Annotated in this window: 54 protein-coding genes and 1 pseudogene (2 of these 55 only partly in view); 11 read left to right on the plus strand and 44 right to left on the minus strand. The window is 42.0% G+C overall.

Annotation, left to right across the window (positions count from 1 at the left end; all coding sequences use genetic code 11):
* Positions 1-1,237 carry the 3' portion of an ethanolamine ammonia-lyase subunit EutB gene (locus tag COP04_RS13175; protein ID WP_100488447.1) on the plus strand. It extends 134 nt beyond the left edge of the window, so 1,237 of the gene's 1,371 nt are visible here — the last part of the coding sequence; its start codon lies beyond the left edge, outside the window; the stop codon is at positions 1,235-1,237.
* Between the two features lie 39 nt (positions 1,238-1,276).
* Entirely contained in the window at positions 1,277-2,104 is an 828-nt protein-coding gene (gene eutC, locus COP04_RS13180; RefSeq protein WP_100488448.1) for an ethanolamine ammonia-lyase subunit EutC, read from the plus strand.
* 130 nt (positions 2,105-2,234) lie between these two features.
* On the opposite strand, the gene COP04_RS19650 is transcribed toward eutC, so the two are convergent.
* Complete coding sequence (locus tag COP04_RS19650; RefSeq protein ID WP_157800301.1) at positions 2,235-2,393, minus strand: sporulation protein Cse60; 159 nt, start codon at positions 2,391-2,393, stop codon at positions 2,235-2,237.
* A 381-nt stretch (positions 2,394-2,774) separates the two neighbouring features.
* Here COP04_RS19650 and COP04_RS13185 point away from each other — a divergent pair, with 381 nt between their 5' ends.
* Complete coding sequence (locus COP04_RS13185) at positions 2,775-3,695, plus strand: helix-turn-helix domain-containing protein (RefSeq protein ID WP_100488449.1); 921 nt, start codon at positions 2,775-2,777, stop codon at positions 3,693-3,695.
* Here COP04_RS13185 and COP04_RS13190 read toward each other — a convergent pair.
* From COP04_RS13190 to COP04_RS13225, 8 genes are all read right to left on the minus strand, one after another.
* Positions 3,675-4,235 (minus strand): DUF6944 family repetitive protein, encoded by a 561-nt coding sequence (locus tag COP04_RS13190; RefSeq protein ID WP_100488450.1) that lies wholly within the window; start codon positions 4,233-4,235, stop codon positions 3,675-3,677. The two genes, COP04_RS13185 and COP04_RS13190, sit on opposite strands and share 21 nt — an antisense overlap.
* An 85-nt stretch (positions 4,236-4,320) precedes the next feature.
* The gene (locus tag COP04_RS13195; protein WP_100488451.1) at positions 4,321-5,247 is read right to left on the minus strand and encodes a S66 peptidase family protein; all 927 of its coding nucleotides are present in this window, start codon (positions 5,245-5,247) and stop codon (positions 4,321-4,323) included.
* Positions 5,248-5,386: 139 nt separating this feature from the next.
* Positions 5,387-6,370 carry a 3D domain-containing protein gene (locus tag COP04_RS13200; protein WP_204988041.1) on the minus strand — a complete coding sequence of 328 codons (984 nt, stop codon included), beginning with the start codon at positions 6,368-6,370 and terminating at the stop codon, positions 5,387-5,389.
* Between the two features lie 268 nt (positions 6,371-6,638).
* The gene (locus COP04_RS13205; protein ID WP_239984993.1) at positions 6,639-7,100 is read right to left on the minus strand and encodes an NUDIX hydrolase; all 462 of its coding nucleotides are present in this window, start codon (positions 7,098-7,100) and stop codon (positions 6,639-6,641) included.
* Between the two features lie 196 nt (positions 7,101-7,296).
* Positions 7,297-7,743 (minus strand): hypothetical protein, encoded by a 447-nt coding sequence (locus tag COP04_RS13210; RefSeq protein WP_239984861.1) that lies wholly within the window; start codon positions 7,741-7,743, stop codon positions 7,297-7,299.
* A gap of 330 nt (positions 7,744-8,073) precedes the next feature.
* The gene (locus COP04_RS20310) at positions 8,074-8,421 is read right to left on the minus strand and encodes an RHS repeat domain-containing protein (protein WP_239984862.1); all 348 of its coding nucleotides are present in this window, start codon (positions 8,419-8,421) and stop codon (positions 8,074-8,076) included.
* Positions 8,348-8,749, minus strand: coding sequence for a VOC family protein (locus COP04_RS20810; RefSeq protein ID WP_100488455.1), 402 nt, complete (start codon positions 8,747-8,749; stop codon positions 8,348-8,350). Before COP04_RS20810 ends, COP04_RS20310 begins: the two co-directional genes overlap by 74 nt.
* 231 nt (positions 8,750-8,980) lie before the next feature.
* Entirely contained in the window at positions 8,981-10,417 is a 1,437-nt protein-coding gene (locus tag COP04_RS13225; protein WP_239984863.1) for a glycoside hydrolase family 68 protein, read from the minus strand.
* Between the two features lie 466 nt (positions 10,418-10,883).
* Here COP04_RS13225 and COP04_RS13230 point away from each other — a divergent pair, with 466 nt between their 5' ends.
* Positions 10,884-11,117 (plus strand): hypothetical protein, encoded by a 234-nt coding sequence (locus COP04_RS13230; protein ID WP_100488457.1) that lies wholly within the window; start codon positions 10,884-10,886, stop codon positions 11,115-11,117.
* 281 nt (positions 11,118-11,398) lie between these two features.
* Here the strand turns inward: COP04_RS13230 and COP04_RS13235 are convergent, their stop codons facing one another.
* The 4 genes from COP04_RS13235 to pdxR all read right to left on the minus strand — a co-directional run bounded on the left by COP04_RS13235 (position 11,399) and on the right by pdxR (position 17,585).
* On the minus strand, positions 11,399-12,136 hold the full coding sequence (locus tag COP04_RS13235) for a type 1 glutamine amidotransferase (RefSeq protein WP_100488458.1): 738 nt from the start codon (positions 12,134-12,136) through the stop codon (positions 11,399-11,401).
* Entirely contained in the window at positions 12,133-13,539 is a 1,407-nt protein-coding gene (locus COP04_RS13240) for a MurT ligase domain-containing protein (RefSeq protein ID WP_100488459.1), read from the minus strand. The genes COP04_RS13235 and COP04_RS13240 overlap by 4 nt, the downstream gene beginning before the upstream one ends.
* 1,133 nt (positions 13,540-14,672) lie before the next feature.
* Complete coding sequence (locus COP04_RS13245) at positions 14,673-15,881, minus strand: PrsW family glutamic-type intramembrane protease (protein ID WP_100488460.1); 1,209 nt, start codon at positions 15,879-15,881, stop codon at positions 14,673-14,675.
* 270 nt (positions 15,882-16,151) lie between these two features.
* Positions 16,152-17,585, minus strand: a complete 1,434-nt coding sequence (gene pdxR, locus COP04_RS13250) for a MocR-like pyridoxine biosynthesis transcription factor PdxR (RefSeq protein WP_162297103.1) — start codon at positions 17,583-17,585, stop codon at positions 16,152-16,154.
* A gap of 113 nt (positions 17,586-17,698) precedes the next feature.
* On the opposite strand from pdxR, the gene COP04_RS13255 reads away from it, so the two are divergent.
* Positions 17,699-18,334 carry an FMN-binding negative transcriptional regulator gene (locus COP04_RS13255; protein WP_100489680.1) on the plus strand — a complete coding sequence of 212 codons (636 nt, stop codon included), beginning with the start codon at positions 17,699-17,701 and terminating at the stop codon, positions 18,332-18,334.
* 337 nt (positions 18,335-18,671) lie between these two features.
* On the opposite strand, the gene COP04_RS20315 is transcribed toward COP04_RS13255, so the two are convergent.
* Complete coding sequence (locus tag COP04_RS20315) at positions 18,672-18,851, minus strand: nuclear transport factor 2 family protein (protein WP_239984865.1); 180 nt, start codon at positions 18,849-18,851, stop codon at positions 18,672-18,674.
* A 240-nt stretch (positions 18,852-19,091) separates the two neighbouring features.
* Positions 19,092-19,790, minus strand: coding sequence for an alpha/beta hydrolase (locus COP04_RS13265; RefSeq protein ID WP_100488462.1), 699 nt, complete (start codon positions 19,788-19,790; stop codon positions 19,092-19,094).
* A gap of 382 nt (positions 19,791-20,172) precedes the next feature.
* Here COP04_RS13265 and COP04_RS13270 point away from each other — a divergent pair, with 382 nt between their 5' ends.
* Positions 20,173-20,946, plus strand: coding sequence for an alpha/beta fold hydrolase (locus tag COP04_RS13270; protein WP_100488463.1), 774 nt, complete (start codon positions 20,173-20,175; stop codon positions 20,944-20,946).
* A gap of 419 nt (positions 20,947-21,365) precedes the next feature.
* Here COP04_RS13270 and COP04_RS13275 read toward each other — a convergent pair whose 3' ends face one another.
* From COP04_RS13275 to COP04_RS13325, 12 genes are all read right to left on the minus strand, one after another.
* Entirely contained in the window at positions 21,366-22,907 is a 1,542-nt protein-coding gene (locus COP04_RS13275; protein WP_100489681.1) for a glycoside hydrolase family 32 protein, read from the minus strand.
* Positions 22,908-23,155: 248 nt separating this feature from the next.
* Positions 23,156-24,595, minus strand: a complete 1,440-nt coding sequence (locus COP04_RS13280; protein ID WP_100488464.1) for a glycoside hydrolase family 68 protein — start codon at positions 24,593-24,595, stop codon at positions 23,156-23,158.
* Between the two features lie 954 nt (positions 24,596-25,549).
* Positions 25,550-26,206 (minus strand): M15 family metallopeptidase, encoded by a 657-nt coding sequence (locus tag COP04_RS13285; RefSeq protein WP_239984866.1) that lies wholly within the window; start codon positions 26,204-26,206, stop codon positions 25,550-25,552.
* Positions 26,207-26,476: 270 nt separating this feature from the next.
* Complete coding sequence (asd, locus tag COP04_RS13290; RefSeq protein WP_100488465.1) at positions 26,477-27,598, minus strand: aspartate-semialdehyde dehydrogenase; 1,122 nt, start codon at positions 27,596-27,598, stop codon at positions 26,477-26,479.
* Positions 27,599-27,635: 37 nt separating this feature from the next.
* The gene (locus COP04_RS13295) at positions 27,636-27,827 is read right to left on the minus strand and encodes an efflux RND transporter permease subunit (protein WP_100488466.1); all 192 of its coding nucleotides are present in this window, start codon (positions 27,825-27,827) and stop codon (positions 27,636-27,638) included.
* A 67-nt stretch (positions 27,828-27,894) separates the two neighbouring features.
* The gene (locus COP04_RS20815; RefSeq protein ID WP_476749551.1) at positions 27,895-28,185 is read right to left on the minus strand and encodes a CPBP family glutamic-type intramembrane protease; all 291 of its coding nucleotides are present in this window, start codon (positions 28,183-28,185) and stop codon (positions 27,895-27,897) included.
* Between the two features lie 88 nt (positions 28,186-28,273).
* Positions 28,274-29,539 (minus strand): zinc-binding dehydrogenase, encoded by a 1,266-nt coding sequence (locus COP04_RS13300; RefSeq protein ID WP_100488467.1) that lies wholly within the window; start codon positions 29,537-29,539, stop codon positions 28,274-28,276.
* Between the two features lie 39 nt (positions 29,540-29,578).
* Complete coding sequence (locus tag COP04_RS13305; protein ID WP_100488468.1) at positions 29,579-30,409, minus strand: mannose/fructose/sorbose PTS transporter subunit IID; 831 nt, start codon at positions 30,407-30,409, stop codon at positions 29,579-29,581.
* A gap of 13 nt (positions 30,410-30,422) precedes the next feature.
* A complete protein-coding gene (locus tag COP04_RS13310; protein WP_275656887.1) occupies positions 30,423-31,226 on the minus strand; it encodes a PTS mannose/fructose/sorbose transporter subunit IIC in 804 nt (267 codons plus the stop codon).
* A 26-nt stretch (positions 31,227-31,252) separates the two neighbouring features.
* Positions 31,253-31,756 (minus strand): mannose/fructose/sorbose PTS transporter subunit IIB, encoded by a 504-nt coding sequence (locus COP04_RS13315; RefSeq protein WP_100488470.1) that lies wholly within the window; start codon positions 31,754-31,756, stop codon positions 31,253-31,255.
* Positions 31,753-32,172, minus strand: coding sequence for a PTS sugar transporter subunit IIA (locus COP04_RS13320; protein ID WP_100488471.1), 420 nt, complete (start codon positions 32,170-32,172; stop codon positions 31,753-31,755). Before COP04_RS13320 ends, COP04_RS13315 begins: the two co-directional genes overlap by 4 nt.
* 118 nt (positions 32,173-32,290) lie before the next feature.
* The gene (locus COP04_RS13325; protein WP_100488472.1) at positions 32,291-33,106 is read right to left on the minus strand and encodes an SDR family oxidoreductase; all 816 of its coding nucleotides are present in this window, start codon (positions 33,104-33,106) and stop codon (positions 32,291-32,293) included.
* 307 nt (positions 33,107-33,413) lie between these two features.
* Here COP04_RS13325 and COP04_RS13330 point away from each other — a divergent pair, with 307 nt between their 5' ends.
* Entirely contained in the window at positions 33,414-34,370 is a 957-nt protein-coding gene (locus tag COP04_RS13330) for a sugar-binding transcriptional regulator (RefSeq protein WP_100488473.1), read from the plus strand.
* Positions 34,371-34,609: 239 nt separating this feature from the next.
* On the opposite strand, the gene COP04_RS13335 is transcribed toward COP04_RS13330, so the two are convergent.
* From COP04_RS13335 to COP04_RS13365, 6 genes are all read right to left on the minus strand, one after another.
* Complete coding sequence (locus COP04_RS13335; RefSeq protein WP_338062867.1) at positions 34,610-35,716, minus strand: ISAs1 family transposase; 1,107 nt, start codon at positions 35,714-35,716, stop codon at positions 34,610-34,612.
* A 273-nt stretch (positions 35,717-35,989) separates the two neighbouring features.
* Complete coding sequence (locus COP04_RS13340; protein ID WP_100488474.1) at positions 35,990-36,334, minus strand: VOC family protein; 345 nt, start codon at positions 36,332-36,334, stop codon at positions 35,990-35,992.
* A 150-nt stretch (positions 36,335-36,484) separates the two neighbouring features.
* A complete protein-coding gene (locus COP04_RS13345; RefSeq protein ID WP_239984867.1) occupies positions 36,485-37,297 on the minus strand; it encodes an alpha/beta hydrolase family protein in 813 nt (270 codons plus the stop codon).
* The gene (locus COP04_RS13350) at positions 37,257-37,541 is read right to left on the minus strand and encodes an XtrA/YqaO family protein (protein ID WP_162297104.1); all 285 of its coding nucleotides are present in this window, start codon (positions 37,539-37,541) and stop codon (positions 37,257-37,259) included. Before COP04_RS13350 ends, COP04_RS13345 begins: the two co-directional genes overlap by 41 nt.
* Before the next feature lie 544 nt (positions 37,542-38,085).
* On the minus strand, positions 38,086-38,238 hold the full coding sequence (locus COP04_RS19660) for a RusA family crossover junction endodeoxyribonuclease (RefSeq protein ID WP_157800304.1): 153 nt from the start codon (positions 38,236-38,238) through the stop codon (positions 38,086-38,088).
* Between the two features lie 505 nt (positions 38,239-38,743).
* The gene (locus tag COP04_RS13365) at positions 38,744-40,204 is read right to left on the minus strand and encodes an MFS transporter (protein ID WP_193437418.1); all 1,461 of its coding nucleotides are present in this window, start codon (positions 40,202-40,204) and stop codon (positions 38,744-38,746) included.
* Between the two features lie 109 nt (positions 40,205-40,313).
* Between COP04_RS13365 and COP04_RS13370 the strand changes: the two genes are divergently transcribed.
* Entirely contained in the window at positions 40,314-40,679 is a 366-nt protein-coding gene (locus COP04_RS13370) for a MerR family transcriptional regulator (RefSeq protein WP_100488478.1), read from the plus strand.
* A 1,150-nt stretch (positions 40,680-41,829) separates the two neighbouring features.
* Here the strand turns inward: COP04_RS13370 and paiA are convergent.
* Positions 41,830-42,348: a spermidine/spermine N(1)-acetyltransferase gene (gene paiA / locus COP04_RS13375; RefSeq protein ID WP_100488479.1), complete on the minus strand. Its 519-nt coding sequence runs from the start codon at positions 42,346-42,348 to the stop codon at positions 41,830-41,832.
* A gap of 97 nt (positions 42,349-42,445) precedes the next feature.
* On the minus strand, positions 42,446-42,967 hold the full coding sequence (locus tag COP04_RS13380) for a GrpB family protein (protein WP_100488480.1): 522 nt from the start codon (positions 42,965-42,967) through the stop codon (positions 42,446-42,448).
* Positions 42,968-43,549: 582 nt separating this feature from the next.
* Between COP04_RS13380 and COP04_RS13385 the strand changes: the two genes are divergently transcribed.
* A complete protein-coding gene (locus COP04_RS13385; RefSeq protein WP_100488481.1) occupies positions 43,550-43,840 on the plus strand; it encodes a hypothetical protein in 291 nt (96 codons plus the stop codon).
* Between the two features lie 29 nt (positions 43,841-43,869).
* Here the strand turns inward: COP04_RS13385 and COP04_RS13390 are convergent, their stop codons facing one another.
* The 8 genes and pseudogenes from COP04_RS13390 to kdpF form a co-directional block, all read right to left on the minus strand.
* The gene (locus tag COP04_RS13390) at positions 43,870-44,565 is read right to left on the minus strand and encodes a response regulator (RefSeq protein ID WP_420852794.1); all 696 of its coding nucleotides are present in this window, start codon (positions 44,563-44,565) and stop codon (positions 43,870-43,872) included.
* Positions 44,566-44,605: 40 nt separating this feature from the next.
* A complete protein-coding gene (locus COP04_RS13395; RefSeq protein ID WP_239984995.1) occupies positions 44,606-46,603 on the minus strand; it encodes a DUF4118 domain-containing protein in 1,998 nt (665 codons plus the stop codon).
* A gap of 142 nt (positions 46,604-46,745) precedes the next feature.
* A complete protein-coding gene (locus COP04_RS13400) occupies positions 46,746-47,192 on the minus strand; it encodes a hypothetical protein (protein ID WP_162297105.1) in 447 nt (148 codons plus the stop codon).
* 46 nt (positions 47,193-47,238) lie between these two features.
* Positions 47,239-49,536, minus strand: coding sequence for a histidine kinase (locus COP04_RS13405; RefSeq protein WP_239984868.1), 2,298 nt, complete (start codon positions 49,534-49,536; stop codon positions 47,239-47,241).
* A 99-nt stretch (positions 49,537-49,635) separates the two neighbouring features.
* A complete protein-coding gene (kdpC, locus tag COP04_RS13410) occupies positions 49,636-50,205 on the minus strand; it encodes a potassium-transporting ATPase subunit KdpC (protein ID WP_100488485.1) in 570 nt (189 codons plus the stop codon).
* A 12-nt stretch (positions 50,206-50,217) separates the two neighbouring features.
* Positions 50,218-52,269, minus strand: a complete 2,052-nt coding sequence (gene kdpB / locus COP04_RS13415) for a potassium-transporting ATPase subunit KdpB (RefSeq protein ID WP_100488486.1) — start codon at positions 52,267-52,269, stop codon at positions 50,218-50,220.
* Positions 52,270-52,308: 39 nt separating this feature from the next.
* Positions 52,309-54,044 (minus strand): annotated as a pseudogene (gene kdpA, locus COP04_RS13420) (potassium-transporting ATPase subunit KdpA).
* Between the two features lie 54 nt (positions 54,045-54,098).
* Positions 54,099-54,176 (minus strand): K(+)-transporting ATPase subunit F, encoded by a 78-nt coding sequence (gene kdpF, locus COP04_RS20820; RefSeq protein ID WP_157800402.1) that lies wholly within the window; start codon positions 54,174-54,176, stop codon positions 54,099-54,101.
* A 324-nt stretch (positions 54,177-54,500) separates the two neighbouring features.
* Between kdpF and COP04_RS13430 the strand changes: the two genes are divergently transcribed.
* Positions 54,501-55,082, plus strand: a complete 582-nt coding sequence (locus COP04_RS13430; RefSeq protein WP_100488488.1) for a TetR/AcrR family transcriptional regulator — start codon at positions 54,501-54,503, stop codon at positions 55,080-55,082.
* Positions 55,083-55,135: 53 nt separating this feature from the next.
* On the plus strand, positions 55,136-56,674 hold the full coding sequence (locus tag COP04_RS13435; RefSeq protein WP_100488489.1) for an MFS transporter: 1,539 nt from the start codon (positions 55,136-55,138) through the stop codon (positions 56,672-56,674).
* A gap of 365 nt (positions 56,675-57,039) precedes the next feature.
* On the opposite strand, the gene COP04_RS13440 is transcribed toward COP04_RS13435, so the two are convergent.
* A protein-coding gene (locus COP04_RS13440; protein WP_204988042.1) for an alpha/beta fold hydrolase crosses the window boundary here: on the minus strand, positions 57,040-57,671 show its 3' portion. Its footprint extends 532 nt past the window's final position; only the last 632 of its 1,164 coding nucleotides appear in the window; its start codon lies off the right edge, out of view; its stop codon occupies positions 57,040-57,042.

Below are 57,671 nucleotides of genomic sequence, written 5' to 3' on the forward strand. Positions count from 1 at the left end.
CGCTGCCAAGATTGTGCTCGCGCAATTAACGCTGAACGATCTTTATAACCATCCTGCTGTTCCCTATGATCAGGATGAAGTCACCCGCACGATTATCGATGGTATTAATAAAAGAATTTTTCATTCTATCAAAAGTTGGAGGGTTCAGGATTTACGTGAATGGTTGCTGAATGATGCAACAACCAACATTGATATTCAACGTATTTCAAGAGGCTTAACTGCTGAAATGGTGGCAGCCGTTTGTAAATTGATGACGAATATGGATCTCATTTTTGCGGCAAAAAAGATTCATGTTGAGAAAACAGCTAATACAACTATTGGACGGCAAAGAACCTTTTCATCGCGCCTTCAGCCGAATCACCCTACAGACGATATCAATGGCATCATGGCTTCCGTAATGGAAGGCCTGAGTATGGGAATTGGCGATGCAGTGATCGGATTAAATCCCGTCAATGATTCGGCAGATAATGTGTTCAACATTTTAAATAAGTTTGAAGAATTCCGTTCCAAATGGGAGATTCCGACACAGACATCTGTACTGGCCCATATTACAACTCAAATGGAGGCCATTAGAAAAGGGGCACCGGCCGGATTGGTTTTCCAGTCAATTGCAGGCTCTGAAAAAGGAAATACGGCATTTGGCATTAATCGTGAGATGTTAGCCGAAGCACGTCAGTTAGCTGTAGAAAACGGACAGGCCTGGGGTCCGAATGTCATGTACTTTGAAACAGGCCAAGGTTCTGAATTGTCGGCTGAAGCTCATTTCGATACCGATCAAGTCACCATGGAAGCACGATGCTATGGTTTTGCCAGAGCGTTTGATCCCTACATTGTAAATACAGTGGTTGGTTTTATTGGCCCGGAATACTTATATGATGCGAAGCAAGTGATTCGTGCCGGATTAGAAGATCACTTCATGGGCAAATTAACCGGCCTTTCCATGGGATGCGATGTTTGCTATACCAATCATATGAAAGCAGATCAGAATGACGGCGAAAATCTTACCGTGTTGTTGGCGGCCGCTGGATGTAATTATATTATGGGCGTCCCGCATGCAGATGATGTGATGCTTAATTATCAATCTACAGGATACCAGGAGACGGCAACCATCCGAGAATTATTCGGCCTTCATCCCATTAAAGAATTTGAAGACTGGCTGGAAAAAATAGGCGTGATCGAAAATGGCCATTTAACGGAACGCGCCGGTGATGCATCTATATTCTTGGATCAGGAATAAAGACGGTCACTTAATGTAATATACGAGGAGGTCAATATTATGGAAAAAGATAAAGCACGGACTGATACTCATGATGATGAAACTCTGGATGATCTCTCAAAAATCAATATCAGGAAACAGTTTCTTGTTCCTCACCCACAAAATCGTCAGAGTTATCTTAAAATTAAATCCTACACACCAGCGCGCCTGGGCCTATGGCGCTGCGGGCCAAGATATAAAACACAATCGGTCCTGAGATTCAGAGCGGACCATGCCGCTGCCCAGGATGCCGTCTTCTCTTATGTCCATCCGGAATTAATAAAGGAAATGCATTTTATTGAGACTGAAACATTGTGTCATTCTAAAGATGAATATCTCACTCGCCCTGATTTAGGCCGCAGATTATCAAAAGAAAATACAGAAAAGATTAGACAAAGCATCGCTAACCATCCAAAAATCCAAATCGTTGTTGGCGATGGATTAAGTTCCGCAGCCATTGAGGCAAATATCAAGGAAATCATCCCTTCAATAAAACAGGGCCTGAAATTTTACGGACTTGACTGTGAAAAACATATTTTCGTTAAGTATTGCCGTGTTGGCGTCATGGATCAAATTGGTGAAATTACTGATGCCGACGTTGTATGCTTGCTTATCGGCGAACGACCTGGGTTGGCAACTGCAAAATCAATGAGTGCTTATATTGCTTACAGGCCTACAATGGGCATGCCGGAAGCAAGAAGAACAGTTGTCTCAAATATTCATTCGGAAGGTATTCCGGCTGTTGAAGCAGGGGCATTTATTTGTGAACTGCTGTATAAAATGCTTAAATATAAAAAATCCGGACTTGATTTGAAAGCAGTAGAAAGCGAAACTTCTGAAACAGATTAATTGCAAACGGGGTAATATAAACCGCTTTTGGCATTGAGCCCGCATTCGCACGGCTAAGTCATACCTTTATAAGCCGGAGTTGTCAAAGAGCATAAACCTACATGCAAAGCATGGTGACAATTGTACACAATCATTTATAAACGACTAAAGCAGAATAGCGTTGTGCTTCACCATTGCCTGATTCACAAAATTTAATATCAACAAGGTTGCCGTCAATTTTACCTAACAAGATGTTCATAGCCTCTTCAAATTCACTGGCATTGGTTTTTGTAATCAGTCTGGACTTCATTGTAACTATTCCCCTTTAACACATTTTTTCTTTATCTTTTTTTCGTACTGTTTGATCCCGAATAAGTTCTATTTAGGGAGATGCACTCACGGAGTTGTTTCTCAAAAAAAAGGCATCTCACGTACGCTGTGGATGTCTTTTTTTGTAGATTATTTTGATAGAGTAATGACCCATGCATCATTTACCGGTAAGAGTGAAAACTACCGTGCAAAACTTGAAATAGAGCAGAGCACTATACCTCCACCAACAATCCAAATATCAGCAGGAGAAAACATACTATCACTTCCGTCTTAGGTATTTTATACGATTATTATAATGATGTTTACTATTGGTTTAGATATAATATGAATATATTCATATCTTCGTTTGGAGTGAACATGATTGGATCAACTGGGCTTTACTTTAAAAAAAATACGTCAATCAAAAAAATATACTCAGAAATATGTTTCCAGCGGTAAAATGTCACAATCCACTTATTCTAAAATTGAGTCTTCAAAGATGACACCGACTATTGACAAATTTATACATATATTGGAACGTTTAGATGTTACTTATAGCGAGGTAATATTATATAGAAATAAATATTCAATTGATGAGAAGGAAAAGATTGTTCATGATTTCTCACATATTTCAACAACGATTGATTCGGATAAGATCGTTGAACTCGAATTGAGCTGCGCACAATTTCTTAAAGCAACTTATGACAGTGTGGTTCAAGATATTCAATTAGTTTGTCATTCCCTTTTATTCGTACAAAGCGGTAATTACGAAGAAGCACGAAATTCTGCTGAAAAGGTATGGGACAGGCTCTCAAAAATGGATAGCTGGTATTCCATCGAACTTAGATTAATAAACAATATTCTTTATATTTTTCCATCAGAAACACAGTTGTCAATTGGGGAAATAGCGCTTAAAAATTTATATAGGACTTCAGTTAATTTTAAAGAACACGAGACACTTAAAATTGCTTTTTTATTGAATATGTCACTCTTATTGATCAACCAAGATAAGCATAAGCCTGCTTTAGTTTATGCTGAGAAAGCCTTGGAGGAAAGCCTGAAAATAAATAGAATTGATCTTATATCCATGTCTTTGGAAAGAAAAGGGATCATTTTCGTTCATACAGAAGAAATTGAACGGGGATTATCATTAATCAATAAAGCTATTTATATCAATGAAGCCATCGGTAATAATCGATTTGCTGAAGCGATTAAAGAAGAGGTGAGACAAAAGACTTCGGTTGTTAACCTGAACGGTTTAAAATATCTGGATACGCTGCACTTAGTCGGATTGAAAAGTTAAACCTGAAGCTCTTGCTAACTCGCCAAGAAGTATGATCGTGGCACTGGCCATTGTTGTCCATGCACCTTTGGTTTCAAGCGGATCGATGTAAGATAAAGGTGCCGGACTTCTCATTCTGCTGGTTGTGCCCAAAGCCAGCAGAAAGTTTCCGATCACTGCAGCAACATTCCCAACAACAAGATAATTTTCTTTCCATGCATTTTTATCAGTGAGGATAACGGTACCTCCTAATACTTGATCCAGATTATTGAATTTCAAAAATTTTAACCTTACAAATGGATCCGGAAATACGATGAAAGCAAAAGTGCCTATAACATATCCAAGAGCTTCCAGTTGGGTCCCAAATCTATACGGGCTGCCCTTTGGGTGAAATTCCGCAACTATTGAATCTCCATTGATTTGGAGGAGACTGCCATAGAAAATAAGAGATTCCTGAGTCTTTCGCGACTTTCTTATTGATGGTGTAAGCCCTAGGGCAACCAGGATTTTTCCAAGAACGACAGAGGATAATGCACTAATTCTTAATAATTCACTCTTCAATTGCAACCTCCCCTATCTCAATGGGAATGTGTCAGGAAAAAATACACTTCTAACAGAATCACTTCTTTGCCAGGCATTATCAGCACTAAGAAGCACTTACGGTAGGCTCCAGTAGAGTCAGTATATTGTCCGTTGTATCCAGATTAACGGTTGCACCAATAGGCATAGCAGCTTTATAGCGTCCGTGTGCTGAGGTGATATGCGTCATCAGCGGTTTCCCAAGTGGAACGATGAAGCTTGTGATCAGATCTTCGTAGGACGTCTGATATTCTGTGGGACATCGGGTACATTCCCCCAGAAGTATTCCAGAGCAGTCATCAAATTTTCCTGCCATTTTCAACTGATTAAAATAGCGGTACACCGTATTGATCGGCGCGTGGGTTTCTTCAAGGAACAAAATAGTATTGGTTGTGTCAATTTCAAACTGTGTCCCAAGCGTTCCAATAAAAGATGTCAGATTTCCTCCCACAAGAGGTCCCGTAACATTGCCTGGAACCCTGCTCACAAGCGGGATACCCGGTGGATTTTCGATCAGTCGCGGAGCTGCAGTTGTAGATGTCGCTGTAAAAAACTGATCGAAATTATAGCTGGGCGTATTGGATGAAAAATCGAAAAGCAATAAACTATTGAAGGCAATCAGATCCGCAAATTGATAGAGGCAATTAAGTAAAATAGTAATATCGCTATATCCGCTGACAATTTTTGGATGGCTGCGGATAAAATCAAAATCCAAATACGGAAGAATTCCGGCGACACCAACACCGCCTCTGGAAGAAACAATCATTTTGATACTATCGTTGTAAAACATCGCCATGAGATCTGATGCACGCTGTTGATCCGTTCCCGCTAAAAACCCGGTTTGAGCATAAACGTGTTGTCCGACAACAACCTGAAAACCCATATTTTGAAGGCCTTGAATCCCCCGATTGATGATTTCCGGATATAATGGACTCCCCAGCGTTACAATACCGACCGAATCTCCAGGTCGAAGCATGGGTGGTTTAGTCACCAAAGGAACTCCCTCCCTTAGACATATTAGTCATCATACTGTATTCAGCGAAGAGCCTATGGGTGTATACGATCCGGACTCTTGTCAAATCAAAAAGAGCAGCGAATCACTTTTGATTCGCTGCTCTTTTTGAATAAAGTTCTTAGTAATGAACAATAACCTGCATCGATCGTTTGCCAAAATTCAATGCCGCCTGTTCTGTAGACATATGAATATCAATCCGGTTTCCCTGAATTGCGCTTCCGGTGTCAGCCGCAGTATACGTTCCGAGTCCCGGGATGGTAACCGTCGAACCAAGCGGAATCACACTCGGATCAACCGCAATGACCCGTGCATTCGGATTTGTCGTTAAATTAACACCTGTAGCTGTTGTTCCTTTAAGGGAATAAGCAGTCAATGTAAACATTGCAGATGATTCGCCCGTTTCCTGTTTTGCCTGATTGGCTAGCTGGACTGACGGATGGTTAGATACGGGAGCGGCCGCCTGGATTTGCTTTTCCGTTGTTGATGGATTATCCCTAGCCGTCACCGGCTGACTGGCCGCTGCGTTCTTCCCAGCTGAAACAGTCTGAGGTTTCACATCAAGTTCTATCGATTTTGGCTGAACCGTATTGTTCGTTTTGACGGACGCTTCTGTCAAATGATTACGAGTTGCCTCGACCGGTATCGTCTGTTTTACCGAGACAGATTTCCGGGGCGGCTGTTCCTCCGCCTCAGAAACTTTAACCGGCTTAACAGCTACAGGCTTAGACTTTTGAAGTTCAGGTGTTACAACTTTCAATGGTTTTCTCATTGTGGAATCATGAACAGACGAACCCTGACCATCTGCTTCTTTTACCGTTGTTGCTGTGATTAAATGATCCGCTGGTTGAACATTCCGAACTGGCTCTTGTTTCTGATGCTGTACTTCCGCTTCAATAAACACATGATATTTATTCACTTTTTCATTTTCGATTTCATTCACTAAATCATCAGCACTTTTCACGGTCATCCGATATGTATGCTGACTTTCCCTGTTTGCTGCCGTCGAAGTGCTATCCGCGTTAGCAAATCCGGCTGCCATCGGTATCACCATTCCGACTGCTGCCAGCGTTGTTGCAGCCGCACCGATTTTTTTCAATAACATAAAGTAAAAACCCCCTTCATTCGATGAAGAACGATACGTGTCTCTCTGTCCTTCACCTCAATTTGAATTATAGAGGGTGAATGTCTCAAACCGATGTAAACGATTTTACATTACCTTAACGATCCTTCACCGAATATTACATTTGTTAAAAGAATAAATACAACCACTTTTAACAATTTGAATCATCTTTAACTTATTTTTACAAAACAGTTAGCCAGCCCGCTCTTTGACTGTGAATGACTTTGCGAAAAAAGCAGATCACTTTTAGTCATTCTTTTTTAGAATTGTGTTGCTCATCGGTTTCACAGTAATAATTAGACCCTATCTTTTCCTGCACTCTCGAAAAAAGAAGGGGCTGAATGGCTGGATAGGTTAAGCACTCAGGCAAACAATCAAACAATTTAACCTCCCCAATTTCTGAAGCAGGTAAATCTCCCAAGACAAAAATATGTGAAAGAAAGAGTTGACCAAAGGATTCATCATTTTCCTTTAGCACAGAATAAATACACACAGGCATTAATGTAAATTGTTGAGCACCTGTTTCTTCCCACAGTTCTCTGCGCGCAGCAGCATCTGTTGATTCCCCCTTTTCAATTTTCCCTCCGGGGATTTCCCAAGTCTTCCTTTCACGGTGCTTCACAAACACCCATTTTTCCTTCATTTTTGACGCGATAACCACATACTTCAATCTTTGGTTTTCAATAGTCTCTAAATCATAGAAATGAATCATACTCAATGTCAGGTTCCTCCCGAGGTCGTGAATCTTTATTTTGCAGAGAACGGCATATATTCACCTGTTTATCTAATGATAATGACCGTTAATTTTCAAATTTCGGTACTCCGGATCAAAAGCCATTTTCGAACACGCCCTTTTTTAGGATAGTATCATCATATGGGATCCCATTCTGGTGTGTCCACTTAAAAGACTAACTCAAAAATATTTCATTAAACAGGGGACTACACTGAAAATCATCTAACATACCTTCTGCCATCTCTTCAGCCTGCTCTTCTGAAAGGTCCAAGTCATCGAACCATTGAAAATAGTGGGATAGCTCATGAGCAATGCTTTCGAGTACAGGGTAAAGAGCATTTAACTTTCCTTCTTCCGTTATTAAATCTAGATAATATCCTGTAGCAACTCTAATATACGGTTCCACATTTTTATCAAAAGGATCAAAAAAGGTGGCAGTAACCAGTTCCTTTGTCGTAGAATTTTTTATTTTTTCAGCTTTTTTTAAATAGATAACAACCCTGATTGGAAATTCATACTCGAATCTCAACCATTTGCAAAAAATCATTGCGGCGGAACGGACATCATCATGGATGCCACTTTCGCACCTTAATCTGAGTCCTCGTCTCACATTCTGGCTCACTTTAATAAACTCCCTCTTCAGACAGTATACTTTTGTGCTGCTCAATGCAATGCTGTATAATCATCGTTATCCTTTTGATTAATTGAAATTCTATGCCTGAAGAATTGATCTATTTCACCAACCTTTCCTTCTGCAGTAGCATCGAAAGTAGATTCATATCCCAAGAATCCACCGATTTCCAGTTTTCATCCCTTTGGAAACAGCGATACCCTATTGATTATTTCTTTTCATTTCAATGGAATACATCTCGTCAGGTGTTCCATCAATAGTTTTTTAAAATCTTAATAGCTCTTTAATACTTACCTTTATTGCATGACCCATGAATACCCGTTATCTCGTTTCCTCATTGTTTTTAATCAAATTATTCCGTCCGGTGACCTGACCGGCATTGTCGTAGGTATTGGTCCAGCCGAGTACACTCTGACCGTTCTGCTGCACGGTCGCTTGAGTCAGCTGATTGACGGCATCATACGTGTACTGCTCCACGATCCTGGAGTTCTGTATGACCTTGGACAAGTTCCCGTTGTCATCATACGTGTTCATCGTTTTCATAGTCGTCGTTCCGCTGACCGGAAATTCCGTCGTCAGCAGCTGATCATTGCCATTATACGTGTAGGTCTTGATCTTTCCCTGGGCGTTGGTCAACGACGTCCGGATACAGTCTCGGTGCCTGTACAATTTCGGCCTTTATTTTTTTTACCTGTTCATATAGGCCTTTTACCTCATCGCGTGAATTCACATGGAACGCCAGGTGATGAAGTGCTCTAGGCTTCCTCCTGCTCACGATTTCATTTTTATATACAGATCGGGGGCTGACAATGCCAAACGAAAAATTTCTGTGATGATATTCAACGATTTTATATTCAGAATCCGGAACTGCATCTGTTTCTTTATCATCTAAGTGAAATCCAAATAATGGCATCAACTGATCATAAAATGCTTCTGCTCTTTCTATATCAGATACAGTAACATGAACATGATCGATAACAGGCTTCACGTCGTCCACCTCATTCCTTTTTCTACCAGTTAATTGTTTCGTTTATACACTTTCATATAAATTTCTATTTTTTACAAATAAATACCTCCACGTTTACTGTACTTTTCTGAAAGCAGGGGAATATGCACAAAAAAAAGATAATGCCCGCGATTAAAGCAGGCATTATCCGGAAATCTTCTCAACGCTTGTTAACTTCAAATCTTTATTCACAGTTTATCAGTCTTTTACTCTATGACAGTGTTACTTACCGATAGTCAGCTGCCCTTGTGAAAGGATGCTATTCGGTACAATTGATGTTTTCGGTCCCTGAATTTTCAGCAAAAAGCTTGGCGCGAAGGTCGCATGGTGATCCGGATAGAGACCTCTGTTAGTCATGTAACTGGTGACGACTGCTTCATCACTATTGGCCTGAGGGATAGCAAAGTGCGAGTATGTCCAAGTGATATCATTTGGATCAAGACTCTGGTGCAGCACAATCCCGCTTCCATTTAACGGTTTGTACGGTCCGGTCAGAGAATTGGACCAGAACCCTAACATATAGATGTCATTGGCTCCTATCCCGTTAATCGTCATTTTAGCTCCTCTTGAGTCGGTGAACAGGTACCATTTTCCCTTCAATTTAAATACATTGGCGCGTTCAATTTCATCGGTTACCGTGTTTGATGTAATCAGTGGCGGCAACACTTTTTTAACTGTATAGTCATTGTTCAATTCAATGATGCCTAACGCACCGTTAGCTAAAGAAGCAAGCTGTTCCTTTGGGCTTTGCAGCAGATTATTTTTTTCTGTCTGGAAAAATGCCTCACTGCCGCCATAATAAGCTTTATTATATAAAGAATCAACGCCTTGATAGCCGTCGGAAGTTCCAGTGTTGCTTTCAAAAACAATGTATTTGTGACCATTGTCTTCGATGAAGTGAGGATCTCTCAGTGTGTGATTATCGCCTGAACTGAACATGCCTTCATCATGGAACTGCTGCATGCTCTGATAAAGAGATCCGTCGCCGTCGAAGATCGACTTGTGATCCGATACACCATCAACTTTAAGTGTATTCCCATCAGGCTGGGACAAATTAACCTGGGATGTTGTCAAAACCTGGTTACTGTCACCCGTTCCTCCATCCTGCGGGGCTCCGGAGAAATCCGTGTAAAACAAACGAACTTGCCCGTCGTCTGTTAAAGTAGCGGAACCCGACCATTCCTGCGTCTGATACTGCAGATATGGATCACCGGGTACCAACTTGTCACTATCCGTAAACACCCTCCCGGCATTTTTCCAACTATCGAGCGACGTATCGCCGGCTTTCTGATAGAACAGATAAATATGCGTATCATTACCGTTGCTCGGATCTCCCGCCAGAGCAAAGACAATATGGTAACCGTGATAATTGGCTACAGTGCCATCCGCATTTTGTAGCGGCCAGCTGTCCCACACATCCAGCCCCCCCGCTGCCGGGATGTTTTGGATAGATGACGAATCGAAAGTCGGGATGCTGAACTGAGAACTGTTTTCCTGTGCGGGGATTTTCGACATATCATAACGAGTGAGATGAGAAATACCGTAATTATTGTAGTAATCCGTGCTGTCTTTGGCAAATGTCTGCGTGGCACCACCCAGCAACAAGGCTGTTGTAAGAGATGCTGCTAACGTAAACTTAACTTTCTTCCTGATGTTCAATCTTTTCCCCTTCTTCCTGCTCAATATCTGTAAAAATAGGCGGAGTGAAATAAAATTATAAAGTGCACAGGTTTTAATCATCTATCACATCGATGACAAATAAAAAATATCAAGAACCAAGCCTTATATCTTTCACTTCCTCTCGCCTACCACGTAAGTTAGGCTAACATAATTCGACATATATTGAGTAAGATGTATAATATATTCACGTAAATAGGTAGATGATCACACGATTCTATCATTGGGCAGACAATCTTCCAAAGGACCCATGAAATACACCCTAGAAAGGTGCGTCCATCGTACGAAAAGTACATGATCTGCTAAAGAGCAAACAACTTTAAAAAGCCGATTCCTGTACGTTAAGGGATCGATTTTTTATGTTTGCAACGCACGATTTGTTTGCTTGTAACCCGTGCGATATAATTCAATCATGTAAAGACAATTGAAAGTGACAAGGGGGATTTCTATGAATCCGGGGCAAGAAAAATTTTTTAATTTCATCATGGAACGTATCCAGGACGGCAAACAAGATGAAACAAAAGCATTGCTCAATGAAAGTTTTAGCAAGCAAGCGGACGGAACCTTCAATGCGGAGTACCTCACCAGCTTTGCGACTCGAATGATCGCATTGCTGAAACCCGCATACGTTGATGAAGTGAAAACCATTATGAGCCAGTTCGGTCCGGGCTTCACAAAATAAAAATCTTCTGTTCAGGCTATTGGATGTAAAAAGGACACGGCGATCGATACCGTGTCCTTTTTACATGCAGAGATTTTGAACCAGGGGAAAGCTGTCGCTAAGAGCAGTTCATCTGACTGATTATAACTCGTAAACTTAGCAATAAGGGTGTGCCAAGTTCAAAATTATCTTCTCTATTCTTACAGAGGAGAAGCAGCTGTCCAGATTTATTTAATCTTGGTCCATCTGACAGCCATCATATATTTATGTAGATCAGTGACTTTAGCTGTGCTTATCTTTTTTCATGCGAAGATAAACCTGCTCCAAACTTCTTTCTTTGCCTCATTTTCAAATTTATCAGCCAGAGAAGACAACTCACTGTCAAAATATTTCTTTTCTAATGCTTTCTTTATGATGTAATCTGCTATTTGAGGGTTCTTTGACAGAAATGGTCCGTGCATATAAGTCCCAATCAAGTTTTTGTATAATAGCCCTTCTTTTTTTTCGGCTCTATTATTTCCAAATCCCTTTATTACTTTTCCGAGCACCGGATAATTATGAAAAGTTTCGCCGGAATGATTTTCAAACCCTACAATTTCACCAAATTTTCCTGACTCTTCCAGTATGTTCCCAATCATACGTTTTTTTCGGTCTGGATTAGCTATCGTATATAAATCCAAAATATCCAAACCTTCCAGTTTATTTCCATCAGGATCCTGATAATATTTCCCTAAAAACTGATACCCGCCACAAATCGTTAAACACGGTGTCCCCTTTTCAATTATTTCTTTAAAATTATCCTTAATCATTTTTAACTGAAATGTGCATAAACTTTGTTCTCTATCTGACCCACCGCCTAAAAATACCATATCTGCATCATTCAGATCAACGTCATCTGTTTTAGTTATTTCATTAACTTTGACAATCTCCAGATCGATATTTCTCCACTCACAGCGCTTTTTTAAGACCATTACATTGCCATTGTCACCATATAAATTCAATTTATCTTCAAATAAATGATAGAGCTTTAACGTCTTCATGAATGGTTTTCCTCCCCTTTATCTTTCTTTACTTTACTCATTAAAAGTTTATTTACCCGTTCAAGGGCTGTGTAGTTTGGCAAGTAATAGGTTTTTTTATTGTATTCAAGCGAAAAATCCACTGCTTTTTTAATATTAGGTATCACCTTTATCTTTGCCGGATCAATTCCTGCATACTTCAAACGATTAGCCATGTCCCAGGCTCTTCGGCCGCCACATAAAAAATGAGAAACTTCTGTTTGTGTTAATTTTTCAAAATCAGCATCCCAGATCCAAGAAACGTCATTTCCATCAGCTGCCATGTCATTCAAAAATAAAACGATTCTTTTATCTTTTTTATCATGATTAATCTCTTCAATGGCTACATCTGCTCCGGATGGATTCTTGATCAAATTAACAATATGGTCACATCCATTGTATTGATAGACCGACATTCTCCCATTATTTAATTTAAAATTTTTAAGACCGTCATAAATCGCCTTGTCTGCTATGTTAAGTTCCTTAGCAACTGATATAGCCGATAATGCATTGTATAAATTGTATACACCGAAAAGACTTAATTGATAATCTAAATCGTTTTCTTCATCTGTTTCATCAGAATTATTACTGCTTTCGTCCCTTGTTTTTAATTTAAAATTGTATCCCTTGTTGTTTCGCTCAATCTTTTTAATTTCATATTTCGGTTGTTCTCTTTTAAAGCCGCAATAATCGCATTTATAATAACCTAGTTGGCCATAGAACATGTGTTCATATGAAAGCTTTCTTCCGCAGCTCGGGCAATACAGTGAATCCTTCATATTACTGTTCTCAAAATTGTAAGCATCTTTATTTATGCCGAAATAAAGTTTTTCATTTTTCAAGTCGGAGAAACGGGCAACGAATGGGTCATCTGTATTTAAAATTAACTTGGCATCGCTTTTGCCGATCGCAGCATGCATTTTATTGATCAAAGCGTCAATCTCACCGTACCGATCAAGCTGATCTCTAAAAAAATTGTTAATGATGATCATCAAAGGATGAACTTCTTTCAACAAAGGAATGACCGTTGCTTCGTCACACTCAATCACTGCCCATTTAGTTTTTGTTAATTTTTTTAATTGATGTGCATGCTCTGTATAAACTTGTGTGATTCCATTGATCAGATTATTTCCTTCCCCGTTATTGATCACAAACAAATCTCCCTGCTTTAATACGTTGGATATTAAATTAGAAGTTGTTGTTTTACCGTTAGTTCCAGTTACAATAATTGTATTTGTAAATTGTGAAAGATCAGTTAATATTTTTTTATCTAATTTTCGCGCAATTTTCCCAGGAAGGCTCTCTCCCTTGCCTCTTCCTGAAAACCTGATCAGTCCTTTAATCATTTTCACAGACCATATAGAGGAAATTTCTTTTAAATCCATTAACCATTTTTCTCCTTTTAGAAAAGAAAAACTCAATGATGACCATTATGTTTATGCAGCGAATTATCAATTCACGACCGATACATCAGTGAGTAACGCTCTCACATTTTTTCGAAAATCAGAATACCAGCAATTCCGGTTGACCGGATCTTTCTGCGTGTGTCATTGATGAACCTCCCCAACTGAATGTTGATAAGATGATTATGTGGCCATCGAAATGCTCGAAGCCATTGACGCTTACCCCAAACTCAACAGTCTCAATTCACCAGTGACCCGGTTCGTTTATCGCTTTGAATGCTGCTCAATCGATAAAATTTCCAATTTAGCCATTTTTTTGCTCCAAGAAAAGAAAATAGTGCCTTATAGAGATAGAGGTGTTCGAGAAGTCCCCGAATGATAAGCGGGGAATCTCTTCTTTGCCCGCTTCTCCGGTCCGCATGTAGCGCCAATTTACGCTTAGGGCTTCATAATTTCGCCGTCTCAAGCTTCCGATGGTCATGGACGGCCTGGCGCAGGCGTTGCAGCACGGTGTTGCGTTTTTAATCTGCAACCATGCTCCTCCGTGAACAGGACCTTATAAAATCAAATGGCATGTTCGTTAACAACAGTACATCAAATAATATATCACCATTTCTTTTTTCATTGCTTAGTTTTTTAAACCTTTTTTTTATTTTTTTTCCCTTTTTTAACATTTCTCATGCCCTTAGACTTCCCAAGGTTTATAGCCCTATTCCAGAGCGACATTATTTTCTTTATAAATCATTTTAAACTCCCATAGTGAAAAAAAACTGAAAGATTAAGTCTTTATTTGTTATATAAAGAATAAACAATCTCTTTTTTCTTTCATTGAATGCCGGTGCTCCGCAATATAGCAGCGAATCATCTCAGTATGAGTGATGTGTAAACCTGGAAAAATGGATACAAGGCAGCATCCTGATCGCCGGCGGATTCGGTTCCCGACTGTGGTGGCATGGGATACGCACGAAAGAGCCCGTCAAATGTAACTGATCGACTTTTTCGTTCCTCCCTGTTTAATACTCCTTCTTACCGTTTAATACTCCTTCTTAACACATTCGAGGAAAAACGACGAATTCCTTCAAAAAATAAAAATTTAATCCAGTACATGACAAAGATTAATCGTGCGCCGATTTTTTTATCGCTGAAAGCCGTGTCACTTGTTTCAAACCGCTATTCATTAAAACAAAAATAAAGAGCCAGCTGATCATGATTAAAAGAATCACTTTAATCACGGAATCCCCGATAACCGGAAGCGGCATGTCCCAAAAAGCGTGAAGGAAAATAGGGACAACCATCAATTTGAGAAATCGTGATCTGGACAGCATGTTCAAGGTGAACGGCTGGCTCTGCTTAACTAAAACGAGCGCTCCCCCAGCAATGGCGGTCCAAACAGCATGTGTGCCGATGCTTGTCCAAGCTCGCATCACAATAACATTCAGAAAGGTTTCATTACGCATCGTTTGAAACGCCCGAAAAGCATAGCCCGCGGATTCAAACGACGCAAAACCCGCGCCGATGACCGCGCCGATCAGCAGGCCATTCAATAAATATTTGACATTTAGCTGACTGATGAATCCGATCATAATCAGCAGTTTTCCCAGTTCTTCAACCATACCGATGACAAATGCGCTCGTGATACTGATCCGGTAAACCGGAAAAATCGTATAAAGGACAAGTGTCACAATGATTGAGGCCACGCCTCCGATAAAGAACATGCGAACAACATCAAAAAGATTGATATTTCGGGGGACATTGGTCTCAAAAAAGAAGACGACCAGAGAGAAGGGAACTGCAAAGGAGCCAATCAGCATTAAGCCCGGAAGCGCATAAGGATTGCCAAACTCTGTCAGACAAATCCAAAGCATGCCATAAGTAATAAAGAAGATCAGAAAAACTCTTGAGAAGAGCCAAGGTTTTGGCCAGGCGGAAGATATGTCCACTTCACTAGGGGTTGTAAAAGCGGTACCGGCGATAAAAATTTGCTCACTTTCTTCTTTCGTATGCTGCTGAAAAACTTGCGAAAAAAGATCGCGAAGTTTTAGGTCAACCGGGCCGTGTTCACCAACCATTTTATTCATTTTTTCTGTTGCGCGGCTCATAAAGCCCCCCGATCCGCGGGATGCCGTACGTACCCGCTGATCCACTGATTGCCGATTCGCCTGATGAATCGTTGTATTTCGAATGTTCTTCCATTCCGTCATACCTTGAGCGATCGCCAGTGTGTCGTCGTTGATTTTTCCTTTGCTTACAAGCAATTTCATCTCATCTTCTGATAAAGGGCCTCGAGTCTCCTGACCATCGTAATAATACCAACGGGATGCCATATTCGTTCTTCACTTCTTTCACTTTGAAAAATTGAGCAGCTTTTTCTTTAGTCTTTGACGATATCGCCCATTTAAACCACTTAATATTTGAAAGTAAAGAAGCAAAGCTTTATGTATCGTTTAAAAAAATTAAACGGCTCCAGATTTCTTTCGGGATAATACGTGAGGGGTGCAATGGATGTGCGGCAATCCTGACACCCAATGCCATCAGTGATAATGGTTTTTAGCTTCCTTGATTTGGTTGACATGTATTCATTGGGCATTCTGAGCTTACCTGACTGAAGAGACAAATCGCTTGACACCCTCCGCGATTTCGTTTTCTTTCAAACCGGAGTAACTTAACCGGACATATCTCGGATGTGCCCCATAAATAGTACCTGGAACAAACAGAACCCCATTTTCTATTCCTGACTGAAGCCGCTCCACATCCGAAAAATGATCCGGACATTTGACCCACAGATGATAACCTCCCTTTGGGGTTGTCCAGCTCAACTTGTCTTTTGAGTACGCTTTGAGTGAATGAATCATTTTATTTTTTCTGCGACGAAGCTTTTCCCGCAAAACTTTAAGATGAGCTTCCCATATTCCAGATGTTATAAAACGTGCTGCGATCATTTGAGTTACAATATTCGTTCCATGATCCATTTGATCCTTGGCATCTTTCAGTCGCTTCAATACTGTTTCCGGGGCAACCATCCACCCGATGCGAAGACCGGGAGCCACCGTTTTCGATAGACTCCCTATGTATATCACGGATTGGTTATGACTCATTGAGAATAGCGAAGAAATCTCGGCCGATTCGCTGTTAAAATAGAGCAGACTGTACGGATCATCCTCCACAATCGGGATCCGTCGACTTTCACATATGGAAATAATCGTTTTTCTGCGTTGCCCTGATAATGTAATCCCTGTCGGATTTTGATAGGTTGGATTGATAAACAGCATTTTAATCGGCTTTTTGTTAAGCAGTCTCTCAAGTTCTTCCGGAATGATTCCTTCATGATCCATGGGCGCCCCAAACATTCTAAGCCCGGCGGAATGAAAGAGCGGCAGAGAATAAAAATACGACGGATATTCCAGTGCGATCGCGTCACCCGGATTGAGCAGGCACTGCGTGATCAGCAATAGCGCTTGCTGTGAACCGGCTGTAATAAGTATGTCCTTTGCCTCTGCATGAATTTTGTATTGCTGCTTTAACAAGCGGCTGATCCCAATTCTAAGCGGTTCATACCCCTGAGGTTCAGGATAGCCAAGCGGAGCATCCAGAGCTGACTCCTTCATGATCTGCTGAATACGGGCAACAGGGTAATCTTCCCGGCAAAGTTCCCCACTTGATAAATTGATGAGTTCGTGATGATTTCTTGCCTCATTGAGTTTTTGAAGAATCGGGAGCGTAGGCAAAAAAGAGCCCCCGTTCGCATAGTCATGCCAGTTGGTCACGCGAACGGGATTGACGCCCAACCGTCTCTGGCAGACAACTGTTCCGCTCCCTCTTACAGAATTCACAAGTCCTGTTGATCGAAGCACATCATATGCCCGAACTACGGTTGTTCGATTAACACCCAACCGCTTTGCTAAATTCCGTTCTGGCGGCAGCTTGCCGCCGGGCATTAATTGACCCTCCATAATTTGCTTTTCAAAGTGTCGAGCGATCTGATCATATAACGGCAAACCCTTTTTTTCTTTCTTTGGCTCCCAATCCATTAAATTTCCTCCTCTTAAATTGGATGACCTCGTGATAAACCAATTGGATGTTCTCATAATCATAACACAGCTTTATGATTGATTTATCAACAAAAAACATTGAGGTGAACAGCATGTACATCCCGGAACATTTTAAAATGACGACAGATGAGGATATGTTTAAGATGATCGAACAAAATTCTTTTGCCACGTTATTTTCCCAGCATCACGGGGCGCCGTATGCTACTCATCTACCCGTAACATTAAACCGGAAAAAAAGATTACTCTGCGGGCATTTCGCTCGCTCCAATCCGCAGTGGGAGGATATTGGCCAACAGGAGATACTTGCTGTTTTTCAGGGACCGCATCGTTACATCTCTCCTTCCTGGTATGAGACAAACACCGCCGTCCCGACATGGAACTACGTTGCCGTACATATTTACGGACAAGTGGAATTAATCACCGACCCTAAAGAACTGATGAACACCCTCAACGCTATGGTTCAAAAATACGAAAAACCGGGATATACGTACAAGCTGACTGATGTTAATCCGGCATTTGTCAATAAGTTATTTAATGGAATTGTCGGCTTCAAAATTAAAATCAATCGGATGGAAGGAAAGCAGAAGCTCAGCCAAAATAACCCCGAGGAACGTCAAAAACGAATCATCGAGCATCTAAAAGCAATAAAACAAGCCAATGAAAATGAAATGGCTCAGATGATGGAAAATAATTTGAATAAGAAAGCCAGGAATAATGCTGACCAGTAATAAAATTATTTAATTTTTCCTAAATACAGCGACCGAAAAGTAAATAATCATCTTTGGAAAAGATTCATAGATCCTTCATACGGGATCTATGTTTATTTTACCACTGCCATAAATGCATCACTAAACCTGTTTCCAGTTAACTGTTCAGATATCCTGATTAGCAGAGCTGCAATGTCCTGCTATAATTTTCGTTTTGCCATGAATATTTGTCCAAACACGCGTGTAACACATCTGGCCACCAATTGGTTGCGTCTCAAAAGTGCCCTTCAGAATGACCCGTGTTACGGTCACGGCTGAATCATTTAAAAGCTTCACACGTTGATCCAAAACCATTATTTCAGAAAAGTTTAACGCTCCAGACCGTTGTTTCAAGATCATTTTCTTTAGTTAATATTTGTCCAAAATGGTCAACAAAGATAAGGTCATCGTCAATCAATTCATCTAGGGCTGTTACGTCACTACTTAACATTGCCTCTTGAAGCCTTTTTTCACATTCTATAATTTCTGATTTTTTCATGATAAATCTCCTCCCGTATTTTTCCCGCTCAGAAATCCTATGCTTTGTTCCCCGTTTCTGACGAATGGGAACTTTTTTCTATTTAAAGCCTTTTACTTGGAATCAAGACTATTCAAGGTTTGTCCAGGCATAGAGTCCGGAGACAGAAGCGCTCCCAGCGATGATCATACCCGCCGCTTTTAATTTTTCTCCTTTCATTCCTCTTGTATAACGAATCATCAGCCGAAACGTTACAACCCACTAGTGATATTTTTCTAAGAATTTAGTAACTGTCTGAATGACCATGTCGCCCTCGGAATCCAGAAAAATGTGGTGCTTTGAGTGCGGAAGATAATGTAGCTCTTTTTCTTTTGATGGAGCCACGCGAAAAATCAATTCGGCACTTTTCGGATCCACAGTTTCATCCTTTTGCCCATGAATGATACAAAGCGGAATCGAGATATGTTGAAAAATTCTTTTTGCCTGGCGGACGACCTTTTGAAATTGGAACACATTATGAAGCGGGATAGAACGGATTAGTGATTGCTTGTTGAGCCTCTCATGATCAGGCAAGGAACGATGCTTTCCTGTGTATTGAAAAAATTGTTCCAGCCGCATCCTTAAGACGTAAGGTGTGAGCACGTATACAGCCGGAGAAAGTAATACTAATGAAGCTACTCGATATCGACAGGCCATAATCGAAGCGATCATTGCCCCCATAGAAAAACCAATCAAATGAATTTTTTTATTTTCTTCAATGGCATGTTCCATGATTTCTTCAATCATTTGCAGCCAATCCAATGCAGTGATTTTCTCCATCCGCTTTTTGTCTGTACTGTGCCCGGGCAACAAGGGCGTCATAACTTCATAACCCTTTCGTTCCAAAGCGCGCGCTAATGGCTCTACCTCCCGAGGGTTTCCTGCAAACCCGTGAATAATGATACATAACTCCTGATACATGAAAATTCTCCTTTTAAAAAGGTCTGAATACCACATTTGGAGAATGATGCTCAGCTGAAACAGTCGGTCCATTCCTACACAGCAGCTCAGATTCGTTGGTATCTTTTCGTGACCGTTCAATTAAATTTTACAACAAAAGAAAGGTGACAATCCTAGTCTGCCAGTGCAATCGTTGTATATACACAGTGATCTAACGATGTTTCAGCAGATCAACCAATTGGATGGAGAAACAGTCAATAATTAATGAGCTGCAAAGGAGCCCATTGGATGCAAACAATGTTTTAAGTCATTCGGATACAAGCAAAGAATCAGGGGATGATACTTGGGGAAAAGGAAGCATGATTAACAAAGCCTTTGAAACTTTTTAAGCTGGTGGTCAGATATGCCTTTCATCATGGTGAACGGTTGCAAACTCTATTTTACGGTTCAAGGTCAGGGAACACCCCTTCTCTTTATTCATCCCCCGGTACTGACTCATTTCAATTTTGAGCATCAAATGAAGGAATTATCGAAGTATTTCCGGATTATTACTTTTGATATCCGAGGGCATGGAAGAAGTTCATTTTCCAGACAGCCTTTAACTTATCCTTTGATTGCAGAAGATATGAAGCACTTATTGGACCATCTAAACATTCAAAAAGCGTTCGTCTGCGGTTATTCTACAGGCGGATCCATCGCTCTTGAATTTTTGCTGGCTCAAACGGATCGGGCACTGGGAGGGATCCTGATCAGCGGTTTGTCTGAAGTCAATGATTGGATTTTAAAAAATAAAATTGTGTTAGCGATGACACTTGCCAAATTAAAAGCTCTTTCTGTATTGGCCTTATATATATCCGGAACGAATATGGATACCAGGTCCTCATTTTGGAAAATGGTTAAGGAAGAACGCAAAGGAACTGCGCAAAATATTGCAGAGTATTATCGATATAGCCTGTCCTATAATTGCACAAATAAATTGGAAAAAATTAAACAGCCCATTTTATTAATCTATGGACAGGGAGATAAAGGTTTTTACCGTTATGCCAAATTGTTGCACGACAAGTTGCCACAGAATGAATTGAAATGGATCCCTCATGTCAAACATCAACTGCCGACGAAAGCCGCTTTAAAATTAAATGGTTTGATCAAGCAATTTATAGATACACACAAGAAATAGGAAGTAAAAGGTCGACCCCTTATTTTTTCGACAAAAGACGTTGGTCCTATATGTCTACTTTGGTTACGGGATCCATTCTGAACTTCGTCACAAATTATTACGAGATAGGAAAAACCGGGCAAAAATCGTCCGGTCCTTTTTAGAACCGAGAAAATTTTTAAGCTTAGATGTTGCCCAGTAAACTCATTTGTTGATTTTTCCCGGTTTATTGTTGATTCTTGTGCGATTTGTGTCGATTTTTTCCTGAAATATGTTGATTCTTGCACTGATTCTGTCGATTCTTTTCGCTTTTGCGTTGATTGACAACTTTGCTGATTTGGTCGTTTCTCAAATTTGGTATTGATCAGAATTTCTTATGAAAGCTGAATTGTGACCGAAATAAAAGTTATGAGCTTTAGTCATGGCAATGTCCCCTTCCATTACCCGTTAATTGAGCGGAAATGCTTCACTTGAACATTTTCAAAAAGCGATTTTCCGCCTATTGAAAACAAAGTGATACATTTATCGTTTAATTGCGGAAACACTTCATCAGAATAAACAATCTTGCCATCATCAATAAATACTTCGATGCTTGTTTTATCAACAAAAATCTCTAAATGAACTTTCTTCTTACTTGTATCAAACGGTGTTCTGCTTTCAACATATTTTTGCGTGCTATCAGGCTGTCCGGTAAAAGCCCGATTGACATAGAAATAGTGGCCTTCCGTAAAGACACCCACATCGATATGGCGTTTGTGATCTGCCGATTCGCGAAGCCTGATCCCTACATTTTTGGCATCCGTCCAACTGATATCTGCGTCCAGTTCGTACGCAACACCTTTCACTTTCAGTTCTTTTGAGCCGGTCACTGGGATCTGTTTAAAATGAGTGGTCGACGTTGTCAGACGATTCAGGGCTTCAACGGGTTGTGAGATAAGGCTATACGTATTGTCCGGCTGCTTGACTAGTCTGATTTGGCGCACAATCGAATCCATGCCATTGAAACCATCCTGCATGGTCGGCGTATTGTTCGGATAATCCCAATTATTCATCCAGGCCAGAGCATAACGTTTCGAAAACTTTTCACTGCTATTACCACTTTCAAACGTCACGCCTGCATACCAGTCAAAACCATGATCCAGCCATTGGGGTTCACTTTGATCAGCGATAAATGCTTTACCGTCAAAGTTTCCGGTCCAATACGCGTAGGTATTCGGTCTGCCTGAAGATTTACCGTTCGCGCTTGCCCCCAAAACCCATTTGTACGTCCCGTTATTTGCCCGCATGATAAAGAGATCGGGACATTCGACGATACCAATATTTTGTGTGAAGAACCCTCCGGTATACCGCCAGTTTTTCAGATTATCAGATGTGTAAAATTCAATCTTTGTCCCTTCTGCCAAAGCCATAACCCAATTGCCGGTCTGTGGATCCCAGATCACTTTCGGGTCTCTGAAATCTTTGACACCCGGATTGGGCAAGACGGGGCTGTTATGATAAGATTTAAACGTTTTTCCCCTGTCCGTGCTGTACCATAGAAATTGCTCCTGACTGCCGCCATTTGCGGAAGGTTGAGTTACAATCGCCACAATTGCCCCTTTGCCGAAACCCGCAGTATTTTTTGTATCAACCACAAAAGATCCCGTCCATATATCTCCGTTTTTATTTGTATATTTTGGAATCGCCACTCCCTCATCTTTCCAGTGAACCAGGTCCTTTGATGTCGCCTGCCGCCATTCCGTGCCGTTGCCCTTTTGATAATCACGATTATAAAGATAATAGAAATGATACGCTCCATCAAAAAACACGGGCCTTTGTGGGTCGTTCATCCATTTGTTAGGTGTTGTAAAATGATAAGTCGCCCGGTAGTCCGGCGTTTGTTGAACCGATGTTTTATTTATCCCTTTATTCTGGTGAACTCTCTGATTTACTATTTTGTTTGGATGATATAAAAGTAATCCGATGGTTAATAATAGTGCCATACAGATCACAAAAACAGCTAATCGTTGAAACACTTTACGATGAATTGCTTTTTTATGCAAACAAACACCTCCGTTTTGCTGATTGTTTTATAACTGTAAAGGAATAATATCTGTTTGATAAATAAAGGGATAGAAGTTTATTTGTAAAAAAGGATAATGCCGATACTAAATCGGCATTATCCGGGAAACTTTCAATGTCTTTCAAGTCCAATGCTTTAATCTTCATAGAATCAGTTTTTTCGTGCCGTTTACTGATTTGATGTCAGCTGTCCTTGTGAAAGAAGGCTGTTCGGTACAACCGACGTTTGCGGGCCATGAATATTTAGTAAAAAGCTTGGCGCAAAGGTTGAATGATGATCCGGATAGAGACCTCTATTCGTCATGTAACTTGTAATGACTACATTATTACTATTCGTTTGCGGTATAGCGAAGTGGGAGTATGTCCAGGTCGTATCATTCGGATCTATGTTCTGATGCAATACAAGCCCGCTTCCATTTAACGGTTTATACGGTCCAGTCAATGAATTGGATACATAGCCCAGCATATAAATGTCTTGGTCACCGATTCCGCTGATAGTCATCTTAGATCCCCGGGAATCTGTAAATAAATACCATTTCCCCTTCAGTTTAAAAACGTTGGCACGCTCAATTTCATCAGTTACCGTATTGGCCGTAATGAGAGGCGGCAACACTTTCTTCACTGTATAGTCATCGTTTAATTCGACAATGCCCAATGCACCATTTGCCAGAGAGGCAAGCTGTTTCTTAGGACTCTGTAACAGATTATTTCTATCATTTTGGAAGAACGTATCACTGCCACCGTAGTAAGCTTTATTATTTAGCGATTGGTCGCCCTGATAGCCATCCGACGTCCCCGTATTGGCTTCAAAAACAAGATACTTATGACCGTTATCCTCAATAAAATGAGGATCTCTCAGCGTGTGGTTATCGCCGGAGTTCCACAAACCTTCATCCTGGAACTGCTGGATATTTTGGTAGAGCGATCCGTCCCCGCCGTCAAAGATCGATTTGTGGTCTTCTACTCCATCAACTTTGAGTGTATTCGCATCCGGTTGGGATAAATCGACTTGCGCTGTTGTTAACACTTGATTACCCAAGCCGCTCCCGCCATCCTGCGTTGCGCCGGAGTAGTCTGTGTAAAACAGCCGAACCATGCCGTTATCGGTTAAAGTAGCGGAACCTGACCATTCCTGCGTCTGATACTTCAGATACTGATCGCCGGGTACCAGCTTATCACCATCCGTAAACACTTTTCCTGCATTTTTCCAGCTGCCAAGCGACGTATCGCCGACCTTTTGATAGAATAAATAGATATGCGTGTCATTGCTGTTGTTCGGATCACCTGCCAAGGCAAAAACAAGGTGATACCCCTGATAATTAGCCACAGTGCCGTCTGCGTTTTGCAGCGGCCAGCTGTCCCATACATCCAGCCCTTGCGCAGAAGGTATATTTTGTATCGTTGACGGATCAAACTTAGGGATGCTGAATTGTGCGTTATTTTGTTGTGAAGGTATTTTCTCCATGTCATAACGCGTGATATGAGAAACACCATAATCGTTGTTATCAGTCACACTGTTTTTGGCAAACGTCTGAGTTGCACCACCCAGTAACAGTGCCGTTGTAATGGCTATCGCCGTTGCATGCTTGACGAGCTTATTGGACATCATATTTTGTTTCCCCACTCCCTAATCACTTTTTATGATTCATAGTAATAATCGGTAATTTTAAACCAGCTAATCGTGAATCACTTTTTCTGCCAGTCCATTCGTATTGATGGAAAGCGAAACTCATTGTCTCAGCTCAGACTGAAGACATTAACTCAAAAACTACCTCATAAATTATGTAAACGGCCGTTTACAGTTTTCAGCCAAACGTGAACCACATGACATACGTATGAATTTTCTAGTTAAGCCACATTTGAAATGACAGATCCGTTTAACACCAAACTACTATAGACAATCAGCATCCGTCAAATAGATCAAATGTAATACTTTAAGTGCCAATTTCTCTTTATAGATATATGTATTTAGGAAAATAGTCATTGCATTTATTGCTTATATTTCAGCATTGTTTTTTTTCGATAGAAAAAGTTAAAAATACATTTCGTTAGTTTTTCTTAAGGCATAGTTAAGATAAATGTTGTATACTTCCATGTAAGCGATCCCGACTCTTAATAAAAATATTCCTTCTATCATGTAAGCAGCCAAAGTTCAGCATTTCTTTACTTTTTCACTCATTTAATATGTGTCTGCATCTCTGAACAGGAATTGTAATTTTTGTAAAATTCATTGACATAAAGCTAGGATGAAAGGATGAATCTGATAAAGAGGAGAATTTGTGCATCAGAATATAGAGAGTTGATATTGCTTATGGAACCGTTTTTAACGCGCTATTACAGCTTTTTAGCAAATTCAGATGATTATATTATTACCTGAATTTACCTGATTCGTTAATTCTAAAATGAGCAGTTTAAACTTTGTGTAACTCGACAAAAATTATTTCTTTTGCTTTGTGCCCTGAATATTTTAAGACACCGACGGCAGTTCATTTAACCGAATTGTAGACGAGTACACACATTGATCATGAGATATTTGCTGCCAAACCAATTATCCTCTATTATTTCACTTAGAAATTTCAATACCGCCATAAAAAGGATCAGCATTGTTTTCTTTACCCCAAGAACGGTCACCATAAGAATAGTGCCACCATTCTGTAGGATTTTGAGTAAATCCCGCCTCCTCCATTTTCCCACGAAGAAATCGCCGATGATCACGGGCTAGAAGCTCCATGTCTGTCAGGTCGGTTCTTCCTTCAAAATAATCTGAATGGGCTCGTTCGGTGAAATCATCGAATCCCGTACCCATCTCAATCCAATTTTGATCATTTGAAAGGGTCAGGTCGATAGCTGCCCCTGTATAATGGGGCGCTGGTTTTAAAGGATCTTTTGATGGATAAGCAACAAAGCCGACAATGATTTCCTTAATCTTTTCTTCAGAATATCCCAAGCTGCGAAACTGACGGATAGCCCGCTCATAAATATATCGCTGGGTTTCAAATGAGCGCCAGCCGTCAATCAAAACAAAAAATATCCCACTGGGAAGCTGCTTTGCAATATGAATAATCTTCTCAGCTACCCCTTCCCGGAGAAACAAATCTTTCGCTGTGTCTGGAATTTTCTGCATAAAATAGGCTGGATAAATTTTAATTTTGGGCGATACATTGTTCATTGAAACAAGCGGTTCTTCCTGCTTCAGCAGATCATTTTTCGCTGTGGACAATTCTGTCACTCCTAAAAATAAAATATCAAATTTTTAAGGGAAATGCTCACATTTAGTTTAGAATACTCTCAATTTATTTTCCGTAGTGCGCTGTTCAACCCATAAAAACTTAAAATAAACCTGAGACTGTTTAAATTCCGAATTTCCCGGAAGGGTCTGACAATCATTTTCACTACTTAAAATCTATTCTAAAAAAAGGCTGACGCAGAAAAAGGAAGGTCACTTAAACCTTCCTTCATGATCATCCACTGTAATGAAACACGGCTGATCTTAGACGTTTGCCGATAGTCCGGCTTCCTTTATTTCTCTGGAAACGAGATACCCCTCGGCTTTAAGCAGCTCTGCAGTGAGCAATCCCCCGCCCGCTGCTCCTCTTATTGTATTATGCGACAGGCATACAAATTTATAGTCAAATAGGGTGTCTTCTCTCAGTCTGCCGATCGTGATGCCCATTCCTTTTTCATAATCTCTGTCAAGATACGTCTGAGGCCTGTCATCTTCAGTCATATATTTCAGAAATTGTTTTGGCGCACTGGGCAAGCCTAATTCCTGCGGTCTTCCGCAATATGAAGACCATCGTTCAAGGATTTGTTCCTTTGACGGTTTATGTTTAAAGCTAACGAATACCGAAGCAAGATGGCCCTCCGAAACAGGGACTCTGATACATTGAGTGGTTATATTGGGAGAAGAGGCATTCACAATGCCGCCATCCTGAATTTCCCCCCATATTTTCAAAGGTTCCTTTTCGCTTTTTTCTTCTTCGCCGCCTATAAAAGGAATGACATTATCCTTCATTTCAGGCCAGTCTTTGAATGTTTTTCCAGCACCTGAAATCGCCTGATAGGTGGATACAACCACATTCAAGGGTTCGAACTCTTTTAGTGCAGACAATGGCGGCACATAACTTTGGATCGAGCAATTTGGTTTCACTGCTATAAAACCATACTTCGTGCCCAGGCGTTTTTTCTGACTTTCAATGATCTTCAAATGATCACTGTTGATTTCCGGGATAACCATAGGGACATCCGGTGTCATTCGATAAGCAGAATTGTTCGATATCACAGGGACTTCCGCTTTAGCATACTTTTCTTCCAATTCCTTTATTTCACTCTTCGGCATGTTAACCGCACAAAATACAAAATCAACTTCGCTGCTGATTTCATCCACTTCATATACATTTTTCACTTGAATATCTTTCACTGAATCCGGCATGGGAACATTCAGTTTCCATCGATTCTTTACCGCTTCTTCATATGACTTGCCGGCCGATCTGTGGCTTGCTGCTATTGATGCCACTTTAAAAAAGGGATGGTTTTCCAGCAGGGTTATGAATCTCTGTCCAACATATCCTGTTCCGCCAAGAATTCCAACCTTCAGTCTGTTATCCTCCATACTCCTTACCCCTCTTTATTAAAGTAAAAATATTATACTACAGATCGAACGAAAAAACAGGAAAGTAGCCAATATTCAGTGCCGAAAGCTCTTCAGATTGCCTGGATCTCCCTGCGATGAATGTACCAAAGAACGCGCCGATTAACGCTACCGGCATCGGGAAAAGAATTGCAAATGGTGCCGCCCAATCACCAAACAGGATAAGCATCACAATGTAAACCAGACCCACTGCAACAATGATCGCCTCATATTAATGAAGGGAACAACCATATTAATTCGAGTATCATGTACCCTTTTTAGCAATAACTTGAATTCAAAAAAACAGGCTTGAATACTTTGTATCTATAAAACTTTAATCCCCAAAATAATACTGTCAGTACAACAATTAAAGTATATGCAGAATATAAATCTAATTGATCAACATTAACCTTTGAATAATGAAAAATACTATTTGTTACACCGGCATAACCATCTAATGCGAAGTGCATACCTACTGAAGTATACAAAGATTTTGTAACCATGTAAAAATATCCAAAAACCATTCCACCAATAATCACGAATACTAGCGAATAGGCATTTCTAGACAACCCCTATTCTAAAAAACCGCAATTGAGGATTATAAATTCTCACTGCGGTTTCTATTTATGACATAAACAGTTCATATAAAATTTGTACTTAGATATTTACAGCATGATCGAGCACGTATTGCTCTGCTTCTTTGGACCACAGACCGTTGTTTTGCTTCAGCACTTCCCGTAGACCGCTGTAAAATGGATCCAGGTCTGTGCCTGATACGATTTCTTCTAGCGATTTCCGAGGCATATTCTTTTGTACATAAATTAATTTCTTTCCGCTTGGTAGAAGGGATGGAAGATTCAGCGTTGTATCTGCTACAGCATTCAAGCCAAGAATGTGAGAAACAACCTTTTCAACGTTTACCTTTCTCTCTTCAACCAATTTAATCGCCGCGCGCATATCATCTGTGTTCCCGCCGGAAGTTCCTACATAATGAGTGAAATTATAGTGAATATCATACAGATTGACTTCCGCAGTAAAATGCTTATCCCGCGGGCCGGCAAAGAAGTTAAGGCAGCCGTCCTTGGCTAAAAGGTTGGAAGCCTGTGTGATCAAAGGCTTGACAGGTGCCAGGACAAAGATATCGTCATAGGATTCGTTATTCACTACAGATTGGAGATAAGCCACCTGATCCTCAAATTTGCTCACGTTAACATAATGAAGATCGATACCATCTTTTTTCGCATCTTCAGGGCTGTATAACCGCGAAGCATTCTGTAATTTCTCATCAGACAGATCCGTAATAACTAATCTTTTGGGCTGAATCGGTCCGTGCAGCGCATAATCGATCTGGAGCAATCCCATCGGGCCAGTGCCCCCCATGATCAGAAGATTTCCGCCCTCTTTAATCCCCATCTTATGATTATAAGTGCCTTCGATCAAATGATAGTTGGCATTAAAACCGCCGACCACACAGGATAAGGGTTCAAGAAGCGAACCTTCAAAATAAGTGGCTCCGTTATATTCAAGCAAACAATCCTGTTCCATAACCTCTCGCGGAATTACAACATATGTGGCATCCCCGCCTATATATTGGAAAGAATACCCTGGGCAATCCGGCCGGTCCGGCAATTGAAGATTGGGCTGTATCGCAAACTTGCTGCCTGCAGTGAACTTATCTTTCCACTTATTCCCGACCTTGACAATTTGCCCGCAAAATTCATGCCCGACGATAATTGGATGCTCCGCTACATCATTAGGGACCTTTTTATGATCCGGACCGATTTTCGCTTCTTTCCATGACGACATGCAGATACTGTCAGTTACAACCGTTGCCAAAATTTCATCACTTTTGATTGCCGGCAGTTCAAATTTTTCCAGCCGTAAATCTTCTTTTCCGTAGAGTCTGAGTGCTGTTGTTTCCATAGTTTCATTCTCCTTTTAAATAATTAGTGTTTTATCTCTTTATTTCAAGATTCCAAGCCAGTAGCCCAGAATACCGATACCAAATAAAGCAAAGATCAGGACAATAGGACTGACTTTCTTTCTGAGCAGAAACATCATGAGGAATGTTAAACCAAGTGCGAGCAGGCCAGGGCACAATTGATCGAGAATGCCCTGAACGGTCATGGTTGTTTTCTGCCCAACCTGATTTGTCGTCTGAGAAATGACAATTGGCACGTTGATCTTCGTCCACTTCGTCACAAGAACACCCATGATAAACAAGCCAAGTATACTGGCCCCTTCAGTCAGCTTTTTCAGTCTGTTTGAAGCCATGTCCTTCACAATGCCCATCCCAGCTTCATACCCATACTTCAACCCGTACCATTTTAAAGCCAGTCTGACCATATTAAAGCTGAAGAAAAATAACAATGGGCCAAGAAGGTTTCCATTTAGCGCTAATGTAGCACCAAGAGCTGCGGTAATTGGCCTGAGCGTTCCCCAGATCAAAGGATCTCCGACTCCGGCAAGCGGGCCCATCAGGCCGACTTTTAAACTGTTGATCGCTCCGTCATTTATATCCTCGCCGTCTGATTTCGCCTCTTCCATTGCAGCTGTAACGCCCACCACAGGGCCGCACACCGCAGGAGTTGTATTGAAGAAAACAAGATGTCTTTGCAAAGCGGCAGCACGCTCTTCCCTGGTTTTATAAAGTCGTCTGATTGCAGGTGCCATATCAAAGCAGAATCCAAGGGCATGAATACGTTCATAGTTAAAAGAGGCCTGCTGAAAATTTGTTCGTACGAACATGTTAAAAAGATCGCCCTTGGTTAACTTCTTTACTTTATCAGTCATTTCCATACCCCCCTCAATCATCAAGCATGTCATCAGCAAGTGGCACTGACGAATTCGTGTTGGAATTGGAATCACGTTTATTTTCAAGGTAAGTCGGATTCAGTTGGATATAGACAATCGCGATGATCAATCCGATAGCACCAAAAGCAAGCAGGCTGAAGTTCAGATAGGATGCTAGCAAGAATCCGAGAAATAAGAAGGGCATAAGGTACTTTGCCCCCATCATATTCAGTACCATTGCATATCCGACAGTAACAATGAATCCTCCCGCGACATTCAGTCCGCCAGTGACAACCGGTGGTATCGAGTGCAACAGGGACTGCACACTACCGGCATTCATGAAAATGGTTACCAACAGTGCGGGTATGGCGACTCGAAGTGCTTGAATGAGTAGTGCCGATAAATGCAAGATATCGATAAGATGAAAATTAACCTGCTTCGCCGCGCGATCAGCTGCATGTTGGAAAAACACGGTAATTGTCCGGGCAAACACAGTGAGTACCTGTCCTGCGGCTGCTACTGGCAAAGCAATTGCTATACCTGCCTGAATATCTTGTTTACCAACAATGACCAGAATTGCAGAAATAATACTTGCCAGAGCAGAATCAGGAGACTGGGCAGCACCGATATTCATCCAGCCTAATGCAATCAGCTCCAATGTTCCTCCAAGTATAATCCCTGTCTGTATATCCCCCAGTATCAAACCAATAACGGTACATGCGACTAACGGCCGATGTGTTTGGAATTCATCCAAAACGCTTCCCATACCGGCAATACATGAAAAGACAAAAATTAGTACAATTTGAAAAGCTTGAATTTCCATCATTTATCACCTGCTTTTCTTTAATTGTTATTTATCTCAAAAGTTATCTCTTTCAACTTCTTCATTAAATCAATCGGATTATCACTGTCGACCACTCGAAGATCCAGATTAATTCCCAAGTTATTGAGTTCATCAAAAGCTTTAACGTCTTCGGCATTTACTGAAACTGCTTTGGTAATTTGTTTCTTCCCCACCCTGAATGCCATGCCACCGATGTTAATGGATTTAATCGGTACACCCTGCTTCACCATCCGAAGGACATCCGTTGGATTGATAAAAAGGAAGAAAACCGTTTCATCCTGATAAATTGGGTTTTTGTAGACCTTGACAGCCTTATCCACCTCACAGATATTGACTTTCATTCCCGGCGGAGCAGCTTGTTTCAGCAACATTTTGCGTACATTATCATTTGCCACTTCATCACTGCAGATGATAATGCGTTTCGCGTTGGCTTTCTTCGCCCAAACAGTCGCAACTTGCCCATGTATCAGCCGGTCATCAATTCTTGCAAAATTGATAATCATATCAATCCCTCCTCGTCCTGTTTGTTCAACACATCTCTGAACGATTTAACAGTTTCGGGAGCAATCTGCTTGATATACGACACGATCTCCGTCAGGTTCTTCATATTCTGATTTGATACAGCCTCCAGACAGATCGGCAGATTCACTCCACAGATCACTTCAATATTGCTATTCTCAAAAGCCAGAGAAGCCGATGCATTATAGGGGCTTCCACAAAAGAGATCAGTGAGAATCAATATACTTTTTAAATCATTCTTATCAATTGTTTCAGTGATCTTCTTTTTGATATCGTCGGGGTTCTCTCCCTGAACAAAACGAATCGGGAAGAGGTTCTCAACCTTGCCAAAAATCATTTCGATCGATCTTTTAAAGGATTCAGCCAAATCACCATGCGCACAAACAATGATTGAATACATTTTCCTTTCCTTCTTTCAAATCGTTCTGTCAATGCATCAGGATTAGTTTTCAGAAAAGAACCGGATTCAATAATGATTCCGTTTATTAATGCCGTCCCGAAGAATTCTGTTCTTCAATTTATCCTCTCGACTTGCCACCAGCGATATTGTAAGTTGTACCAGTGACGTAGTTCGCACGGTGGGAACTCAAATAGAGTACTAGATCTGCGACTTCCGATAGCTTACCGTCACGTCTGAGTGGAATCGATTTGTTTGTATACCCTTCACGCAGTTGCTGGACAGTGATCCCTCTTGTATACGCAAGAGCCTCTTCATAGGCAGGTGTACGCAATCCTGTTTTTTCAAGAATGCCTGGCGCAACGCCAACAACTCGAATACCGAACTTGCCCAGCTCTTTCGCCCACGATCTTGTGAAACTGTAGATGGCTGCTTTTGTTGCCGCATAGCCGCTTTGCCCTTCGGATCCTTCGAGACCACTTTCTGAAACCATGTTAATAATAACGCCTTTTCTAGCCTTCACCATTTCTCGTCCGGCAAGCTGGGAAAAGAGAAAAACACCTTTTTGATTAATGCTAATCATTCTATCAAGCGTTTCATCGCTCAATTCGAAACTGCTGTTCTCTTCTTTCTCATCCACCAACAATCGCGGTAAATTAATACCGGCGTTATTCACAAGCACATCAATCTTTCCAAACTTGCTGATTACTTCCTTAACTGTGTTTGCAACACTTTCCCGCTTTGCGACATTCGTCTGGACAAACAGCAGCTGATTGTCTTTTGCCTTTGCAACCAAATCATGCGGCGGTTCTTGCAAATCTGCCAGCACCACATTCGCATTATTTTCAAGTAAGGATTCAACAACCGCTTTTCCGATTCCTGAAGAACCTCCTGTTACAATTACTGTCTGATCATCAAGTCCAAGCCATTTACTCATCTTAAATTACCTCCAATATTATCGTGAAATTTATGACAATGCGTTCAACCAGAAGCTTAGTAACATGCTTTTAGCCAACAGCATTGAACATTTGTGATTATAGAGACCATTTGTGTTACTCATTTCATTTATATTATAAAACGCTTTCATTGGGCGTCAACTTATAAATTGTTGCATATTTGTGAATTAAGCTCACAAACGTGCTCCAAATTTACAACATTATAAAATCAATATATAATTAAGGCAAAATAAACTTGCACTAATAATCATTTAACGGTCAAATGTGCAAACTTCCTCGAGGCGCAAAATGGATAGTATTGAAATGAAAAAACTTTATATAAACATCGCTCAGATGTACTATGATCAGAACATGACGCAAAACCAGATCGCGCAAAGGACGGGAATCAACCGGACATCCATCAGCCGAATTCTAAAGAAAATTCGGGAAGATGGCATTGTAAAAATTATTATCAATTACGATCTGAATAATGTTTCATTAGCCCAAAAACTGAGAAACAGGTTTAATCTGAAGTATGTAAGCGTTGTTCCCGTAAACAGTGAACAGCAAAAGCGTGTCAGGCTGACCGCGATTGGCCAGGCATGCGCAAAATTTTTAGAACAAGTTGTTGAAGATAATGATGTAATCGGTTTATCATGGGGAAGCACTTTGGCTTCCGTCGTCGAAGCACTAGCCCCTTCTGCCGTAAAGAATAATGTATCTTGCGTCCCTATAGTAGGAGGGCCATCGGGAAAACTGGAGAGCCAATACCACGTCAATACGATTTGCTATGGTGTGGCTCAGAAATTTAGGGGAAAATCATTGCTGATTGATTTCCCAGCCATTGTTGAGAAAACATCTATGAAAAATGATATTTTGGAGACCCATTACTACAAAGAAATTGATAATATGTGGGATCACATCAGTATTGCAGTATTTGGTGTGGGTTCATTGCAGATCGCTGAAAATTCGACGTGGCATGCCTTTTATGGGGATAAGGCGATCACAAAACTGAAATCAGAGGGAGTTGCCGGAGATATCTGTTCTCGATTTTACGATATAAATGGAGCGATCATTCAGACACATTTATCCGATCGAACAATATCGATACAACTTGATAAACTTAGGAAAGCAAGATACGCGATCGGTGTTGCCGAATCTGTAGAAAAGGTTCCTGGAATTATTGGTGCTTTAAGAGGCCACTATATGAACGTTCTAATCACGACAGAAGAAACAGCAACAGCTATTCTTGAAGAGACAGATTAATTTAGTAGTCAGGTGTTAATTGACGAGGTAACTCATATGATTCATAAGGAATCTCGGATCTATCAGAACAAATAAAGTTATATTGTTTACAGCAAGCTAGCAGTTGCTATATAAAAAAACGGCAAATTTTTTGGCGAATAAATCATTATAGAAATAAACAGGGATATTTACCCATATATCAGGGCAAACGCATTAGAAATTCTGATTGATCGCGTGCTACAATGAGTGCAACAAATGAATTATGAACGATCCGAGAGGCGATAAGCCAGCGCAAGCACCGTTTTTAAATAGGGAAAATCAAAACCTGCTTTTAACCGCTTTCCTCGAATACTCCGCTTACTCGTTGTCTCCTGCTTCAGTAAATTGACCACGCATCGGCGCAGCAGAGCCATATTCTGCGCACTATTTTTCAGACGCATGCGCTGCTCGTCCTCTCGGAACGTGACATCAAGCACGTGATGAAGTCCATTTTCGATCTGCCAGTGCTGGCGCACGGCTTTAGCGAATGTTTTCGCATCGCTGGAAAGTGAGGATAGATAGAACCGGCGTTCCACGCTGACCTGATCACCAGTCTGCCGTTCAGACTCAACCACACCGACACTTTTAAGTCCTTTCCATTCCTCTTTTTGATCCAAAAAATCAATGGCGTCGGTCGTCCAGTAACGGCGGACATCGACACGACCATGACCTTTTTCGACCTGTTTATAGAAGCTGTGCGGGACATCCTTAAACGCATTTTTCTGTGCGTCTTCCAGATACAGTCGGACGTCTTCATGGAGCGTGGACTGGTTGCCTTTCAGAGCCAGCACATAATCCGCTTCTTTCTCCCTGATCTTGGCGGCAATGTCTTTCTGGCAGCCCATCGCATCGATCGTGACGATACAGCCTTTGAGCTTCAGCAGGTCAAGCAGCTCGGGAATAACGGTGATTTCATTCGTTTTTCCCTCCACTTTTCGCCGGGCTAGTACCGCCTTTTGTTCGGTTGCCCATGCGCATAAGGTATGAATCGCTCGCTTGTTAGCCGCACGATGATGGGAACCGCGCAACGTTTTCCCGTCAATGGCCACGATTTCGCCCTCGGTGAGCGTATAGACGTCGGCTGTCCAATTCATGAAGCAACGTTCAACAGTCTCAGGATCGAGCAGAGAAAAGACCCGGGCAAAAGTGTCATGAGAAGGGATGCCATTCGGTAGCTCAAGGAAACTTTCAAACCACTCTTTACGGGCGTAGCCGAACTCCTCCATGTCAGTGAACGAATCAATGGCGCAAATCGTCGCAGTCAGGGCGATGGTCAGGATATCAATCAGATTATGTCGCAGATGATTCCCGCTGCGTGGATCAGGTATGTCGGTGGTCGATCAAATGTTTCGTCATGAGTACATGTCTCCTAAAACGGTCTTTTCTTCACATTTTACCGTTTTTAGGAATAATATTCCTCATTTTTTAAATGCGTAAGCCCTGACCCATATATTATCTAAACTTGCAAAATACTAAAGAGCGGCAAACACCTCTTATACAATAAAGAAGTATTTACCGCTTTAAAATCAAGAACCTCTTCTGCTACGCAGTTAAGATGGACTGCGAAAAACATTATCGCCTTGTCCGTGTATAGAAATTGATTAGTTTCCATCGGGATCTTTGAAATAAAATGAGCGATTGCTCCATTCTTGCGTAGTTAAAGGTTTAGCAATTTCAACATTGAGCTTTTTAACACGCTCATATTCTTCCTCCACATTGTCTACGTTAAATTCAAGTTCCAAACTTTTATTGAATGCTGGCTTTGTTGTCCCGGCAGCATACTTTTCCTGAGCATCAAAACTAAAGAAAGAAAGGATACCACCATCAGTTGGAAACTCGACATAATCTTTCCCAAAAATTTGTGGTTGGATTTGTAATACTAATTTATAAAAATCGCATAATTCATTTACTCTATTGGTAATTATGCAGCTATGCGTAAGTTTCATGTTCTCTAATTTCTCCCCAATTAATTCTGATAAAGTTTCGTAGTAGAACGCGCACCAGAAATACTGATTTGAAGTAGAATCATCAACTCGGCGAATCAATTAATTTCTTTTTTCAAGAGAGATTACTATTTAGTATCTAACTCAGCAGGTTCAAGGACGGGAGCGACTTTTACGCCATAATAAAGTTTCCAGTGAATCGGTCACTGAATCCCATGCCGATGACGACGGATCGATAATCTTAAAGTGTTCCATCTCTGGAAGCACTACCAAACTGACTTTATCCCCTAGTTCAATAGCCCTGCGATGATACTCAACACTCAACTCGACTGGAACATCGCAGTCAAGATCACCATGAACTAAAATTTGCTCAATGTCCAAAGGCAACAATTCAATAGGCGAAGCTAAGCGATAACGATCAGGCACTTCTTGCGGTGTTCCACCAATAAATGATGCTACGGGACTACTAATCCCTTTTTCAACATGAATGTTCCACATTTTCTGCAAATCCGAAACCCCTGCCAAGCTTATTACACCCTGTATAGGTATCAGCAGAGGACTACCCAGCTCATCCGTCCGAATTTTGCTTGTTCGGGACGCCAACCAGAGGGCCAAATGTCCACCCGCTGAATGCCCAAGAATGACCACACGAGAAAGATCAAGCGGAAAATGTTCCTCGAGCTGGGACAAGTGATTAACAGCATCTACTACATCATGAAATGTCCCTGCCCAACCTCCTCCATCTTCTCCGACACGGCGATACTCGATATTCCACGTAGCGTAACCACGGCGAACTAAATCTTCATCAAGTGGATCAATTTCTCCAAGCCCATATTTTGATTTCCAAAATCCTCCGTGTATCGTAACAACAACGGGACAATACTCAGACGATTCGGGTACACGCAATATTCCGAATTGTGACGGGTTATCTCCATATGCTATATGAATCGAAGAAATAAATGCCAATGTAAAAACCTCCTGAATCAACTAATTTAATCGGTAAATAATTGTTCAAAACCCTTCCCTCGTCCCATTTCACGCGCTTCACCTCACCTTGCCCTGGTACGATGGCCGTTTCCCCGTGTTCCGGAAGTTCCGTCATCCTTGCTTGCCCGTCACACATCACAACGGCAAAAGGTTCCTTATTTCCAATCATATCAATATTTAACCGCATTGGGCGCGGATCTACATCTATTTTTTTTAATCGCATCGGATTCCCTCCCGTGGTAAAATTAACCTATTGAGTTGGCTCGGAGAGATCCGAGCTTTTTTATAAGGAGTGGAGGCTACTTTGAATTCTAAATATGCCACTATCATAAATGTTATTTGTCTCTTATTGCTCGCTTTTTCTAGAAATTATGTGATTAAATCAATAGTTTTTTCTATATTTACGATTGAATCAATTATTGACGCATACAAAGAACCTAAATTGTTGAATATTCTAATCTACCCTGTTTTGGTCATTATTCTTTTCGTCGGCTTTTTTGTATTTGCTTGGTAACCCAACTTTCGGAACGATCCGAGTTTTTTATTAAGGGGATGCAATTAATGAATTGGAAATTATATTCATGGCTTGCTATACCTTTTCTCCTTCTTGCGTTTTTTTATGATTTTTACTCCAAACGGTCAATATTCATGGGCAATTCTTACACCTGTTGCCTTCTGGATTATTTACCATATCATTTATCCGGATGTGATGACGGGACCCGGATGATCAATCAGAGCCGCAAGCAGTTCGGCATGTTCATCGTTCGTCATTGGGGCCGGTTCTGGCTAGCCAACAATTTGACATACTTCTTGTACCCCCTGCTGTCCGGTGGATTCACGACCCGGGAAAATCCGCCAACTGTTGAAAATCGCGGCCGCCCTTGATCGATCGGTTCACCGTAGATTGTGAATTCAATCATCTTTCACACCCCATTTTTTAATCGGATTTTTGATACATTTTAATCTGCCCTTAATATCAGTCTGATAAAGTGGACACCAGAGAGGATGGCACAAGTGGCCATCATCGGTATTGGCGATGGCGGGGCCAATGCTATTTTTTTAGTCAATCATCCGTATCGCCCACCTTAAATCAATCAACCACATCCGGGTGTGCTTCAGCAATAATTTCAATCGCTGTTTACATACCCTGATTAAATCCTCTATTCCATTTTTCTTCCCAACATCACTATTGAACGTTTCAATAAATTTCTCTTTGCAATGTTATAGGCTTAACAATCTCTCTGATTTTAGTGCTTCAATCCAATCTTCAACTTCTTCTAGGCTCGGCCATTTTATTTGATTGAAGTTGGGTACCAATTACGTAAAAGAAGCCGAAGAGATTAATCACTCTTCGGCTTCTCAGTCTGCAATGAATTCAATGAACTAAGCCAGTTAGTTGAGAGGTAACGAATCAGTTAGGAGCTTTCAGCTCGTTTTTCGAGATTTGCACCAGATTCTGTTACTTTTACGCAAACGCATCCAAACACGATAAACCGTAATCAGCCATGCCACAATAACCAAGAAAATCGCTGATGTGAATGCGACATACATACCATAAACAAACACGTTACCATTACCAGTTGGATAATTCGTAATACTGTGTCCCAACTTGTGGCTCATTGCTGCATAAAGTGCAGTGGTGACTAAACTCGTCCCCATGATCAACCCAAGATTTCGTGCCAGAGAACTCAATGCACCGGCTACACCAAGCATTGAGTTTGGTGCATTAGACATAATCAAGGCGTTATTCGGTGTTTGGAAGAAGGCCATCCCAAATCCGCCCATCATCAACAAGATAACCATAACTACAAATGATGTCTGCACATCAACAATACGCCAACCAAAAAATGATGCACCAAGAATCGTCAAACCAAACAACGTCACGTATTCTTGATCAAATTGATCCGCCAAGTAACCTGAAATGGGCGCACCAATCAACATGGTCACTGGCCAAATCATTAAATAAATACCAGCCATACCTGAACTAATCCCACGCAAGTTTTCAAAATAGAATGGCATCAACACGTCAATGAAGTAGCTGCTGGTGAAAACCAAGAATACTGCAACCAAACTAATCGTAAACAGTGACGACCTGAAAATCGTCAAATTCAACAGTGGGTCATCCACACGCAACTCTTGGCGGATAAAAGCGATAAACAAGATTACAGACACTACAAACAATGTAACTGGTAGTAATGTCGTGAACCCTTGCTCCTGGCCTATATTAACAGCGAGGAAGAAGATGCTAATTGTGAAGAAGAGCGTCACAATACCCGACCAATCAAACTGAACAGCTTCACTGCGTGCCGTTGACTTTGGAAAGACGAGCGAACCAATAACGATAGCAATAATTCCTACCGGAACATTAATCCAGAAGATGTACGACCACTCAAGCCGTTCCAAAATCAATCCACCAACGCCAGGCCCAGCAATCATTCCTAATGACACGAATACTGAATTAAGTGACATCGCACGCGCACGCATATTAGCTGGCGCGGTTGCTGTAATAATGCCAAATCCATTACTCATAATCATCGCGCCACCCAAAGCTTGGATAATACGCGCGAATAATAAAAACCACAAACCAAGATTAATGCCAGCCAGAAACGACCCGATGGTGAAGATATACATTCCGATGCGAAACACCTTAATTTTCCCCGCTTGATCACCCAGGCGACCGAAAAAAGTCAAAAGTCCAGAGATAACAATCAAATAAATCGAAACCGCCCATGTGGCTTGATTCATTGGGATATTCAACTCTTTAGACATAGTTGGCAGTGCAATATTAACGATTGACCCATCAATTGTGGCCATAAATGAAAATAGTGCAACGGCAGTCAATGTTAGCCATACCCGGCGCATTGACAACATTTTTGTTTTTACCATAAAAACCCTCCACATATCCAAGTTATCTGTTCTGTTTGTGATATAATTTATCCTATACCCCTACAGTTACTGTAGGGAAACCCCTAAATTCCAAAAAAGGAGAATACATTTGCTATTAATTGGACTACTCGCTAAGGAAAGCGGCATTTCCATTGGCACAATTCGCTTTTATGAGGAAAAAGGAATCCTTGAGGCGACAACTCGTGATGATAATAACAATCGTTTGTTTGATGAAGAGACACTTAAATGGCTCACCTTTGTGAAGTACTTACGGAAAACTGGCATGAGTATCAAAGATATTCAACATTATCGCAAACTGATAGATGCCGGCGAAGAAACCATCCCCGAGCGAATCAAGATTATAGAGCACCAAAAGCAAAAGGTTCTTGCTGAAATCGCCGATAAACAAGAACAAATTGCTCATCTGGATCATAAACTTGAGCGTTATCGTCAAGGTCACGATAATTATGTATAAGTGTTGATGATAGTTGATATGCGAAGCATTACCTCAGAAAGAAGCCGCAGCTAAATTAATGTATGTGTAACTGTTGTTTCTCCAGGGGCTGTCGGTACAGAATGATTCAAAACAGAAAAAGGCAATGGATTCAAGGCAGCAGGAGCAGACCCAGTGGTATTGCCGAGTGTACAAAATGGCTAATTTACTATTGTAATCTGGCAAGCAAAATATTTCTCTTCTCTTCCAAAATTATGAGAGTGGGAGGTATCCTGTACCGTATAGTGACATTTTTACTGAGCATTTTTCAGATTGTCATTTCCCAGAGGTCAATCCCCAAGTCTACGCCGAGAAACAAAACGATAAGGTGCTTATTTAGAGAAACGCAAGGCACGAGATGCTATCTCGGTGAGTGCTTGAGAGCAAAAATACTTTAGCCTTCCTCACACCACGGGCTTAACATAAAAAAAGCCCCACTGGTTGGTTGTCTGGGGGGATTAATGTATTGGAGTTTAACGAGTACATTGAGAAAGAATAAGTAAATCCTCCACCGACAACAATTATAATTACGGCCAAAGTAATAATGTTTGTAAGACAAACGCCATTTGCTAATGTTTTAAAATCACCAACGATTAATAGAAGCCGACAGATTATTCATTGAATGTTTTATACTCGTCTGATTGTTTTTTGTCTTGCTCATCTGGGTTCATAAAATTATTCTCCTAAAAAATAACTTTTTTATGTACATTTTAATTTTCATTCATGATGGATGAAAATGTGCTTTTTAGATCAGAATATCTGAAATCAATTGTAATTGTATGTGTTGCAGATGTTCCACTTATACGAATAATACACTACTCCAAGCTCTCGATCTCACATCTTCCGCCGCTCTTCACTAGTTCTGGACTCCGCCGCGCAAAATTGTGTCGGTCTGTTCCAACTGGTTGATAGATAAAAAGCGCCCCACAATAGGGGAGCGCTTTTTGCATGGTTTCAGCTGACTTATGACAATAAAGTTCTTTCCTGAAAAAGGGTTTGTTGCGCAGTAGGGTCGAACTGTGCAATGGTTATCGTTTTTTTTAGCAACTTCTACTTGTTAGATTTCTCTGTGTAATGTAGTGGAAAGGTATTTTTCTAGATTCGGGCACCTTTTAGCTAACAAGAACTACAATTATATAAGCGTTTTAACCATAATAAAATCAGTTTGTTTTTCATCTCCCATATAAAAGGCGTGAGCTCCATTTTTTAAAAAACCCATTTTCGTATAAAATTTGATTGCCCTCTCATTTTTTTCCCATACACCTAACCAAACTTGCTTCTTATTCTGTTCTTTTGCTAATTCTATTCCTTTATGTATAAGAAATTTTCCAAGTCCTTGTCTTTGAAACTTATTCCTTATATAAATTCTCTCAATTTCAAGTGCCTCGGAACCAATATTATCCGTTTGCGCTTCATTAACATTAACCTTCAAATAGCCAGCGAGTTCTTCATTTAAATATACAAGAAAGAAATCTGAATAAACATTTGATAATTCCTTTTTTAACTGTTCTAAATTAAATGCTTTCTCCAAGTATGTTTCCATATTTTCAGGTGTGTTAAAAGACTGAAATGTCTCATTATATGTTTCGTAACCTATTTTTTGAATCATATGTAAATCTGTAAGTGTGCACTTCTTGATATTTGTCTTCACTTTAATAAATCTCTCCTCATTGTTTGTCTTGACTTAGTCTTCACTCAATAAATTGGTTGCAGTAAAGACGAGCTGCGTATAGAAGCTTGAATAGAAATTATTTATCAGAACTGTTTTCTTTTGCTGATTCTATAACTTCTCGGATAAATACGGATTTTGCTTTAGTATATGCTGGTCTATCGAAATGATATTGTTCAGCTAATTTTTTCTTTAATAAACCATATTTAATCCGTGTTTCGAGATGACTTTGTAAATAATTTCTAAATAGCAGTTGATTATTCCAGTTTTCGCTTCCATACTTGTAGAAATGAAGATGATGTGTTCCCACTCTCCATGCACCTTTTCTAAAAAAACGACGCTGAGGAAATGCTTGATGAAAGACAAATTCATAGCCAAGACTCTTTAAAGGCTCAATAAAATTATCCACTTCATATAAATCTTTGACCCCAACCATTATATCCAGTATAGGTTTCGCATCTAATCCTTTTACCGATGTACTTCCGATGTGTTCAATAGAAATGATGTTATTATCCAATAAATTTAGTAATTTCTCCTTCTCTTTTTCATATTCCTTTGCCCATTCAGGAGAATACTTCTTGATTTCCACTGGTCTATTCAATTTATCACATCCTTTTTCGATTATTGATTACCAATAATGCTTCAAAGCTTTCGGCTACAGTTCATTTTAAATCATTTACACCATAACCTGAACGATTTTATAGCTACTGATTTAAAAATCAGTAGCACTGTCTTTATGATTATTGAAATAAACAAGGGTATTTACCCATACATTATGTAAAGTTGAAACTTACTAAAAAAACGATAAAAATCCTCATATGTACAAATAAAGGGTACTTTTATCGCTTTATTAATAATATTTCTGAACAACACCCTGCACTAAAGTACAGAGGTTGGTTGTTGCTGCTTAAAGCCGCTGTTCCGGCTAAAGCCGGTTAAAAAATGCCCTGCTCAAGCTTTCAACTAAAACTCATCCTTCACAATTTGGAACGCTTCTTCATCCCGGCCATTATCTTGATTCTCGATGTACTCCTTCTTTCTCAATCAATCTATGGCACGAAAATATATTTTTTGGTAAAATGAATTTTCTATACCCTGTATCTATTTGATAAAATTTACATCTCAATATAATATATATTAATGTTGGATATCATCTAACTGAACAAGAAAGAAGGCTTGTCACATGAAGACCAGTCGTATCTTGAAATGGGTCAGCGGTGGTTTGGAGGCATTGCTCGGGTTCCCGATTCTTGGAGGAACGATTATTCTCGGAATGCTTTGGACACCTCTTCTTTTCACCCTTGCTTTACATATTGTGACGCTAATTTTTTCGATTCAGGATCAGAAAAAATACTATGGCAGCGTTATGGGAATCGTTACAAGTATTATCGGTGTCATTCCAGTTGTCGGCATGATCATGCATCTTATTACTGCGCTCCTTCTCTTTTTGAATGCCGCGACCGAGAAGGATTAAGCGCCATCTGAACGGTTTCCCGCTGCACGTCATTCTACAAACCGATAGCCGACTCCCGGCTCTGTAATGATCACTTTGGGCTTTGTCGGATTTTTTTCTATTTTCTTGCGTATATGCCCGATATAGACACGAAGATAATTACTGTCGGTATTGATCATTTGTCCGCCCCAAACCTGCTTAAGCAGCTGTCGGTGTGTCATGACTCGTCCAGCATGAGTAGCGAGCAACCTGAGCAGCTCATATTCTGTCGGAGTGAATTTGACCGGCTTGCCGTCGACCAGGACCATCCGGCGTGACAGGTCGATCACGAGGCGACCGAAATCAAGGACAGGTCTTGCTTCTGTTTTCGCCGTGTGCCTCAGAGCAACCCTGATGCGGGCGATTAATTCCCCCATGCCGAATGGCTTAGTCACGTAATCGTCGGCTCCGCTTTCCAGAGCGAGGATTTTATCCTCTTCACGTTCTTTGACTGTCAGAATAATCACTGGAACTTGCGACCATTCGCGAATCGTTTTTAATACGTTAATTCCCGATCCATCCGGCAGCCCCAGATCCAGTACGATAAGATCCGGATGGTCTGTCGAAGCCATGAGAATGCCTTCCCCGCCGTTTGATGCCTCCAAAGTTTCAAAATGATGGGCGTGAAGGGCAACGCTCAATAGTTTGCGAATCTGTGCTTCGTCGTCAATGATTAATAATCTTGATCCTGAATTGGCCGTCAACAGTTAACATCTCCCATGTGCATCCACCCGTCTCGCTTTGCATTCATTCTCCCACAGGAAAGCTGACGACAACGGTGATTCCCTGATTCTGATTCTGTGCCGCCCGGATATTTCCGCCATGGGCCTTAATGATCCCTTTTGCAATGGCTAACCCGAGTCCGGTTCCAGGCACACGCGCATCCGATTTCAGACGGTAAAATTTATCAAAAATATGATCCAGTTCATTTAATGGAACGCCGATTCCCTGGTCTTTAACACTGATTTCAACATGATCATCTTTCTGATAGGTGGACAGTGTAATCCGGGTCTTATCGGCGGAGTATTTGACCGCATTGCTCAGAATATTGACCAGCATCTGTTCAATCAGGAGTTCATCGACCTGAACAGGCGGAAGTGATTCGTCCATTTCAACATTCAGCTCATGATTTTCCAGAGAATCTTCAATTTGCCTGATTGAAACCCCTATGATGTCTTCAAGATCGCACCAGTGCCGTTTTAAGCGTAACATACCACTTTCCAGACGCACCATTCCGAGCAGATTGGTGATCAACCGATTCATTCTCGCAGCACCCTGGCGTATCGTTCCAAGCAGCACCTTTCTGTCCTCTGAAGTAAAAACGTCATCCTGATCGGTCAGAGCCGTGACCGAACCGATGATGGCTGAAAGAGGTGTCCTCAATTCGTGAGAAATGGAATCCAGAAGCACATTCCGCAGTTTTTCCGATTCCGCTGCCAGTTGCGCTTTCTTAGCTTCTTCCTGAAGTTTCATACGCGCCACGGCCGCCGCGACAAGTCCCGCGATCGCTTCAACCAGTTTTTTGTGTTCCAGTGAATCAGGAATACGAAGCTTGCCATAATAAATGGCCAGAACACCGTGAATCAAATCCTCTGTACGCAGAGGTAAGAATAAACCGGGCGATTCATTCAGCGTTTGGGTACCATGGCCGGCCATTTCACCATGGCGATACACCCATTTGGCAATGAACCCACCTACTTTCACTTGTTCCCGGTCAGCGTCATTAGAACATGCGGCTACCTCCAATTCACCGTCTTTATCCGGTAAATAAATCGCCGCCTGAAAACCAATCTTGTCTGCTATCTGCAAAACGATTCGAGTAAGCGTAGCGTTCAATTCATCCACGACGGTCATTTCGCGGCTCAGTGTATAGAGAGTCAGCGTAATTTTTTCATTTTCCTGGGCTTCTTTCAACTGATTTCTTAATTTTGACGACAAACTTGCTGTCAGCATCGCAACGATTAAAAATACGGCAAATGAAAGAATATAGCGCAGATCGGCGACTGTAAAACTCTGAATAGGCGGGACGAAGAAAAAATCAAAAGAAAGAATGCTCATCAATGAAGCATAAAATCCCGGTCCCATACCCCAGCGTGATGCGCCGAACAGAACCGGCATTAAAAATAAAAGAGCAACATTGACCAGGTCATTCGCCATCCCTGTAAGCTTCAGCAGCAAAGTCAGCATGATAATCATTCCGGTTAAAATCAGGTAAGGTGCCCATTTAACGGAATGCTCCGGAAAGATATAATTGATTTTGTTCGTCCGAATTTCCCTTCGCCCCGGGATAACATGAAAGGTGATGTTCTCCCCTTTCCGGATGACCTGATCGACAACAGAGGGGTTCACCCATTCCATCATTCTCGAATAGTTCGGCTTCCCGATGACGATATGCCGGACATTGTGTTCCCACGCAAAAGATATAATTTCATCAGATACATGAGTACCCGGGATGATAAATGTTTCGGCACCCAGGTTTTCAGCGGCTCGCATATTTCTGGAAATTTCCATGCGCTCACCCATGGTCATCGGAGCCCTTCTGGGTGTATCCACGTACAATGCCATCCATTTTATATTCAAATCATCGGCCATCTGCCGCGCTGACCGGATCAATTCTCTGGAGAACGGACTTCCGCTGACGCAGACCATCAATTTTCCCATGGCCGTACTTTGGTCCTTCGTTTTTCTTTCAACCGTATCTTTACAGAACCCTTCGCTTTCCAGACGTCGTTCTTCTTTGGCCATTTTCACCGTATGTCACCTCTGTTCATAAGAAGCTCTCCATCCTTTATGAAATTCTATAAAAAAGAAGAAACATCAGTTGCCTGATGTTTTCAATAATTTGTCCTTTGTCAACCCTTTAGATCGTTAATCCATACTATCATTTTCACTGATCTTTGAAAAGACTCTCAACGAGTTTAATATGATGGGTCCGGTTTACTCTTTGAATAAAATTGGAAACATCGTTTTGATTTTCACACACAGCCGTGTGAATAATCCAAGTGGAAAATAATTTAACGTGAACAGCGGATATATAAAACGGATAGTGTTTTCTTGAGCGGACGATATACCAGCCGGGCTTCACCTTTTTCCACGGTGATTTCCGGATTCCAAAGAGATGAAGCCTCGACCGCTTGTTCCAGTCCTCATTCTTTTGAACATTTCGAATGGATGTATAGATTCCCATCAATCGGGCATCATCCCGCCGGGCAGATTTTCCACCGCCACCTACTTTTTCTCTTGCCATTTTCTCATCATCCGCAAAGACATAGTTCAGAATGACCAGGCTTTCTTCTTCGACGGTCCATGCAGCGCCAAAACACCGATAGTGCAATGAAAAAATATCCAGATAGTTCCGACCCGTGCCGTAATAAAGAGGTTCACCCGTTCTCTTCGTGATACTCACCTCTTGAATTGGCTACGACATGCAGATTGACAAACTCCGCGTGCATCAGGACATAAATCACCGGGTTGCGCCTGAACTTATCGAAGAAATGCTGAGCGGGAAGCGGTTGACCAACGACAATTTGTTCCGCGTGCAGTTCTCCTGCTGTTTTCGCGATCAGCTCCCCTACCCGATTTTCAGGCGCTTCCTTCCTGAGAAATGTAGCCTGAAGCTGTTCGCTGAGCTTCTTCATCGTCTCCAGATCTCTTCTTTCCCGTTCACACAAAGGTCCATCCGATACAACCGTGAGTACATACAGATCCGCATGGTACCGGTCGGCAATACGCCAACCTCTCCGGATTAATTTCTCAGAATGTGGACGATAGTTGACGCACGTCAGAATCCGCGGGGGGTCCCCGATAATGCGCTGCCGTTCCAGGCTTTGATCCACATTGTCCGCGACCTCGAACAGAGCCAGTTCCCGAAGGACCGATAAATTTCCCAACCGGAAAAAGTGATTCATTGCGTGTTCAATCTTATCTTTCGAATACACCTTGCCCTGCGCAAGACGCAACTGAAGCATTTCCGGTGTGACATCAATCAGCTTTATTTCCTCTGCCTGGTCCATAAACCAGTCCGGAATACGCTCTTTGACTTTAATGCCGGTAATATGTTCCACCGTGTCGCGGAGACTTTCGAGATGTTGAATATTGACGGCTGTCACCACATCAATCCCCTGTTCCAGAATATACAGGATATCCTGAAACCGCTTCTCCCTTTCGCTGCCGGGTACATTTGTATGCGCCAGTTCATCGATCAGGACCATTTGCGGATGACGCTGCGTGATTTGTGCCACATCCAGTTCCCCGTACCGGCGTCCGTTATAGTGCACCACCCGCTGCGGGATCGTCTCCAGACGGCCGATCTGGTTGGCTGTTCCTTTTCTTCCATGCGTCTCAATAAACCCGATGACAACATCCGTGCCTTTCGACAGCCGGTCATTAGCATCCTGAAGCATTTTATAGGTCTTTCCGACGCCCGGTGCCGAACCCACATAAATTGTCAGCCGGCCCCGGAGGGTATTCGGATCAGGCGAACGTCCGGAATGGCGATTCCGGAGGTCCGTGTCCGTTAACGAATAGGGCCGGCTCCCGTCTTTCCAGCCCATGATATGAAGATCGGCGTATTTCATATTCAGCAATAAGTACCGAACGAGATTGGAATTCCAGAAGGCCCAGTACCGCGGCGAATGCGTCTGGCCGACAACAATCTGTGTCACACCCAGTTGTCCGGTGACATCCATAACCACCTTGCCGAGTGCCCGGTCACCGCGCTGCTCGACAAGATATTTGGCATGGCAGAAATCCCCCAGGCTTCTGAGTTTGTTAATCCGGTCTTTACTTTTGTCAGACAGATCGTTTTCAGGCATTTCCAATATGGTCAGAATGAACAGATCGGCCTTCATTCTCCGGGCCATCCGGTAACCTTTTCGGATCAGGATCGCCGAACGTGCCAGAAAACTGGTGCAAACAAGAATGATTTCTTTGGCTCCGACCGGTCCCGGTATGCTCCGGCGCTCAAACGATTTTTGGAACTGAGTGTCGACCGTGTCGGCGACAATACGCAGTGTTAGCTCACGCAGCGCGGACAGATTTTCTTTTCTGAAGAAGTGATCCAGCGCCTGATGAATCGTGCCTGCGTGAAAAATATTTCCGTCTCTCATCCTTTGCCGCAGCGTCTCCGGCGGTACATCGACCACTTCAATTTCATCGGCGCTTTCGATAAAAGACTGGGGCACGATTTCGCGGACTCGGACACCTGTAATTTTTTCCGCTTCGCGATATGTTCCTTCGAGATGCTGCACATTCACGGTCGTCAGTACGTCAATGCCCTGTTCCAGAATATAGTCGACATCCATGTACCGTTTGGAAAATCTGGAACCCTCCAGATTCGTATGAGCCAGTTCATCGACCACAACGGCAGCCGGCTGACGTTCAATAATGGCATCGACATCCATCTCTTCAAATGTCCTGTCCTGATACAACACATTCTTGCGCGGAATGATTTCGAGGTCACCCATTTGTTCCACCGTCTCCGGCCGGTGGTGTACCTCTACAAAACCGATGACAATATCCGTGCCCTTCCGCAAGAGATCATTAGCCTCTTTCAGCAGCTTGTAGGTTTTCCCTGATCCAGGGGCCGCCCCGACAATGATTTTTAACTTTCCTTTTCTCTTAACCGAATGATTTTCTTCTAATTCCTTCTCATCCGGATGTTCCGGATTTTTCGTCACATGCACTCACTCCTCAGCTATTCCGGAGGATCAGACAGAAATACTGCGGAAAAGAATCAGATCCCCGAACAACTTCCATGAAGCAAAGGAATCCTACCCTTACCGGCCCATCTTACTCTGCAAAGCCAGGTTCAGATTCAGCACATTCACGTACGGATCGCCAAAAGTCCCAAGAAACCGATTCTCAGTCTCACGTGTCACGAGATCCTGCAGATACGATGCACTCAATCCGGTCGCCTTAGCCACACGCGGGATTTGCAAACGGGCATTGGCAAGCGAGATGTCCGGATCAAGCCCGGAGCCGGAAGTTTCAACCATATCCGCCGGTATCGACGCATTCGCCAGCGTGCCGTTCTGTTTCTTCACAAGCGCGATATTAGTGCTGATTTCTTTGATCAGAGCCGGATTGGTTGGCCCAAGATTCGACCCGGCCGAACCATTAGCCGCATAGTCTACCGCCGACGGTCTTGAATGAAAATAGCCTGGGCTGGTGAACGATTGGGCAATTAATTGGGAACCAACAATTTTTCCGTTATACTTTTCCATACTTCCCTGTGCCTGATAGGGGAACAGAACATTGCCGATCAGTCCGATAATAAGCGGATAGATCAAACCTAATATAACCGCGAATACGACGGTAACCCTTATTGAACGCCAGACATTAGTCATTCGAATTACCTCCTATATGTTTGCTATTCCTAAGGCAGTGATGATGATGTCAATCAGTTTAATGCCTACAAACGGGACGATGATACCGCCCACACCATAGATCATCAGGTTCCGCATCAGCAAGGATGTGGCACCGATCGGCCGGTATTTGACACCTTTCATAGCGAGCGGAATCAGCGCGGGAATAATCAATGCGTTAAAAATAATAGCCGACAGGATCGCGCTTCTCGGACTTGTCAGTCCCATGATATTCAAAACCTGCAGCTGCGGGATCATGGTCGCAAACATCGCCGGCAGAATAGCAAAATACTTGGCCACATCATTCGCAATCGAGAATGTCGTAATCGAGCCTCGTGTGATGAGCAGTTGTTTCCCGATTGAAACGACTTCAATCAGCTTCGTCGGATCTGAATCCAGGTCGACCATATTACCTGCTTCTTTTGCAGCTGCTGTACCGGTATTCATCGCCAGACCGACGTCCGCCTGAGCAAGAGCCGGCGCGTCGTTTGTGCCGTCACCGGACATGGCCACGAGCTTACCCTGACTTTGTTCCTGCTTGATCAGGCGCATCTTGTCCTCCGGCTTTGCTTCCGCGATAAAGTCATCGACACCGGCTTCCAGCGCGATGGTCGATGCCGTCAGCGGATTATCCCCCGTACACATAACCGTTTTGATCCCCATCTTCCGCAATTCTTCAAAGCGCTGACGCATGCCCGGTTTAATGATGTCTTTCAAGTAAATCAGACCGAAAATCTCCTGGTTTTGGATGACGGCCAGCGGCGTCCCGCCTTCTTTCGCAATGTATTCCATCTTCGCAGCAAGATCTTCCGGAATCTGACCGCCTTTGTTTTTAACATAATGTCTGATCGCGTCGACCGCTCCTTTTCGTACCACGGTTCCGTCCGGCAGATTCAGGCCGCTCATGCGCGTGTCCGCGCTGAATTCGACATTCTCGGCATCGTTATAGTCTTCGCGCCGCAGAATGAACTCGTTTTTCTTAGCCAAATCAATAACTGACCGTCCTTCCGGCGTTTCATCGAATAACGATGAAAGCAAAGCCACATTGATTAACTCTTTTAAATTGTGCAAACCCACAGGAATAAACTCACTTGCCAACCGATTGCCTATTGTAATGGTACCTGTTTTATCAAGAATCAGCGTGTTCACATCACCGGCAGCTTCAACAGCCTTGCCTGATTTGGCCACGACATTGAAGCGAATAATCCGGTCCATGCCGGCAATACCGATCGCTGAAAGCAGCGCACCAATGGTCGTCGGAATCAGGCAGACCAGCAAAGCGATCAATGATACGGTATCAATGGATCCTTTGACATAATTGGCAAATGGGCTCAGCGTCAGGACGACAACGAGAAAGATTAAGGTCAGACCGGCAAGCAGCACCGTCAGTGCGATTTCATTTGGTGTCTTCTGGCGACTCGCCCCTTCGACCAGCCCGATCATCTTATCGAGGAACGATTCACCGGGATTTACTGTTACTTCAATGATCAATTGGTCGGACAGCAATTTCGTGCCACCGGTTACTGAACTGAAATCGCCGCCCGCGCCACGGATAACTGGAGCCGATTCACCGGTAATCGCGGATTCGTCCACGCTTCCGAGCCCTTCTTTGACTTCACCGTCAGCAGGAATCATTTCGCCAGCCTGAACACGGATGATATCCCCCTTGCGCAGCATGGATGCTGGGACGCTCTCATAGGAACCATCTTTGTGTCGGCGCTGTGCCGTCAGATCCGTCTTGGTCCGGCGCAACGATTCGGCCTGCGCCTTCCCGCGTCCTTCCGCAATCGCTTCGGCAAAGTTCCCGAACAATACGGTGATTAACAAAATGAAACTGATGACGGCATTAAAAGGAACCTGTTTCACCCCGTAATTGCCGCCAAAAAGATCGGGTATGAACGTGAGCAGCAACGTCACCACAAACCCGATCTCCACCACGAACATGACAGGATTTTTGATCATCACGCGTGGATCGAGTTTTTTAAACGTATCGACAATAGCGATCTTAAAAATACCTTTAGTGACCGATTGATTTTTGTTTGACATTCGTTAGGACTCCTCCCTATTCGTTCCTGTTCCTTGCGGCTACTTACTCAACATTCCGGACCACATCTGCAGGTGTTCTGCAATCGGTCCAAGAGCCAGAGCCGGGAAAAATGTCAGGGCACCGACGATCAGTGCAACGGCTACGAACACACCGCCGAAAGCAAAGGTATCTGTTCTCAGCGTGCCCGCTGATTCCGGAACCACCGGTTTGCGGATCAGCGAACCGGCAATTGCGAACATGACAACGATGCTGATATAGCGACCCAGGAGCATGNGCAATTGCTGACAACGATGCTGATATAGCGACCCAGGAGCATGACAATGCCAAGCATCAGATTATAAAAAGGCGTGTTTCCGCTCAACCCACCGAAGGCCGAGCCGTTATTCGCCGCCGCGGAACTGAACGCATAAAGAACCTCCGAGAAACCGTGCAGGCCCGGATTGGCAATGCTCGCCACACCGGTTTTCGTCACCAGCGCGATGGCACTCGCGAACAGAATGAGGAAGGGATGGATTAGCAGCGCCAGCGTCGCCAGTTTGATCTCTCTTGCTTCAATTTTCTTGCCAAAGATTTCCGGTGTCCGTCCAACCATCAATCCGGCAATGAATACAGTGATGATTAGATACATGATAATATTCAGCAGTCCGACGCCTTTCCCACCGAACACTACGTTCAACATCATGAACAGCATTGGAACGAATCCACCAAGCGGTGTCAGGCTGTCATGCATCAGATTGACGGCACCTGTTGTGAACGCGGTCGTCGCACCGACAAACAAGCTGTCAAGCGGAAGACCGAAGCGCACTTCCTTACCTTCCATTGAAACCGCTGATATTCCGAGCAGCTTATGCAGAATCGGGTTGCCAGCTGCCTCGCTCCAATAAACAAGCAGTGTTCCAAGAAACAGCATGGCAACGAGGAAAATATAAAGGATCACAGCCTGACGGCGATTTTTCAAAAACCGACCGAATGTAAAAATCAATGCGGTCGGAATCACGGCCATGGTAATAATCTCAAGGATGTTGGTCATTACGTTCGGGTTTTCAAACGGGTGAGCTGAATTGGCGTTAAAAAAACCACCACCGTTCGTGCCCAGCTGCTTAATCGCTTCCAGTGAGGCAATCGGTCCGCGGGAGATCGTCTGGGCTGCGCCCTGCAGTGTGTGCACCGTCTGCGCACCGCTGAAGGTCTGCGGCAAACCAAGTCCGACAAAGACCAATGCCAGAATAAAGGCAAGCGGCAGAAGCAGGCGTGTATGCACTTTGACGAAATCGACCCAGAAGTTGCCGAACGACTTTGACCTGTTGCCGACCAGGCCACGCAAAAATGCGATCACGGCCACAAGTCCGGTGGCCGCTGCGGTAAATTGCAGATACGTTATGACCATCATCTGGCTCAGATACGAGAGCGTCGATTCACCAGCGTAGTTCTGCCAGTCCGTATTGGTGATAAAGGAAGCCGCCGTATTAAATGCCAGATCCCACGGTACGGCATTCTGATGATCAGGGTTAAGCGGCAGCCATTGCTGCAGCCTCAGGATCAGGTAAACAAAAACCAGCATCATAAAATTGACCAGAAGCAAGGCTTTTAAATAACCCTTCCAGTCCATTTCCACCGAAGGCTTAATCCCGGAAACTTTGTAGATCAGTTTTTCACATGGCGTATAGACAACTTCCAGTCTGCTGCGCTGACCCGTGAACACCTTGTAAATATAACCGCCTAACGGGATGGCGATCAAAAGCGTAATTCCGAGAACCAGCAGAATTTGTATCATTCCTAACCAAGTCAACTATACCCTCTCCTTTTCGCAAATAACGCCGGGATTCTTTCAGAACTTTTCCGGATAGAAAATGACATATGTCAGATAAATCATCAGTAAAAACGAGATAACCACTAGTACCCACATTTTTTTCACCTCGTATTAGGCTTTATCGAATATACGGACGAACAGAGCAAACAGCAGAAAAGTGGCAACAAAGAGTCCCAGTGACACAAGATCGCCCATTCAGATCATTCCCCTTCCTTTGTCGTACAAATGTAGAAAAGTGATCTTATTGACTATTGCTCATTTATTTTAAAATGATTTTGCGTAAAAATAGTGTGAAGGATTCACGTCCCCGCATAAAAAAAGCGTAAAAATGAATTAAAAGAATTGACAATGAATCACAATTTTAATAAAATAATTTAAGACCAACCGGTCGGATTTATTTGAAAATGAAGGGATTTCAGCATGGGTAAAAAACAAGAAATCATCCAAATGGCCACGCGTTTATTCTTAGTTGACGGTTTTGAGGGCGTATCAATGAATGACATCGTTAAGGTGACAGGAACCTCTAAGGGAGGCATCTATAATTATTTTGCAAGCAAAGAAAATTTATTCTTGGCGGTGGTAGAAAACATCTTAAGTCATCATACCCAATCTCGCACTCAGAATTTGCTAACCCATCAGTTCCCGACGTTTAAGGCTTTTTACACGGCATATGTGAACCTTATTTTTGATACGCTAACTCGTGTTAAGGCCGGAAATATTTTCATGTTATTTTATGATGCCATTAAAATTTCTTCTGATCTGTCCGAAAAAATCGATACGGTACAGGAAGAAGCAGTTTTAGCCTTCGTTAATCAAATTGAAGTTGCAAAAAAAAATGGTGAAATCAATAGGTCGACTGATGCCCAGGCTATTGCAAAATTATTCATGTCACTTAAAGAGGGAGTCTCTGCTGACTACATACTTGCTATGTACACGGTTGATCAGGCACGGGACCAATTAATGACACACTATGATACGATTTATCAGCTGCTTAAGGTATAACCTTTTTTTTAATCATCGCAAACCGACCGGTCGGTATTAAGGAGGAGGAAAACATGATGCGAACAAGAGATACATTTCTAATTGTCAGCAGTATCGCCCTAAGTATGTTGATTGCAAGCCTTGATTTAATGGTGGTCACAACTTCACTGCCAACAATTATCGGCCAACTCAAAGGATTTGACTACTATACTTGGCCGCTTATTATTTTTTCATTAACTACAGCGATCGCTACGCCATTAATGGGGAAAATGAGTGACGTATATGGCTTTAAACCCATTTATCTGTTTGGACTTGTCATTTTTTTAATCGGATCCATTATGAATGGCCTGGCAGGTAACATTTGGGTATTGATTGTTGGCCGTGGCATTCAAGGTATTGGTGGAGCCGTTTTGATTTCTAATTCCTTAACCGTTGTGGGCTTGTTATTTGAACCCGTTAAACGTACTAAGTACATGGGTATTTTGGGCACGACAAGCATCGTAGCTATGATTTTGGGACCGACACTCGGTGGCTGGATCACATCGACATTTGATTGGCATTGGATTTTTTGGATCAACATTCCAATTATTTTAACTGCGTTTGGATTAGTCGTTTTTGCACATTTTCCAAAAATAACTGATGATGATATTCATCATCCGATCGATTTTCTTGGTGCGATTGTTTTGATTTTAACGATGGTCCCATTACTCTTGGTATTTACATGGGCGGGCAACAAGTATGCCTGGGGATCGCTGATAATAATCGCATTATCAGTGGGAACTGCCGTGATGCTTTCAATTTTTATTTCAGTTGAATTCAAAGCAAAGAATCCCATTGTACCACTTGAAATGTTTAAGAAGATGACGTTTGATAGTTCAGCGATTAACATGTTTTTGATTAACGGTATACTGGGGGCTGTGCTTGTTTTTGTACCTCTTTATTTGCAAAGCGTACTCGGTTTTTCAGCGAGTCTCGCAGGTGATTTTTTAACACCAATGATGATAAGCATGGTAGTGGCAATGCTTATTGGTGGTATCGTTGTTGAAAAGACCGGCAAATATAAGTTACAAACGATTTTGGGGATAGTGATTACCGGTATAGGGGCTTTTTTGTTAACTGGTCTGACAGTGACCACTGCTAACTTGAATGTAGTCCTGGATCTCGCCATCTTTGGTTTTGGTGCAGGGCTTGCGATTCCGGTCTTTACCTCAATTGCACAAAGCTCATTTCCGGAATCGCAAATGGGCGCAGTTACCGCAGGCATTCAACTCTTTAAAAATTTGGGGCAAACGATCATACCCTCGCTTCTGTCAACAGCGATGATGCACGAAATGAGTGCTAAAATGAGCAATGTTAATTGGCGCCATTTACCCAATATAGTAACGGGTTCTCTTAAAAATGTTAATAATATCAGCAATCCGGGTTTCTTCAAGGAATTGGAAACCAAATTACCGGCAAGTGTGTTGGAATCCGTCAAACTGATTATTAACGACCTGAGGCATGTATTGGTTCATTCGATTGACTCAGTACTTTGGTGGGCAGTTGCCCTTACGGCCATTTCATTAATCGTTCAAACGGCTGCAAAAGAAATCAAATTAGTTCAGAAGAAGTAAATGAAAGCTGAGATCAGCACCTCAATAAGTGGTATTTTTACTCGTTTTAAATGCTGATTAATGATAAAGATGTCTTCATCGCAAATAAGTTCTCTTTTAAACGGTTAGTTTTAAAATCAAATTTGCCAACTGAAACAGAATAGAAACACCATCATAAAATCCGGGGTTATCATTAAAGCGACGAAACCATAATGAAGGAAGGAAGCGTATTTATGATGGCTTGTAGCCAGCGTAGCACAAAAAGTAGAAGTTTTGCACACTCTGTGGCTCAGAAATATTTGTATTTCTTTCATAGTGGTATGTTCGAATTGAAGATGGATTTATGTAATTAATAAATTATTCGGGTATATTATCGCTGTTGTATCCTATTTTATGTCGGCAAGATTATTCTTACCGGTAAGTACATCCTCTTGCATAATATGCATAAATTTATCCGGTTCTTCAAACATTGGGCTATGGGCAGAGTCTTTAAACAAATAAAAACCTTTGATTGGAGCCTGCAATTTTTTGAAATAAGATTCCGCCAGTGTATGTGAGACGGTGTAATCGTAAATTCCGCTGAAAAAATAGGTAGGTATATCAAGTTTCGGCACTCTTATAGTCAAGTCTGTCGAGAGCATTTGATTCTCTAGGTCGGTAGAGTTTTTTAAAAACGCTTTTCCACGCCATATGTTTATCTTTTCCCCCAGCGTATAAGCCCGGCTCTCCATCACAGGGAAAAAAATGCCGGTGATTACCGAATGCATATCATGCATCGTCCCGATGCCAAGTTTGTGCATCGCGTTGTCGCGCAAAGAAGATTTCAGGTATGCATTTAAAGCAGAGACATATTTGGTAACCGGATATGTCTCCAGCTTTTTCACCATATTCTTATCTCCGTCAGCCTGATACTGTCCAAGCATATATTGATATGCTTGTATTTCTGATTCACGTTGCTGCGAAACTTGCCCTACCCCAATATAGGCTTTATACAGTTGTGGATCACGTGCCGCAACCT

Source organism: Sporolactobacillus pectinivorans (assembly GCF_002802965.1).
GTDB classification, from domain to species: Bacteria; Bacillota; Bacilli; order Bacillales; family Sporolactobacillaceae; genus Sporolactobacillus; species Sporolactobacillus pectinivorans.

Bases quoted from the DNA above. Each gene is read 5' to 3' on its own strand.
- COP04_RS13265 (WP_100488462.1), bottom strand. From the start codon at position 19,790: ATGTATCAGGAGTTATGTATCATTATTCACGGGTTTGCAGGAAACCCT.
- COP04_RS13240 (WP_100488459.1), bottom strand. From the start codon at position 13,539: ATGGATTTAAAAGAAATTTCCTCTATATGGTCTGTGAAAATGATTAAA.
- eutC (WP_100488448.1), top strand. From the start codon at position 1,277: ATGGAAAAAGATAAAGCACGGACTGATACTCATGATGATGAAACTCTG.
- kdpF (WP_157800402.1), bottom strand. From the start codon at position 54,176: ATGTGGGTACTAGTGGTTATCTCGTTTTTACTGATGATTTATCTGACA.
- COP04_RS13205 (WP_239984993.1), bottom strand. From the start codon at position 7,100: ATGATTCATTTCTATGATTTAGAGACTATTGAAAACCAAAGATTGAAG.
- COP04_RS13255 (WP_100489680.1), top strand. From the start codon at position 17,699: ATGTACATCCCGGAACATTTTAAAATGACGACAGATGAGGATATGTTT.
- COP04_RS13275 (WP_100489681.1), bottom strand. From the start codon at position 22,907: ATGGCACTATTATTAACCATCGGATTACTTTTATATCATCCAAACAAA.
- COP04_RS13320 (WP_100488471.1), bottom strand. From the start codon at position 32,172: ATGTATTCAATCATTGTTTGTGCGCATGGTGATTTGGCTGAATCCTTT.
- COP04_RS13315 (WP_100488470.1), bottom strand. From the start codon at position 31,756: ATGATTATCAATTTTGCAAGAATTGATGACCGGCTGATACATGGGCAA.
- COP04_RS13330 (WP_100488473.1), top strand. From the start codon at position 33,414: ATGGATAGTATTGAAATGAAAAAACTTTATATAAACATCGCTCAGATG.
- COP04_RS13270 (WP_100488463.1), top strand. From the start codon at position 20,173: ATGCCTTTCATCATGGTGAACGGTTGCAAACTCTATTTTACGGTTCAA.
- pdxR (WP_162297103.1), bottom strand. From the start codon at position 17,585: ATGGATTGGGAGCCAAAGAAAGAAAAAAAGGGTTTGCCGTTATATGAT.
- COP04_RS13235 (WP_100488458.1), bottom strand. From the start codon at position 12,136: ATGAAGACGTTAAAGCTCTATCATTTATTTGAAGATAAATTGAATTTA.
- COP04_RS13245 (WP_100488460.1), bottom strand. From the start codon at position 15,881: ATGGCATCCCGTTGGTATTATTACGATGGTCAGGAGACTCGAGGCCCT.
- COP04_RS13230 (WP_100488457.1), top strand. From the start codon at position 10,884: ATGAATCCGGGGCAAGAAAAATTTTTTAATTTCATCATGGAACGTATC.
- COP04_RS13350 (WP_162297104.1), bottom strand. From the start codon at position 37,541: ATGCGATTAAAAAAAATAGATGTAGATCCGCGCCCAATGCGGTTAAAT.
- COP04_RS13325 (WP_100488472.1), bottom strand. From the start codon at position 33,106: ATGAGTAAATGGCTTGGACTTGATGATCAGACAGTAATTGTAACAGGA.
- COP04_RS13305 (WP_100488468.1), bottom strand. From the start codon at position 30,409: ATGACTGATAAAGTAAAGAAGTTAACCAAGGGCGATCTTTTTAACATG.
- asd (WP_100488465.1), bottom strand. From the start codon at position 27,598: ATGGAGGATAACAGACTGAAGGTTGGAATTCTTGGCGGAACAGGATAT.
- COP04_RS20315 (WP_239984865.1), bottom strand. From the start codon at position 18,851: ATGAAAAAATCAGAAATTATAGAATGTGAAAAAAGGCTTCAAGAGGCA.
- kdpB (WP_100488486.1), bottom strand. From the start codon at position 52,269: ATGTCAAACAAAAATCAATCGGTCACTAAAGGTATTTTTAAGATCGCT.
- COP04_RS13340 (WP_100488474.1), bottom strand. From the start codon at position 36,334: ATGAAACTTACGCATAGCTGCATAATTACCAATAGAGTAAATGAATTA.
- COP04_RS13385 (WP_100488481.1), top strand. From the start codon at position 43,550: ATGAAGACCAGTCGTATCTTGAAATGGGTCAGCGGTGGTTTGGAGGCA.
- COP04_RS13365 (WP_193437418.1), bottom strand. From the start codon at position 40,204: ATGGTAAAAACAAAAATGTTGTCAATGCGCCGGGTATGGCTAACATTG.
- COP04_RS13430 (WP_100488488.1), top strand. From the start codon at position 54,501: ATGGGTAAAAAACAAGAAATCATCCAAATGGCCACGCGTTTATTCTTA.
- kdpC (WP_100488485.1), bottom strand. From the start codon at position 50,205: ATGACTAATGTCTGGCGTTCAATAAGGGTTACCGTCGTATTCGCGGTT.
- COP04_RS13200 (WP_204988041.1), bottom strand. From the start codon at position 6,370: ATGTTATTGAAAAAAATCGGTGCGGCTGCAACAACGCTGGCAGCAGTC.
- COP04_RS13395 (WP_239984995.1), bottom strand. From the start codon at position 46,603: ATGGCCAAAGAAGAACGACGTCTGGAAAGCGAAGGGTTCTGTAAAGAT.
- COP04_RS19650 (WP_157800301.1), bottom strand. From the start codon at position 2,393: ATGAAGTCCAGACTGATTACAAAAACCAATGCCAGTGAATTTGAAGAG.
- COP04_RS13300 (WP_100488467.1), bottom strand. From the start codon at position 29,539: ATGGAAACAACAGCACTCAGACTCTACGGAAAAGAAGATTTACGGCTG.
- COP04_RS13280 (WP_100488464.1), bottom strand. From the start codon at position 24,595: ATGATGTCCAATAAGCTCGTCAAGCATGCAACGGCGATAGCCATTACA.
- COP04_RS19660 (WP_157800304.1), bottom strand. From the start codon at position 38,238: ATGATTGAATTCACAATCTACGGTGAACCGATCGATCAAGGGCGGCCG.
- COP04_RS13435 (WP_100488489.1), top strand. From the start codon at position 55,136: ATGATGCGAACAAGAGATACATTTCTAATTGTCAGCAGTATCGCCCTA.